Source organism: Streptomyces sp. NPDC018045, assembly GCF_044327445.1.
Classification (GTDB): domain Bacteria; phylum Actinomycetota; class Actinomycetes; order Streptomycetales; family Streptomycetaceae; genus Streptomyces.
In genome coordinates this window covers 1-57,671 of sequence record NZ_JBIRFL010000006.1, presented here as the reverse complement: position 1 = coordinate 57,671, position 57,671 = coordinate 1, and the positions used below count along the sequence as shown (strand labels likewise).

At 67.9% G+C, this 57,671-nt stretch carries 35 protein-coding genes and 4 pseudogenes (1 of these 39 running past the window's edge); 17 read left to right on the top strand and 22 right to left on the bottom strand.

Features of this window, described 5'->3' with window-relative positions; genetic code table 11:
* Together ACH4EB_RS16450 and ACH4EB_RS16445 are read left to right on the top strand one after the other, a co-directional pair.
* A pseudogene (locus ACH4EB_RS16450) lies at positions 1–269 on the top strand (TerD family protein); its annotated part reaches 106 nt to the left of the window's first position; the annotation flags it as partial.
* A 327-nt stretch (positions 270–596) separates the two neighbouring features.
* The gene (locus ACH4EB_RS16445; RefSeq protein ID WP_398348177.1) at positions 597–6,950 is read left to right on the top strand and encodes an AAA family ATPase; all 6,354 of its coding nucleotides are present in this window, start codon (positions 597–599) and stop codon (positions 6,948–6,950) included.
* 123 nt (positions 6,951–7,073) lie between these two features.
* Here the strand turns inward: ACH4EB_RS16445 and ACH4EB_RS16440 are convergent, their stop codons facing one another.
* Together ACH4EB_RS16440 and ACH4EB_RS16435 are read right to left on the bottom strand one after the other, a co-directional pair.
* On the bottom strand, positions 7,074–7,316 hold the full coding sequence (locus ACH4EB_RS16440; protein WP_398348176.1) for a helix-turn-helix domain-containing protein: 243 nt from the start codon (positions 7,314–7,316) through the stop codon (positions 7,074–7,076).
* A 35-nt stretch (positions 7,317–7,351) separates the two neighbouring features.
* On the bottom strand, positions 7,352–8,116 hold the full coding sequence (locus tag ACH4EB_RS16435; protein ID WP_398348175.1) for a hypothetical protein: 765 nt from the start codon (positions 8,114–8,116) through the stop codon (positions 7,352–7,354).
* 876 nt (positions 8,117–8,992) lie between these two features.
* On the opposite strand from ACH4EB_RS16435, the gene ACH4EB_RS16430 reads away from it, so the two are divergent.
* Positions 8,993–11,548 carry a tetratricopeptide repeat protein gene (locus ACH4EB_RS16430; protein WP_398348174.1) on the top strand — a complete coding sequence of 852 codons (2,556 nt, stop codon included), beginning with the start codon at positions 8,993–8,995 and terminating at the stop codon, positions 11,546–11,548.
* 16 nt (positions 11,549–11,564) lie between these two features.
* Here ACH4EB_RS16430 and ACH4EB_RS16425 read toward each other — a convergent pair whose 3' ends face one another.
* Positions 11,565–12,476, bottom strand: a complete 912-nt coding sequence (locus tag ACH4EB_RS16425; protein WP_398348173.1) for a serine/threonine protein kinase — start codon at positions 12,474–12,476, stop codon at positions 11,565–11,567.
* A 43-nt stretch (positions 12,477–12,519) separates the two neighbouring features.
* Here ACH4EB_RS16425 and ACH4EB_RS16420 point away from each other — a divergent pair, with 43 nt between their 5' ends.
* Genes ACH4EB_RS16420 through ACH4EB_RS16405 form a run of 4 tightly spaced genes read left to right on the top strand, consistent with a single transcriptional unit; the run spans position 12,520 to position 21,467 of the window.
* Positions 12,520–14,085 (top strand): PD-(D/E)XK nuclease family protein, encoded by a 1,566-nt coding sequence (locus ACH4EB_RS16420; protein ID WP_398348172.1) that lies wholly within the window; start codon positions 12,520–12,522, stop codon positions 14,083–14,085.
* Positions 14,082–15,284, top strand: coding sequence for a hypothetical protein (locus ACH4EB_RS16415; protein WP_398348171.1), 1,203 nt, complete (start codon positions 14,082–14,084; stop codon positions 15,282–15,284). Before ACH4EB_RS16420 ends, ACH4EB_RS16415 begins: the two co-directional genes overlap by 4 nt.
* Positions 15,277–18,777: a hypothetical protein gene (locus tag ACH4EB_RS16410; protein WP_398348532.1), complete on the top strand. Its 3,501-nt coding sequence runs from the start codon at positions 15,277–15,279 to the stop codon at positions 18,775–18,777. The genes ACH4EB_RS16415 and ACH4EB_RS16410 overlap by 8 nt, the downstream gene beginning before the upstream one ends.
* 11 nt (positions 18,778–18,788) lie before the next feature.
* Complete coding sequence (locus ACH4EB_RS16405; protein ID WP_398348170.1) at positions 18,789–21,467, top strand: pPIWI_RE module domain-containing protein; 2,679 nt, start codon at positions 18,789–18,791, stop codon at positions 21,465–21,467.
* Positions 21,468–21,742: 275 nt separating this feature from the next.
* Here the strand turns inward: ACH4EB_RS16405 and ACH4EB_RS16400 are convergent, their stop codons facing one another.
* The 5 genes from ACH4EB_RS16400 to ACH4EB_RS16380 are packed head-to-tail and all read right to left on the bottom strand — an operon-like array spanning position 21,743 to position 32,735.
* The gene (locus ACH4EB_RS16400) at positions 21,743–23,296 is read right to left on the bottom strand and encodes a hypothetical protein (protein WP_398348169.1); all 1,554 of its coding nucleotides are present in this window, start codon (positions 23,294–23,296) and stop codon (positions 21,743–21,745) included.
* Positions 23,293–26,190: a pPIWI_RE module domain-containing protein gene (locus ACH4EB_RS16395; protein ID WP_398348168.1), complete on the bottom strand. Its 2,898-nt coding sequence runs from the start codon at positions 26,188–26,190 to the stop codon at positions 23,293–23,295. Before ACH4EB_RS16395 ends, ACH4EB_RS16400 begins: the two co-directional genes overlap by 4 nt.
* On the bottom strand, positions 26,187–29,798 hold the full coding sequence (locus ACH4EB_RS16390; RefSeq protein ID WP_398348167.1) for a signal recognition particle: 3,612 nt from the start codon (positions 29,796–29,798) through the stop codon (positions 26,187–26,189). Before ACH4EB_RS16390 ends, ACH4EB_RS16395 begins: the two co-directional genes overlap by 4 nt.
* Positions 29,798–30,976, bottom strand: coding sequence for a hypothetical protein (locus ACH4EB_RS16385; RefSeq protein ID WP_398348166.1), 1,179 nt, complete (start codon positions 30,974–30,976; stop codon positions 29,798–29,800). Before ACH4EB_RS16385 ends, ACH4EB_RS16390 begins: the two co-directional genes overlap by 1 nt.
* A gap of 1 nt (position 30,977) precedes the next feature.
* Positions 30,978–32,735, bottom strand: coding sequence for a PD-(D/E)XK nuclease family protein (locus tag ACH4EB_RS16380; RefSeq protein WP_398348165.1), 1,758 nt, complete (start codon positions 32,733–32,735; stop codon positions 30,978–30,980).
* Positions 32,736–32,833: 98 nt separating this feature from the next.
* Between ACH4EB_RS16380 and ACH4EB_RS16375 the strand changes: the two genes are divergently transcribed.
* The gene (locus ACH4EB_RS16375) at positions 32,834–34,873 is read left to right on the top strand and encodes an N-6 DNA methylase (protein WP_398348164.1); all 2,040 of its coding nucleotides are present in this window, start codon (positions 32,834–32,836) and stop codon (positions 34,871–34,873) included.
* Between the two features lies 1 nt (position 34,874).
* Positions 34,875–36,179: a serine/threonine-protein kinase gene (locus tag ACH4EB_RS16370; RefSeq protein ID WP_398348163.1), complete on the top strand. Its 1,305-nt coding sequence runs from the start codon at positions 34,875–34,877 to the stop codon at positions 36,177–36,179.
* A 12-nt stretch (positions 36,180–36,191) separates the two neighbouring features.
* Here the strand turns inward: ACH4EB_RS16370 and ACH4EB_RS16365 are convergent, their stop codons facing one another.
* From ACH4EB_RS16365 to ACH4EB_RS16345, 5 genes are all read right to left on the bottom strand, one after another.
* A complete protein-coding gene (locus ACH4EB_RS16365; RefSeq protein ID WP_398348162.1) occupies positions 36,192–36,740 on the bottom strand; it encodes a hypothetical protein in 549 nt (182 codons plus the stop codon).
* Positions 36,741–37,310: 570 nt separating this feature from the next.
* Positions 37,311–37,586, bottom strand: coding sequence for a helix-turn-helix domain-containing protein (locus ACH4EB_RS16360; RefSeq protein ID WP_398348161.1), 276 nt, complete (start codon positions 37,584–37,586; stop codon positions 37,311–37,313).
* 356 nt (positions 37,587–37,942) lie between these two features.
* The gene (locus ACH4EB_RS16355) at positions 37,943–38,929 is read right to left on the bottom strand and encodes a sacsin N-terminal ATP-binding-like domain-containing protein (RefSeq protein WP_398348160.1); all 987 of its coding nucleotides are present in this window, start codon (positions 38,927–38,929) and stop codon (positions 37,943–37,945) included.
* Positions 38,930–39,219: 290 nt separating this feature from the next.
* Positions 39,220–39,381, bottom strand: coding sequence for a hypothetical protein (locus ACH4EB_RS16350; RefSeq protein ID WP_398348531.1), 162 nt, complete (start codon positions 39,379–39,381; stop codon positions 39,220–39,222).
* A 12-nt stretch (positions 39,382–39,393) separates the two neighbouring features.
* Positions 39,394–39,546 (bottom strand): hypothetical protein, encoded by a 153-nt coding sequence (locus ACH4EB_RS16345; protein WP_398348159.1) that lies wholly within the window; start codon positions 39,544–39,546, stop codon positions 39,394–39,396.
* Between the two features lie 164 nt (positions 39,547–39,710).
* Between ACH4EB_RS16345 and ACH4EB_RS16340 the strand changes: the two are divergent.
* Together ACH4EB_RS16340 and ACH4EB_RS16335 are read left to right on the top strand one after the other, a co-directional pair.
* Positions 39,711–39,899 (top strand): annotated as a pseudogene (locus ACH4EB_RS16340) (transposase); the annotation flags it as partial.
* Positions 39,892–40,554 carry an IS5 family transposase gene (locus ACH4EB_RS16335; protein WP_398348158.1) on the top strand — a complete coding sequence of 221 codons (663 nt, stop codon included), beginning with the start codon at positions 39,892–39,894 and terminating at the stop codon, positions 40,552–40,554. The pseudogene ACH4EB_RS16340 and the gene ACH4EB_RS16335, both read left to right, overlap by 8 nt.
* A gap of 94 nt (positions 40,555–40,648) precedes the next feature.
* Here the strand turns inward: ACH4EB_RS16335 and ACH4EB_RS16330 are convergent, their stop codons facing one another.
* Complete coding sequence (locus tag ACH4EB_RS16330) at positions 40,649–41,164, bottom strand: hypothetical protein (protein WP_398348157.1); 516 nt, start codon at positions 41,162–41,164, stop codon at positions 40,649–40,651.
* 93 nt (positions 41,165–41,257) lie between these two features.
* On the bottom strand, positions 41,258–44,758 hold the full coding sequence (locus tag ACH4EB_RS16325; protein ID WP_398348156.1) for an ALF repeat-containing protein: 3,501 nt from the start codon (positions 44,756–44,758) through the stop codon (positions 41,258–41,260).
* 458 nt (positions 44,759–45,216) lie between these two features.
* On the opposite strand from ACH4EB_RS16325, the gene ACH4EB_RS16320 reads away from it, so the two are divergent.
* The 4 genes and pseudogenes from ACH4EB_RS16320 to ACH4EB_RS16305 form a co-directional block, all read left to right on the top strand.
* Positions 45,217–45,705, top strand: a complete 489-nt coding sequence (locus ACH4EB_RS16320; RefSeq protein ID WP_398348155.1) for a hypothetical protein — start codon at positions 45,217–45,219, stop codon at positions 45,703–45,705.
* A gap of 71 nt (positions 45,706–45,776) precedes the next feature.
* A complete protein-coding gene (locus ACH4EB_RS16315) occupies positions 45,777–47,378 on the top strand; it encodes a S1 family peptidase (RefSeq protein WP_398348154.1) in 1,602 nt (533 codons plus the stop codon).
* Between the two features lie 1,056 nt (positions 47,379–48,434).
* A complete protein-coding gene (locus ACH4EB_RS16310) occupies positions 48,435–48,773 on the top strand; it encodes a hypothetical protein (protein WP_398348153.1) in 339 nt (112 codons plus the stop codon).
* A gap of 217 nt (positions 48,774–48,990) precedes the next feature.
* Positions 48,991–49,316 (top strand): annotated as a pseudogene (locus ACH4EB_RS16305) (IS5/IS1182 family transposase); the annotation flags it as partial.
* Positions 49,317–49,336: 20 nt separating this feature from the next.
* Here ACH4EB_RS16305 and ACH4EB_RS16300 read toward each other — a convergent pair.
* The 3 genes from ACH4EB_RS16300 to ACH4EB_RS16290 are packed head-to-tail and all read right to left on the bottom strand — an operon-like array spanning position 49,337 to position 51,496.
* Positions 49,337–50,446, bottom strand: a complete 1,110-nt coding sequence (locus ACH4EB_RS16300) for a hypothetical protein (protein ID WP_398348152.1) — start codon at positions 50,444–50,446, stop codon at positions 49,337–49,339.
* Positions 50,344–51,126 carry a recombinase family protein gene (locus ACH4EB_RS16295; protein ID WP_398348151.1) on the bottom strand — a complete coding sequence of 261 codons (783 nt, stop codon included), beginning with the start codon at positions 51,124–51,126 and terminating at the stop codon, positions 50,344–50,346. Before ACH4EB_RS16295 ends, ACH4EB_RS16300 begins: the two co-directional genes overlap by 103 nt.
* Positions 51,116–51,496, bottom strand: a complete 381-nt coding sequence (locus tag ACH4EB_RS16290; RefSeq protein ID WP_398348150.1) for a recombinase family protein — start codon at positions 51,494–51,496, stop codon at positions 51,116–51,118. The genes ACH4EB_RS16295 and ACH4EB_RS16290 overlap by 11 nt, the downstream gene beginning before the upstream one ends.
* A gap of 284 nt (positions 51,497–51,780) precedes the next feature.
* On the opposite strand from ACH4EB_RS16290, the pseudogene ACH4EB_RS16285 reads away from it, so the two are divergent.
* Positions 51,781–51,975, top strand: a pseudogene (locus ACH4EB_RS16285) (IS5/IS1182 family transposase); the annotation flags it as partial.
* A 22-nt stretch (positions 51,976–51,997) separates the two neighbouring features.
* On the opposite strand, the gene ACH4EB_RS16280 reads toward ACH4EB_RS16285, so the two are convergent.
* The 4 genes from ACH4EB_RS16280 to ACH4EB_RS16265 form a co-directional block, all read right to left on the bottom strand.
* Positions 51,998–52,786 (bottom strand): MerR family transcriptional regulator, encoded by a 789-nt coding sequence (locus ACH4EB_RS16280; RefSeq protein ID WP_398348149.1) that lies wholly within the window; start codon positions 52,784–52,786, stop codon positions 51,998–52,000.
* A gap of 4 nt (positions 52,787–52,790) precedes the next feature.
* Positions 52,791–53,051 carry a hypothetical protein gene (locus ACH4EB_RS16275; RefSeq protein WP_398348148.1) on the bottom strand — a complete coding sequence of 87 codons (261 nt, stop codon included), beginning with the start codon at positions 53,049–53,051 and terminating at the stop codon, positions 52,791–52,793.
* A gap of 84 nt (positions 53,052–53,135) precedes the next feature.
* Entirely contained in the window at positions 53,136–54,377 is a 1,242-nt protein-coding gene (locus tag ACH4EB_RS16270; protein WP_398348147.1) for a serine hydrolase domain-containing protein, read from the bottom strand.
* An 852-nt stretch (positions 54,378–55,229) separates the two neighbouring features.
* Positions 55,230–55,868 (bottom strand): TetR/AcrR family transcriptional regulator, encoded by a 639-nt coding sequence (locus ACH4EB_RS16265; protein WP_398348146.1) that lies wholly within the window; start codon positions 55,866–55,868, stop codon positions 55,230–55,232.
* Positions 55,869–56,098: 230 nt separating this feature from the next.
* On the opposite strand from ACH4EB_RS16265, the gene ACH4EB_RS16260 reads away from it, so the two are divergent.
* Positions 56,099–57,277, top strand: a complete 1,179-nt coding sequence (locus ACH4EB_RS16260; RefSeq protein ID WP_398348145.1) for an FAD-dependent oxidoreductase — start codon at positions 56,099–56,101, stop codon at positions 57,275–57,277.
* The last annotated feature ends 394 nt before the right edge of the window (positions 57,278–57,671 follow it).

Below are 57,671 nucleotides of genomic sequence, written 5' to 3'. Positions count from 1 at the left end.
TGGAGATCCACAGGGTCGTGATCGCCGCCGCGATCGACGGTTCGTCGACCTTCTCGGATGTCGGGGCCATCGAAATTACCGCCACCTGCGGGATCGCCGCGGCTCCGACCGCCCGGGCCACCCTGGACGCCGCCACTACTGAGCGCACCATGATTCTCGCCGAGGTCTACCGCCGGGGAGAGGGCTGGCGGCTACGCGCCGTCGGGCAGGGCTACGACCACGGCCTGGCCGAGCTGGCTCGCGGCTACGGCGTTGACGTCGCCGAATAACCGACGTCTTCCCGCACTTGAAGGGCAGGAGCCCCTATACGGCCCCAAGGCGCGCTGCTTCGGTCGGAGCCGCGTTGAGGGGGCCGTTCCTGTGTGAAGCGGGAATGACCGGAGAGGTCCCATTGGGGTTCTCGCCGACATCGCACGGCGGTGTGCGTCACGGCCGGGATCTACGCGGAAGTGATCCCTCGCAGTTGGTGAAGAACGGCCAGCACACGCCCAGGCTTCGGCGGGGTCCTGACCTGCTGTCGCGCCTGTGGAGGTCCTCTTTTTACCCTTGTCCCTTCTCCTTCCTGTAGGTGCCCGATCGGAGACAATGCTCCCGCCATGGGTGATCTGACTGCCGCGCATCGCGGCTACGAGTACCAGGATCTGCTAGAGGCGTGTCGAGTGGTGGATCTGCCGCTGGGCGGGATCGCCGCTGTGCACGTCGACGAGAAACTGGTGGAGGACGACCGATTCGACGACCTCACGGTCATTGGAGCCGATGGATGCCGTGAGCGGACCCAGTTCAAGTATTCGGACAACGACGATCACCCCCTCCCCTACACCACGTTCACAGTGGACGGTCGTGGACTGAGGCTGGACCGCCTTGTGGCGGCAGCCGTCGCCGACCGCGACGGGCCGGGGGCCTCCGCCCGTACGATTCGGCTGCGCATCGTGATGCGGGATGCACCACCGGACGATGCCGTCCTGAGCAAGGTTATGGTGCCTGCACGGGCGTCCGACGCGTCGTTTCTGGCGGGTGTGAACACCACACTCCTACGGTTCGACGCCGAGGCCCTGTGGCAGGGGATTGAGCTGCCGGCGCAGGGAAGGCGCAAGGCGGGGAATGTATTCGGGTTCCTGACCGAAGGCGACACAGCCGTAGCCAGGGAGGACCTGGAGTGGCTTTGCGAACACCTGGTGGTGGAGCTCTCAGCGCCACCGATGACGATGGACCTCCAACACCCGGGCCCGGCCGAGCAGCTTCTCCTCCACCGCGTGCGCAGCGAACTCGGTGCGGGGGTCCACCCCAACGAAGGCCGCTCGGCAGTGGACGTGGCCGAGGCGCTGATCCGCACGGTCCGAGCCGCCCGTCAGCGAGGTATCGAGGTCACGTCCCAGGAGCTGCTGCGTCGGGCCCAGCTACGCCAGGACTTCGGTGCTGTCACACGTGCGCATCCTGTGGACCGGACCCTGGAAGTGGCGCGGCCTGGTGCGGTTGGTCCCCTGGTGGAGTCTGCCGGGGCCGCCGCGGCTGTCGGGGGTGTTCTGTTGGTGACCGGCCCGCCGGGGCAGGGGAAATCCTGGGCGTGCCAGCAACTGGTCGAACGGCTCGCTCACGACGGATGGCTGGTCGCCGAACATTATTGCTATTTGGGTGACGCCGACGGTGAACAACTGACCCGGGTGATGACCGAATCGGTCTTCGGAAGTCTGCTTGGCCGGTTGGCTGAGGCGGATCCGGGCCTCGTCCACGACCAGCGCCCGCGCTTCGCTGCCGACGAGGAGGCTCTGACGAACGCAGTGGCGACTGCCCTGCGCAAGGATCCCGCCCGAAGAGTGGCGCTTGTCGTGGATGGGCTGGATCACGTCACCCGCGTACATGGGGGGAGGACCAGAAGAGCGGATCCGTCCCTGGCCCTTGCTGAAGTATTCAGCTCACTTCTGCTCCCGCCCGGCAGCGTGCTCATCGTCCTCAGTCAGCCTGGGACTCATCTTGCCCCCCTCGTGCGGGCAGGGGCGGCCACCGTCGCCGTACCGCCGCTCGCACCGGAAGAACTCCGTGGCATGGCCGAGCGGCTCGGCCTCGTCCCGTCGACGGGAAGCGGCGCCACCGACGCACTGCTCACCGACGGTCGGGACATCACGGACTTCCTCGACGCGCTGCAGGAACGCTCGGGCGGGAACGCCCTGTACACGACATACCTGTGTCGTGAGGTCGCCCTCCGCCCGGAGACGGTCACGGCAGCTGCGGCAACCGTGCGAGCTCTTCCCCCATACCGCGAGTCACTGGAGGACTACTACGCCCACCTCTACGACACCCTCGGCGCCGAAGCCGATGTCGTCGCGGACATCATCGCCCTGCTCGGTATGTCGGTCACCCGAGAGGAACTCGGACAAATTATCCCGGACCGGCGGCACCGGATCGACGGTGCACTGAAGGTCTTGGCCCCGGTGCTATCCGAGCGGACCGCTCAGGGCGAACTCCGTGTGTACCACGAGTCGTTCGCCCGTTACCTGCGCATGGGGTACGAGGACCACCCCGATGCCCTTGAGGCGACGCTGGTGCTGATCGCCACATGGCTGTCCGAGAAGGGGCTCTTCGATGATCCGAGGGCTTTCCGGCGGCTCCTGCGGATTCTTGCCGAGGCGGGGCGCGACACAGAGGTACTCGGTCATATCGGACGGGACTTCGTCGCCCGCGCCGTCGCAGCCGCGTTCCCAGCGTCGGCGATCAGGGACAACCTCGCCACCGGGCTGCGCTGCGCGGCCAGATCGGGAAACTGGCCGCTTGTCGTGCGCTGCGTCGAGCTCGCCCGGGCTGCTGAGACGTACGAGTACGAGCGCTTCGACTCGGTGCTGGTGGACTTCGCCGACGTGCCGATCGCGTTGCTCGGCGCCCAGACCATGGCGGACCGGCTCCTGCACGACGGCCGGACCGTGATGCCGGCCCGGGCGGGCCTGCAGATGTGCGCGGTTCTCGACGCGGCAGGTGCCGTGGCGGCTTGGCACGAGTACATGACGGCATTCGAGAATGAGGCCGAATCCGACAACACCTCGTACGGGGCGGAATCAGACCTGGCCGTCAACCTGGCCCGGCTGCGCGGCCGGCTGCGCCTTTCCGCAGCATCCCGGGGGACAGGGAAGCAGGACGGATTCGGTGCACCAGTGTCGCCGGACCGCATCGCCCAGTGGCTCGATGAGCAGGGTGATCAGGCCACAGTCGACGCCGCGGTGAAGGCCCTGCTGGACACTGTAGGACTGGATGCCGTCACCGATCTGCTATCGCGTCTCGCCGCGGGCGGCCCGGTGTGCCTCTCGCTCGCGGAGCAGATCGCCGCCGGTGCGCTGACCGGACAACCGGGCAGCGCAGTCGACTGGGCCCGTAAGGCCGTCGGCATGGGGCATCTGCCGGGAACTTTGCACCGGCTGCTGGCGCTGGGGGTCGTTGCGGCCGATCTTGCAGGCGACCCGGAGGTGGAGGCTTGTCCACACCGGCGTGACGTGCTGCTCTCCCTCACCCGCGCCGTGCAGGAGGAACGCGTTCGGTGGAGGCCCGAGGCCGTCGCCCACTGGCTTGACGCGCTGGCAGTCGTGGCAGAGGCCGACCCCCTGGGACTCGATGCGGCGGAGGCGCTCGTTCAGGGGCCCGGCTGGTACCCCTGTTGGCTGCGGTTTGCGATCGCCCTCGTCCGCGCCGAATCCACCAGTGCGGGCCGGCGGTCCGGCCTGGCGGTGAAAGCTCTCGGGCTTCTGACCGAAGATCTCCGGCCCTTCGTCGGCAATCCTCGTGCGTGCGACCTCTATGCGATTCACCCACTCGTCGAGGGGACGGTGCGCCGGGCGGTCGTACTCGTGTCCGACGACGACTGGCCGCAGGCGTGGGAGGCGCTCACCCACGTCAGCCAGAAGATCAGCACGACCTTGCGCGGTGAGCTGGGAGGTCCGCTGCCTACCGATGTACTGCTCTCGGTCGCCGTCGAACACGCGACGCCCACACGGCGGGCCAGTGTGGACGAAGCCATCCGGGGCGAGTTCGAGCAGCATGCCGGCGGACGCTACTACAGCGACCTGGCCGCATACCTTCTTACCCACGCGCGCCTCGCCCTCGCCGCAAATGACTACGCCGGGGCGGAGGCACGCTGGCTGGAGGCATGCCGCTTCCTGGTGGCCTATGGCTGGCACAAGGACATCACCGTCTACGAAGTCCTGGACCCACTGCCCGCTCTCGTGGCCGCCGACCCGGCCCGAGGCAGGGCGCGAGTGGCGCAGCTCCAGCCGCTGTGCGGACGCCTGACCCTCCACACCGATGGAAAGGAGACCCGCGCCGCACGACCCGAGTGGTGGAGGACACTGGCCGGAGCGGATCCGGTGGCGCTCGCCCGGCTCGCCGCCACCGGGCTCCTCGGAGACTGCAATGGCCCCAACGACCTCCTTCACGGCGCGCGGGAAGACCTCTGGGCCAGGTGGAAGGACGATGCGGATCCGGTCGTAACGACGGCGCTTCGCCTCACGCTGGACAGTCCACTCCTGGAAGGGGACGCGGAGGTACTGGACCGACTCGTCCGGACGTTCGGCCCCGCGATGCCGGACGATGTATCGCAACTGCTGCGCTGGTCCCTGAGCCGGGCGGACGAGCGGCAGGCGCACTATGACTCCTCCAACGGTGACGAGACCAACGTGTCGGACGAGCGACGGGTCGCGGCGCTCAACACCGTGGCCGAGCGCGCTGGTGCCCCGAGTATCGAGCCCCTTCCCGAACCACCGGTCGCAGGAGAATCCGGGCGGTGGAGCGGCTCGCCGAGGCCGGCGCAGCCACCCTCGGCCGGTGACCTGCTGGCTGGTATGGTCCTGCCACCCGTACTCCCTGGTCCTGTCGGTCTGATCCGGGCACTGAGGGACTGGCGCTTGCGGCCCTACGGAGCAGGCACTCCGCAGCAGGCCCTCGACCATATGACGAACCTCGTTGGTTATCGGCTGCTCGCTCTCGCTGCCGCAGGACGTGCCGATGAGGCCGCACAAGTCTTGCGGGCCATCTCCGGACCGTTCGACTTCCGCGACGGCCCTCTTCTCCTGCGTCAGCTCGCGGAGGGACTCGAACGGCACGGCCAGGACGGTTTGGCCGCCGAAGCGTACGCGCTGACCTGGGTGCGGACTCGCGGGCAGGGCGGGTGGCTGAACTTCGGCGGGGAGACATCCCTGGACGCCCTGAGCCGAGCCGGGCGGATCGATCAGGCCCTCACCTTGCGCATCGTGGCCGAAGAGGCGGAAGCCATCGTGAGTACCGGCCGGTACGGCACCCACGGCGTCACACCGGCGCTGATCCTCGCCTTCGTATACCAGGCCATCAGCCTGCCCGATCAGCATTCCCTCGATCTCGGGTTTGCCTTGTGGGACGAAGCGGCGGCGGTCATCGAGAGCAGGGCACCCCGGGTCCACGACAGCGACGACCCCGTTCACCCCTACCACGCCCCTGGCCAGGACAGCGGTGCGGCCGTACTGGGGAATCTGGACTGCGCCTTCGCGACTGCGGCACTGGCGGGGATGGCCGACGCGGGACGTGAGGCGAAGCGGCGGTCGATGATTGCCGCACGGACTCTCCTTTCACTGCGCCCGGCGACAGCGGCCCCTGCCATGGCTCTGGCGCTGGAGCACGCCACCGATCCGGCGACCCTGACGTGGCTGCTGTGTCTGATCGAAGAGCAGGGACCGGCCGGCCGGTTCGTTGCGGAGCACTGCCGGCACGCCCTTGTGGCACTGGCCGCAGGACCGCTTCTCACCGTCCGGGCTCTTGCCCGCCGACTGCTCGTCGATGAGGAGAACGTCCCCATGGGGCCTTCGGATTCTTACGTGTTGAGGCCCCCGAACAGCCTGTGGACGAGTTCCGGGCGGGAAGGCGGCCGGGAGGAGGGGATGTTGGAAGGGCTCGTGGGAGAACTGGCCGGCGTACGACTGAACGAAGCCGAGCAGCTGCAGCCGGGGCTGGTAAGGGCGGTCCTGGCCGATGCCGATCGCAGGCTCAGCAGTGAGCGTACGAAGGGCAGGACCAGGACTCAGCTCCGCGCCTACCGGAGCGTCGACGAACAACGGCCGCCGGACGCCTACATCGCCACTGAGGAAGCGGTCGAAGAAGCGATCCAGCGAACGGCGGCGGGCAGTCGAGCCCACCGGCTCGCGGCCGGTCTGGGAGTGGTTGATCCACGTGCCTGGGAGGACCGCCTGGCCACCGCACTCACGGATAGCCCGGTCGTTTCGCTGGCCTTCGAAGCGGCGCGCTGGCCGCGCCCCGGCCTTCTGTTCCCGCCCGCTTCGCCCGCTCAGGACGATCCGGTCGATTCATTGGCTGGCGCCTCTGCGGAGGCCGTCTCCGTACGGTCCTTGACGGAAGCGGACGTTCTGACAGGCCGGCCGCTCACCGACTGGTACGTCCTCGCCTCCGTGGAGAGAAGCAGGTTCCTGTCGTCGCGCAGACGGACGACCGATTCGGTCAGCCTGAGGTTCTCCGGTCCGGAAGTATCGGCACGCGGGGGCCATGGGAACCCGGATGCCCCGCCGTTCTCGGGGGGTGATCTGGTGGAATGGGCCGAGGGACCGGGGGAGCTTCCTCGGGGATTTCCACAGGACGGCTTCCCGCTGCTCGGTGTCGACCGCGATATGGCCGCCGCCGGGGATGCTGCGCACGGTTTGGGACTGCCCGACCTTGTGCTGACACCGGGCCGGTGGCTCCCTGTCGCGCTGTGCCTGTGGCCCGGAGCCCCCTTGATCCTGGAGGACGAGCGCGGGCCGGCCCTCCGGCTCATCTGCTGGCGTACCGAGTACGAGAGGAGTTCCTACCACCTCGCCACGCCGCGGACGATTGGCTGTGCCGTCGTAATGCGCCCTGATCTGGTGGAAGTCCTGTCCGGAAGGGCGCCCGCACCCGTCGTCATCCGGGACTTCGTCGTGCGCCTGAGGCACGGGGGAGAGGGAGAATGACGGGAGCGTTCGGTCGTGCCCGGGGGAGCGAGCGGTCGTGGCGGGTTGCGGCATGTGCGGGCGCCCGAGTCTTCGCCTCGGGCGCCCGCACATGCCGCGTAGGGGCGGCTGCCCGAGTCGCTTCTACGGATTCAGGGGGTCCTGTGGGGAGTCTGGACCCGTTTCGAGTTCGACGGTGTACAGAGGCCGCTCCTCAATCCCCAGGACGCGCATCAACTCGGTGGTCGGAACCCGGTATTGGCGGCCGACGCGCATGATGGAGCAGGGGAAGGTGCCTTCATAGATCAGCCGGTATGCGGTTCCGGAGCAGATACCCAGTGCTCGTGCGGCTGTCCGCAGATCCACTGCGACTGGCAGTTCGAACATCTCGGTGAAGCTGAGCGGACCGGTCCCCGGGGGCTTCACCGTCGCCTCGCACAGCGCCGCAATGACATAGTGCCGGTGCGGTGCCTCCGCCCGGAGTGCTTGGGCCGACTGACGACTTTGTGCGACCCGAGGTGATCGGTTAGGCTTCTGAGTACCTCCTCCTCCAACTGCGCTGTGGATACTCGCAAGCGCAGCGACGCGTTCAGTCCGGCTGCCCCTTCGGGACGGGTGACCTCCAGCTCGAAGTCTGCCTGCCGCGCCAAACTTTCGGCGGTCCCGCCCGTCAGCGCGCGGTGGTCGCCCTCCGCGATGTTCTCCAAGTGCGTGGAAGGAGCCTCTCGTAGTGCCGCGCGCGCGAAGCGCCACCCGCCGCCGCATGCCGCCCTGATCAGAGTCTGGGCCGAGAGCGGTGATTCGGGGTCCACGGTTCGCAGCTCTTCCAGCAGGGCGAGGACCATCTCGGACTCTACGTCGGACCGGTCGACGCGTAGGCGACCGCAGATGCGGTAGGCCGTGCCGGTCAAACGCGGCAGGGCCAACCAGATTGCCAGGAGCTGCCAGGGGCCGTGCGGTGTGGCTTCGGCGCAGGCCGCTCGGAGCGTCGCCTTCCAGACTGCGGTGGCGAGCTCCGGGGCGGCGTCCGGACCGTACAGTGCCTCGCGGGCCTCGGGAGGGGACAACCGGATCGGCTCGTCGTTCCCCTCTGTGTCGACAGTCAGTAGTACTTCTTCCTTGACGTGAGGATTCTCGAAGTGGTGAATGACCGCGGCGAAGGCACCGCGGGATGTCGGGTACGCCATGCACTGTCCTCTCTCGGCTCCGGGAACCGGGGGCCCTGATGCCGATGAATGGAAATGTGGTCGCCGCAGTTGCTCGACGACTGCTGGAAACCGACAAAACGGGAATGAGTCCCACGCGCCTCAGTTTTACGCACGTGTCCTGTCTTGCAGTGCCGCCTGTCGGGAGGTCATATCGCGGCTTCGGATTCGTACCGGGGGGATGGAGATGGGGCTGCGGATGTGGGGGAGCGGCCGACTGGCCGAGGGTGCCCGCCCGGAGGCGGGCACCACGGCGACTTCTGAGGCGATGGGGCGCCTCAGCCCGTCTTCGACGGCGAAGTGGCCGACGCCGCGGGCGGCGGTGTCGCGGCGCTCTGCAGCTGCGCCTTGCGGGCGGTTCGCCGCAGGTGGGGCGGGAAGCCGCCGGACCGCCTGAGGCGGCTCCCCCGGCGGCTGCGCTGACGGTTGCTCATGGAGCGGAATCCTTTCGATCGGTGATTGGGCCGGCATCGCCTTGTGCGGCGAGCGGTTGACGCCATCGTGCCCGGCCGAGGCAGAGTGCCGTGGCGCCGAATCTGAGGAGAAGCTGAGCCGGATCTGAACTCGCGAAAGGGCGTGAGCGTGTAGAAGAGGCTCTGGGTGCGCACAGATTCAGGAGTGCCGTTCGGGACGCGGTGACTACGCGTGGTGCGCGGAAGGGGAAAGACTGTGGAGGGGCGCGTACTCGGCTTGGTCAGTGTCAGAGGATCAAGTGGTGAGGGATTTTCCGGCGTTGAGAAGGCGGCTGCGCTGTTCGGATTGTTGGTGACATCACCCGGGTTCAGGTGTACCGCTGAGGAAGTCTCCGAGACCCTCTGGCCGGGCGCGAAGTATTCGCGTGACCGCGTGTATCGGGTCATGTCGGATCTGAGGAAGGAGCTGGGGGAGGAGGCTGTCCCACGCATCAATTCGGGCGTCTGTGCGATTGTTATCCCGGAGGGAGGCGTCGATCTCCTCCGCTTCCGTGAAGGGGTGCGGAAGGCTGCCCGTCTTCAAGGGCCGGAAAAGTTCGAGCAATTGTGCGACGCCTTGGCGGAATGGTGCGATGACGAGCCGTTGCGCGGGCTGCCGGTCGGAACGTTCGGGACACGGAAGGCCGAGTTGCGAGAGGAGCGGATGGGCGCCCTTCGCTCCCAGTTGGAGGCGGCATGGTGGGCCGGTGAGGAGAAATGGCTGCGTACGGAAACGGAGAAATTGTTTGAACGTATGCCGGAACAGGATTGGATTTTTCGGTTCTATCTGGTCACCCATGGCCGGGAGCTGGGGCATGTGGCACGGGAAAGGCTGATCAAGCGGTGGACGAAGCGCCACGGGGCCCCTGCCCCGGACTCCGATCTGCAGGACGTCATCGACGAGTTACTCGGTACTCCCCGTCGGGCACGCGGGACGGCTCTTCACCCTGTCCCGGACCAGTTGCCCGCATGCAAGCACAGACCCTTTGGGCGAGATGAGCTGATGCGTGATCTCGACGAGGTCGTGCAGGAGCGACAGACAGCGGGAAGATCGGCGTTGATCGTGCTCAGAGGACTCGCCGGCATCGGGAAGAGCACGGTGGCCTATCGGCTCGCGGCACTGCTGCGCGACAGATTCCCGGACGGGGTTCTCTACGCCAACCTCCAGGGCTTTGCGGGCGCCGATGCGCGGCCCGCCGACCCCGAGCATGTTCTGGACAGATTCCTGGCAGATCTGTCACCTCGCACTCGCGCGACGGGAGTGGACGGCAAGAGTACGGCTCTGCGTTCGGCGCTGGCTCGTAGGTCGGTGCTCATCGTGCTCGACGACGCGCTGAACGCCGCGCAGGTGCGTCCGCTGTTGCCCGGGACCGGCACCAGCGCGGTGATCGTCACGAGCCGCAAGACGCTCGGGGAGCTGGGCGCCGGACATGACGCGCACTTCTGCACGGTGGGCTCACTGGACGACGAAGCTGCCACCGCGATCCTTCAGGAGCGACTTCGCGCGCCGGCACGCGGAGGCCATGGCAAACTCATCCGCGAACTAGTTGAGTTGTGTGACCGTCATCCGCTGGCACTCACGGTGGTTGCCCGGCGGTTGGAGCATCGCTCAATCCAGGGCATCAGCGCCCTCGTACGGGACCTCAGGCAGGAGAGGGACAAGCTGGATGTCCTGCATCTGCCGGAGGAGGAGCTGTCCGTGCGGATGGCGCTGGCCTGTTCCGAGCGTGCGCTGTCCGGTGCGGCCCGCCGTCTTCTCTGGCAGTTGGCTGTTCACCCCGGCCCGAGTATCTGCTGGGACGCCGTCATGGACCTCGGCTTGGCAGGTGAACCGATTCGTGCCGACCGGGCCGTGGAGGAACTCGTGGCGGCCAGTCTGGTGGAGTTCCGGTCGGACCGCTACAGCCTGCACGACCTGGTGCGAGCCTTCGCGCGCCACGAGGTCGTTCCAGGAGTCGACGGTCCGCGGCGGGACTTCGAGGAGGCCACCGTACGGCAGGTCCTGGAACACCAGTTGCAGAACGTCAGAGCCTGCGACAAGCTGCTCGACCGCCATCGGACGCTCCCTGTCGGGGATCCCGACGCAGTGAGTGTGTGCGAGCCCGAAGGCCTCGAACAGGCCATGGCCCTGCTGGACAGCGAGTACGACACCGTCCAGCTCGGCATTCAACTGGCCTACCAGAAGGGGCTGGAGCGCTACACGTGGCTGCTGCCGATGGCGCTGGTGACCTATCAGTGGTGCCGCCACCGTCTGGGCGAAGCGCAGCGAAGCCTGGAGCTTGCGAGGGAGGCGGCCGAGGTCGTCGCCGCTCCCGTGGACTGCGCCATGGTCTACCGCATGCTGGCCGGCACCCACTGGCGGCTGGGACAGTTCGAGATGGCCGCGGCACAACTGCGGCGGGCCGTACTGCTGAGCGGGCAGGACAACAGTGAGAGCGGCCGGCTGAGCCTTGCTCGTTCCCTTCACACGCTCGCGCTCACCCTCCGCAAGCAGGGGCATGGGAAAACGGCGGAGGAACACCACAGACAGGCTCTGAAGCTGTACCGGGTGCTGCGCGACCGTAGTGGTGAGGCGGCGGCGCTGAACGGCATCGGCACGCTCCACTACGACCGAGGGGAGTACGACGAGGCGCTCCGTGTGTGCGCGGACGCTCTCCACCTGGTCGAGACGGTGGATCTGAGAGGTAAGGCGGATGTGCTGTACACCCTCGCCAAGATCCGTCTCTCCCGGTCCGAGCGGGCCGAGGCGCTGAGCCTGTACCGGCAGGCATCTGAGATCTTCCGCGAGCTGGAGCATTGGCACGACGAGAGTAAGCTCCTGTGGCTCTACGCCGATGCCCTGGTGGCGGCCGGCCGCTCGCGCGAGGCGGTGCAGGCGCTGGAGCGGGTCCTCGTGCTGCGCGAGCGGATGGGCGGCCATGGTGTGCGGGAGGTACGGGACCGCCTGGAGGGGCTGCGATGAAGGCGACCCCGCAGGATCACAGCGTCGGCGGGTGGGTGCGGTAGTACTCCGTGGGATCTGGGCGGAGGGGCTTCAGCGGTCGGCGTGAGCCCGGCGCGGGCATGTACGGGCGGAGCGCCGCGAAGACCTCCCGCACATGGGCCGGACGGTGTGCCGCCTCGCGCTCCACCATGCGCAGGGCGAGCGGAGCGAACTCGACCGGGAGCGCGGCCAGGCGGTCCGGAGGCAGTACGGGAACGGAACAGCCGAGAGCGGGTCGTCCCTCGGAGCCGGCGTAGGGAAGTCGCATGACCGTCATCTCCAGCAGCATGCAGCCCAGGGCGAAGATGTCGGCCTGCCTGGTCAACCCGAAAGGACTCCTGTCGAATTGCTCGGGTGGCATGTAGCCGATCGTGCCACGGGACCACTCGGTCGGTGTGCGCATCCTGATGGCGAATCCCATGTCGATCAGGCGAATTCTCCCGGTGGGTTCCACCATGACATTCTCGGGTTTCAGGTCGCAGTGCACCAGCCTTTTCCTGTGCACGGCGTGAAGGATCTCGCAGAGCTGGCCGATGACCGAGGCCACGGTGCTCGGGTCCCGGACCGGTCGTGCCGAGGTCAGGACATCGTGGAGTAGTTTCCCTTCGACGAACTCCAGGACGAGACAACGACGGTTGCGGTAGTGGCCGGTGGCGATCAGGTCGGGGACCTGTGGAATTCCGGCGAGAATTCGAGTGCGGGAGCCTTCCTTCGCCAGCGCCTTTCCGATCTCCGTGAAATACATCATCGATTCGTGCCCCCAGGGCTTCTGGATCTTGAGGGCCACTTTTCGGTTGGACGCCCGCTCGCGGCCGAGATGAAGATCAGCCTGGCCGCCGTCGCCGACCTGATGCAGGACTTCGTAGAGTTTCTCGACGTCGCCGATTTCCTCGATTTTCTCCATCATCCCCCTCCATACCCGGTTGTGCTCTCGCGTGAAAAGGAGCGAAATGGTCGATTCATGGTTGCCTCCCGATGGGGTGCATCGTGTCTCCGACACCATCACGGTGTCGGTCGGCAAGTTCAAAGGAGGAGAATTCCGTTGCCCCGCCGCTGATGCGCTCAAGGCGCGGAACTACCGCCCGAGTCAGCCCGCCACCCGCTCCCGCGAACCGTTGGAGCACTTCGCGTTCGGGCCCTTCATGGCGGCTTGTGATGCCCGCCTGGACCGCGGACTCGACGGCGAGAGGCGACCTGCGGCACCGTTGCACGACGGACTGCGGCAGTGGACGGAACACGCGCTGACGACGTACGACAACGCCTTCCCCGCAGACCCGGACCAGCCGCTCGTCGAGATCATGCCGCCCTGGATCTACCGGCACCGAGCGCTTGGCTGGGGCTCCCGGGCCGCACAGGAGTATCGCCTCACCGTATGGGGCCGCTGTCTGCGATCCGCGGACGGAAGAGTGCGTGAACTCCGACTCCCCGTGAACCGATTGAACCGACAGGCACCGCCCGACGGCTTCGTCGCCGCGGCGGCTCTGGTGCTGGCCGAGGGCACTCCGGGGCCGCCTCCAGAGCGTGTACGGATCATCGAATTCGCGCTCCTCGACGGCCAGGTGCGTCTGCTTTTCGATGGTACGCGGACAGAGGCACTCGCCCGCTACCGTGAGCACGGCTCCAGCGCGCTGGCCGACTTACTGGACAGCCAGGAGTACCGCCCGGGCACCTCCTGCGCGGAATGCCCTTACGCGTCCGTCTGCCCGGCTCTGAGGAAGTCACCCGGACTGCTGGGCGTCGAGACACACGGGCGGACGCGGCGTACCTGGTCCGTCACCAACGGCCGGAACTACCGGGCCTGCCCGGCACGCGACCACCTCCGTCGGCTGCACCTGCCCACCGAGGATGCCGTCGAGCGAGACCCCACGGCTGAGCGGGGCAGGGCCTTGCACGCCTACCTCGCGCAGCGCCACAGCCACGGTCCACTGAGGCCCTGCACGGTCGATGTCCCCGAGCACTGGGTGCCCGACGGGTTCGATGTCCCGGAGGACGTACGCGTCCTCGGTGCGAGGCTGCTGCGCCATCACGCCACGGTCTGTCCGCTGCGATGTGTGCAGGACGCCACGGACGTACGGACCGAGCCACGCGTGGTCCGGCACGACACGACCGCCGACGTGATGGTGATCACGGCACCCGACCTGCTCTACCGGGACGGGGACTCGTGGGTGTGGCGAGAAACCAAGACATCGGCCGCCAACCGGCGTTCGAGTCGTTCCCTGTTGGCGAAGTATCCCCAGTTGGCCCTGGCGGTCCTGCTCGCCGCGCGAGGTGGCCTCGGTGGCGGCACGGCACGTGCTCGCGTCGAGTTGGAGGTGTTGCGCCCGGGCGGCGCGGATCTGGAGATCATTGATCCCTTCGCCCCTGTTCGCCGCACCGAGGCGGAGCGGATCATCCGGGAACTGGTGACCGACTGGCACACCGACGACTGGTACACCGCGACTCCCGGGCGAGCCTGCGCACGCTGTGAAGTGGCGCGATGGTGTTCTGTCTCCCTCGCCAACGAGGCGGCCGCATGAGGTCACGGAAGACGGCTTCCGACACCGAGGGACCCACGAACAGCGACATTTCGGGGGCCGAGTCCCACCCCGGTTCCGCGCTCTTCTGCGAACTCGCCGGCGTCATCGCGGCCCTGGCCGAACACGAGGGCCTCCGCTCGTTCACTCTGCCCTACCCGTCCGCCGCGCAGCGCGCGCTGGATCGCACCGTACTGCACTGCCTCCAACTGGGGGAGGCACCGCCGAGAAGTCTTCCGGAACTGTGGGAGTGGTGCCGTTGGCGCTCCGCGGGTGATTCGCTCTTCCAGGTGCCGGCGTCCCTCGTCACACCGGACGCGACGCTGGTCCACCCGGTCGGGTTGGCACCGACCCGCACCTGTTTCGAACTGACCTCCCACATGCCGGAGGGCGGCGTGGAGAGGGAGGCACGCGTACTCCTCGCAGGGCTTTCGGCGCGGTGCGGCTCCACAGAGCAGTACCAGCGATGTCGGCGGTTTCTCGCATGTCACCCCGTCGTGCACCAACAAGACCGATTCGCAGGCGGATGGAGCAAGGCTGTCTGGAGCCGCGTCAAGGAATTCTATCGACCGCTGCCCGAATCCCTGCTCGCCGGCGGCACCTTCCTGAACTGCCTTGTCTGTGGGCTTCCCGCGTTGCTCCGCGACCGGAAGGTTCCCGATCAGGGGGCTCCCGTCGCCGGACCGGACACCTGGTGCGAAGGGGAGGTATGCCCGCACGGTGAGCGCCTCGGGCTGATCCGAGATCCGGACCGGAGCTGGTTGCTCCGGCGAGGGTTGAGGGCGTTCCTCGCTCTGCCGCGCCGAGTCGAAGAGACCGCTCTGGACCGACTCGATCGTGCGGGAATCGGCTATGAGGCTCTTCCCGACGGACTCGGCACATACCGGCTGCGGGGAACGAGGACCGGTTCCCGTCACATTCAGGTGTACGACCGGGTGCAGCCCGCGCTCCTGGCCGCTCGGTGTATCGAGCGGAAGACATCGCTTCCGGATCTGATGCTGGTGGTCGTGGCTCAGCGGTTCGCCGATTGCCATGACTACCGCGGATCCTTCACCGCAGCCCTGCCTGACGAGCTCCGGGACAGGGTGCTGCTCACCGGGCTCCGAGACCTGGCCCACCACGCCGTCGCTCAGTCGGCCTTCGGCGTGCACGAGGGGAAAGCCCCCGACTCGACGGAGGGAGCAGAGGGAGACCATGCGTAGCCTGACTCCGCCCTTGCACGATGTGCTCCGCGCACTTCAGACATTCACCGGCCCATCCGTGCGCAAGCCCGCCCTGGAAGCGCTCTGCCAAGTCGAACTCGGTCTGTACCTCCAGCAGAGGCTGATGCCGAACACCCCAGCAGGACATGCGTGGGTGTTGTTCAGCGGGTACCCGTTCGCGGAGGCGTACGGGCTCCGGTTGCCCTCGGACGTCGAGAAGACGCTCCGGGTCGCTCGGTACTCCCTGTGGACCCTGCGCAGGGGTCGGGCGTGGCGCGAGGCGTTGGAGCGTTATCAGCGGTTCACCCCGGCCTTGCGCGGCTACAACGTACCGGACCTCGAATTCCCCGCCGTGCGGCAGGAGGTCGGAGTGGCCGACGACCGCTGGCAGGTCTACGACGGTTTGCTGCGGGTCGCTCCTCCGCTGGCCGGACAGCGTCTCCCGGTCGCCGGACCCGGTCCGCACGCCTTCCCCGTCAGCCGTTCCATGGCCGTGGTCGACCTGCCGCCGGTGCCGCACACCCCCTTGGTGGCCCATGACATCGACTCGGCCCCGGCGGGCGGGGGCGAACCGCTGATCTTCCGTTTGGAAGATCTGAAACGTACCGCCGGGGAAATGGATGCCCTGTTCGCACGGATCGGCCGCGGGCGCGCGCCCGAGTGGCTGGACCGGCTCCAGAGCTTTGAGATGTCCATCAAGCAGGGGGGAGAGTTCCGCAAGGCCCATGAGTTCACGGTGGACGGCATTCAGCACCTGCTGGGAATCGTCGGCGCGGGCAAGAGCACGCTGCGCGACATCATCGCCGTTCACCTCGCACAGCATGGAAGACGCACCACCGTCGTGGTCTCCGATGTCGCGGAGGTACTGAAGCTCGTCGAGCTGTACAACCTCTACACCGAGGGCACTGCCGCGCCCGTCCTTGGCTTCGCGGGGCGCGAGCGGCACGCCCAGCGGCTGCATCGCAGGCTGGCCGGCCGCGGCGAGCAGCGGCTGCTGGCCCACGACGACCCGGCGTTCGCGTACCTCGGAACCTCCTGCGTGCTGAACGTCAGGCGGCGCGGTCATCTCGCCGGTGAGACGCTGGCCTTCGGTGAGGCCCCATGCACCCGGCTCCGCCCCGCGGCCGACCCGCGGCGCCGGACCGACAGTGGCCCGGCATCGGAATGGCAGAGGGAACGCAGAAGCTGTCCGTACTGGTCGGTCTGCCCCCGGCATGACGGCTCGCGGGCCTTGGTCGACGCCGACATCTGGGTGACGACACCGGCCGGTCTGGTCGATGCCTGCCCACCGCGCCCTCAGAACGGTGAGCGCATTCGCTACCTGGAACTCGCGTGCTGCCGCAGTGATCTCGTAATCGTGGACGAAGCCGATCGGGTGCAGATGCAACTGGACCGGACCTTCGCTCCCGCTGTTCTCCTTGCCGGTGACGAGGAGAAGGGATTCATCGATGTACTGGCTCGGCACAAACTCCGCGAACTTGCGGCGAGCGGTCGCACCCCGCTCTCCGACCGGGATGTGGAGAACTTCTCCGCCGCCCTCAACACAGCGGGGATGGCGACGGACCGTCTGTACGCCATGCTCGTCGGCGACCGCGATCTGCGCCGCTGGATCCGGACCGGATACTTCAGCGCCTGGACGCTGCAACTCGGTCTGCTCGACGAGCGATACCCCCTCCACGCGGACAGCGATCCGCGGGAGGCTCTGGGGAACCTCCTCGACGTGTTCCGGGACAACCCGTTCGGGGACCGGTCCCGGCATACCGACCAGGACTTCACCCACTTGACCAGCCTGCTCAACGAACTTCTGCACACGGGAAATCCAGAGAACACCCGAAGCGGCCTGATGAGTGTCATGAAGGACCTTTTCCGTCTCGACGAGAATTTTCTGACGGAGAAGCGGAAGACTTACGAGAAGTCCCTGGCCGAATGGGAGGAGAAGAAGGAGGAGCTGCGGCGAAAGCGACTGCGAGGGAAACGGGTCCGGCAGGATCCGCCTCCTCCCCGGACCCCTGAGCAGTGGCAGGCGGAACTTGCCGTACGTTTCGAGTTCACGCTGTTGCTGTGCGCTCTCGAACCGCGACTCGCGATGATCAACGCCATGTGGCCGCGGGTCGAGGCGGCGCTCAGCCTCGGCTACAACGAGATGTACCGACGACCGATGGACTACGGTCCGATGGTGCCCGAGGCGCCGATGGGCAATGTGCTCGGCTTCCAGTTCCTGGTGCACGGCGGGGACGACGGGTGCGTTCGCAGCGGAGAACTGACCTTCTTCCGCTGCAGCGGTATCGGCCGGGAGTTGCTGCGTGCCATGCCGCATCTGGCCTCCGTGGACGACCGGCCGGGCGCCCATCTGCTCCTCATGTCCGGCAGCAGCTGGGCGGGCAGGTCCAGCCGCTACCACCTCCGCGAACCGGTCGGCGTCATCATCGAGCCGCCGCGGGAGACCATGGAAGTCATCGCCGCCGAGAGCGAGATGCGCTTCGAGTTCATCGACGACGGAGAGGAGAGGATCCACCTCTCCGGAACCGATCCGGAACATCGACCGGAGAAACTACGCCGTATCGCCACCTGGCTCGGTGCCGGAGCAGAGGAGATCGAGAACGGCGGACCACTGGAGCGGGAGTTCCTGTCCCTTCCCGCGGGCCGTGACCAGATCCTGCTGCTGGTGGGCAGCTACGCGGAAGCACGCGTGGTGGCCGACACCCTGCACAACCTGAACTCCCGCTGGCGGAACCAGGTGTTGTGCCTCGTCTCGGACGACGAGGAGATCGACGAGGACGATCAGACCCGGTCCGCGCATCGTGCCCGCTCTCTGCGCCGTGGAGATGTGGAGCATCTCAAGGATCTGGAGGCGGACATCCTCGTGGCGCCTCTGCTGGCCGTCGAACGCGGCCACAACATCCTGAACGACGACGCCGAGGCGGCCATCGGTACGGTCTACTTCCTGGCCCGTCCGAATCCGCATCCTGACGACCTCTCCCTGGCGGTCCACTCCATCAACGACTGGATCGTGCGTGCGCAGGACAGTGGTGAGTTCGCTTCCTGGGTGCGCAGCGGCGGAACCGTCGAGGAAGGAGCGGAAGAAGTCCGCCGTCAGGCCCGATCCCGTTGGTACACAGTGCTCCAGCGCTCCATGGCGTGGAGCAGCCTCGGCGACGACCGGGAACAGGTCACCTGGGACATGTTGGTGCTGATGTGGCAGGTGATCGGGCGACTGGTGCGCGGCGGAGTGCCGGCCCGAGTGGTGTTCGTGGACGCCGCCTTCGCCCCGCATCGCGCGGCGACACCACCACATTTGGACACACCGAAGTCCAGCCTGCTGCACAGCATTTTCGACGTGCTGAACCCGTACTTCGTCGATGACAGAGAGCCCGCCGACGAAAGGTTCATCGTCCGTGCGCTCTATGAACCGCTGTGGCGCATGCTCGACCGCTGCTTGGCCGAGGACGACCTGCCCGCCGCTCCAAGGGAAGAGCTTTTCCGCCGTCACTGAGGAGGCACCTCATGTACCAGACCATCCGCCCGGTGGCGTACGAGCCGGACCCCGCACACGGACCCTGGCAGGAGCAACTGCATGTCCTACGGCTCGGCGAGGACCTGCGGGCGGCGCTCGTCCGACGCTACGGGTTCGCCGACGGACATGCCGATTGGTCTCTCCGGCTCCCCGTCAACCGACTCAACTCGCTGCTGCGGGCCATGGCGCCCGGCGTCCTCGCGACCGGCCGCAACGCCGGGACCGACGGCCGTCTGCCCTGGTTGTACGCGCGTGAGGCCGTACCACGGAGGGTCCTCGCGACAGTTCTCGGCACATGGGCGACCAGCCTGTCCGACAGGGAAGACGAGGACGAGATCGATGGCTGCGACCTGGAGGAGGTCCTGCTGGCCGACAACGCGGCCACGGAGGTGCGACTCCCGACGTGGGAGACGGAGAAGGTTGATCTCACGGAGACCGTGATGTCCCCGGGCGGGACGGCCGAACCCACCCAGCGGCTGTACAGCCTGTTGCCGGAGGCGATCGCCTTCCGCCTTGCCGCCCGTCCCTACCGGGCCCGTGGCGCCGCACTCCACTTCCGGGTTGTCAGCTCGGGGAACGGGGCCGAACTGGTCTCCTGGCCGCCGCTGCGGTACGAACACCGGAAACAGACCTGGTACTACTCGGCCCGCGTGAACATCACCGTCCACACGGTGCCGTTCGCTGCCAGTTTTCGCGTTCATGTGTCCACAGGGGTGCGCCGGTGGGTGACCCGACCGGACGTGCGGGCCAGGGAGCTGAGCGGGGCGACCGTGTTGTTGGATGCCCCGCTTCCGTGGCCGGAGGGCCCGCACCAGGGCTACCGACTGACGGCCAACACCCTCGTATACGACCGGCGGCGGAAGGAGATCACCTGGCGTCGCCACAGTCCCGTGTTGGCGCTGCCGGAGCTGGACATCGTGCGCCACTACCCGGAACCCACTGAACTCCTCGCCTCCGCGGAGAAATGGATCAACGGACAGCGGGATGTCGCCGCCGGCATCGTCCACCACACCACGTTCGGCACGCACGAGGTCGGGTCCGGACTGATGCCGCGGGAGCGATCGGAGTTGGACGCCTGGGTGGAGGAGGGGCTACGGCCCGTTCTGCGCCGGGCCGGCGATCTCACGCGGGTCACCCGGAGCAACACCCCTTCCCTGCTGCCGCGTTCGGCCGAGAAATCCGGACCGGACACCAGGGAGGTGCGGAAGGCTCTCCTGCGTCGGGCGGCTCTGGCCCGTGCTCTGGACGGTCGGTCTCTGGACGTCGATATCGTGTGGCAGGCACCGGAGACGAGGGCGGCGTTGCTCACAGAGCTGCCGAATCTCATCGGGCTTGCCCCGGGAAGCGGGGTTGCTCAGGCGGAGAACACTTGGCAGTGGCGGTCCGAGGGCATCGAGATCAATGTACGGACCCGGCCCGCCGGTGCCCTTGTCGACGCCCTGCGTATCTCGGGCGACCGCAGGCGCCGCAGGGCTGTTCGACTTGCCGAGGCCATCACTGACCGCTGTGCGTTCGTGGCGGAGCGGATGGATCCGCCGCGAAGCGAGGTCAGCCTCGTCATCGCCGAGATCCCTGGTAAAGGCGCCTTCGCCACCGCCCCGGACTCCGACCCCAAGCACGCGCTGCGTATCGCGTGGGCTCGGCAGGGGCGGCTCAGTCAGTTCGTCAATCCGGCCGACGACCACGCCGCGAACACCTCGGAGCATCGTGCCCGTTGGACATGGTTGGACGCCTTCCGACAGCTCGGAGCGATCAGCCCGCCTGCCCATAGAGTGGGAGCCGGCATCCCCGGTGATCTCCAGTACGCCGCACTCTGGCTGGTGCGGTACACCAAGAAGGGGCCCACACGATGTCCCGCACGTCGGCTTGTCGCGGTGCGCGTACGCCCGGACAACGGCCCCGGCACCATCGAGGGCTGGAAGGCCGAGCGAGCCGAGTGGGTGCCCTATCCGCAGTTGTTGCTGTCGCTGGCACAGGAAGAGCACCAGGACGAGGGGGCAGAACACCAGTGGCAGCAGGAGACCGAGCGGCAGATCCGGGCGCTCCTCTTCCAGCTCCGAGGCCGACCGACGCTGTTGCTGGTCGGCGCCGGAAACCTGCGCCAGTGCTGGCCTCGGTTGCGCAACGGCGCCCTGGCACGCGACATGCTGGGATTCGGGGCCGAACCCGACCAGCCTCTTCGGGTCTATGGGGAGGACCTCCGTGCGGTGCTCGTTCGAGACGCGAACGGCCGGTATGAAGTGGCCGAGTGGTATGCCCACGACGGTATGGAGAAGATCGGCTTCTCCGAGGGAGTCTGGGCGTCGGCCGAGCCGGAGAACCGCGTCTTCGCCAGTACGGCCGGGACCCCGCATACGGTGGCGAAACTACCGAAGGGGCTGAGGAAACTGGTGCCGACAAAGGAGTGCCCCACAGCACCTGGGAAGACTGCCTGGAACCCCGCGCAGCTGGAGGTGACGGTGCTCGGCTGTCTGTCGGAGAAGGCCCTCGCGGACTCGGGGCGCGAGCACGTCATCCCCGACCGCCCCGCCGAATGGGCCACGCTGGTGCACCAACTCCGCTACCACGATGACTATCCACCGCTGGCCCGCCCGCTCCCACTGCACCTCGCATACCTGGCCGGACAGTATGTGCTTCCCCTCGTCGACGCCGAGCAGCAGCACGGCTGACTCCGGACCCGAGACGTGATCACCGGCTCACAGAAGCGTGTGGCCATCGGTGGATGAGGTTGTGATGAGCCAGGTCGGAGAAGTAGCGGTGCCGCGACCAGGCTTCGTGGTCACCGATGGCGATGAGCCGACGGCGTGCGCGGGTGATCGCGACGTCGAGGAGGTTCGGCTTCTGGGAAGCCCGGTCGCAGGATCCAGCTTGGCCGGCCCCTGTCCCCAGGAGGCGGATCACCCTGTCCGCTGCCTTGCCTGGTGAGGACGAGGACCGATTTTTTTCACGGAAATCGTGGACACCGAAGACAACGGCCCGCGACCGGTCGGCGCCGGACGTCACTCGTGCGCTCCTGCGTGCCGGTGCCGGTGCCGGTGCCGGTGCCGTCAGTGTCGCTCAAGCGGTGCAGAGCGCCCATCGTGGGCCCGCGGCTCTGCGAGGGCTTCCTCGTACGTCTGTCACGCATGAGGGTGTGCTGGGTGCCGACGAGCCGGGGAGTGAGCCGCAGGGGGAGCTCCTCGATGGTATGAAGGAGACGGTCGTCCCCGAGTTCGGCCTTCCACACGCGATAACGAAGGTCCGGGCAGGCGGGATTGACCCCGATCTCGCCCTTGGGAAACGTCCCGTTGAAGGGCAGTGCCATGTCCATCTGATTCCAGTAGTTCCAGGCCTGGAATGCCTTCTCCTGATCGTAGAAGCGGTAGAAGTCCGGATACCTCTGGAAGCGGCGTAGCTCTCGATGGATGAGGTGGCCCAACAACGGGCCGAAGAACTCGGCCGCGTAGTCGAAGTTCCAACGGATGCGATGCCACTGTTCGGCGGCCATCGCTTCCGGCCCCAGAAGGCGCGCCGCCGTGAGATAGCTGATGCGGGCCGTGAGGTACGCGCGGGCGTGGGATGCCTCGATCGTCGGATCGATCCGTGCGAGGAGCTCTTCGAGACGGCTGAAGGCGGGACGGAAGCGGGCCAGATCGAAGTGTCCCGTCGTGCCGGGGAATCCCTTGAACAAGAGTTGCTTGGAGAGCCGGTTGTTGAACTCCCCGCGTTCCGCGAGCCGTCGGGTCTGGGCCGAGCGGGAGTGCAGCATGAGGTACTCCGAAAGGGCTTCGAAGTAGATGTAGCCCAGAATGGGCAGCCTGGAAGTGGTCTCGGAGAAGAGGCGGGGGAAGGCCTTGTGCTCCGTCGGTTCCGGTGTGAAGGCGATGGCTGCCGCCAGGGCCAGGAAGTCCGCCGAGTTCTTCACACGACACACCACGGCTTCGCGCAGGCGATTTCGCTCCTCCCTGCCCAGGAGAAACACGCGATCCAGGTGATTGCGGAGGCGGATCGGCCCCAGCCGAAGGTAATCGATGCCGGTGAGGCCGCGGTAGGTGTGACGAGGCAGCGTGATCTCCAGTACCAGCGGAATCGCGGTCCGGCCGACGAGCGGGGAACGAGCGACGGCGGCCGGGGCCTCCTTGGTGAGGATGTAGTCGGAGAGGTTGTGCATGCGCAGGCCCTTCGCCGTGGGCGTCAGCGGAGCGCAATAGACGCTTCCCACCAGGCAGCCGCCGGACGGTCGGAGTGTGCCGTGGCGCACGAGCTGTTCCACGGACCAGGTGACGTGGAGCAGGTGCAGGGTGTCGGCGTTCCGCAGCGCGTCGAACATGCTGTTCTGGACCAGCAGGGCGCCGTTCGGCGCGGTCTCCGTCAGCCGTGCGTGCCAGGCAGATGTCTGTTCGGCCAGCGGATCGCTGGGGCAGGCCGAGCCCAGGCCCGTCGGGGAGGAGTAGGAGACGTGGGCATCGGCCCACATGGCGTGGAGGTCGGGCGTGTTCTGCGTATCCAGGGCGTTCATGGGGTGATCGCTCCGAGGTCGAAGGAGAGTTGCACGGCTCCGTCGTCCTCGTCGGGCTCCGAGGGCTGTTCCTGGGTGGTGGGGAGGACGTACTCGGAGGCCTTGCGGGCCAATTGGAGGGGGAGGGGCAGAGCCAACAGAGGATCGCGTCCGGGGGACTGACGCAGCCGATGGGCGAGCGCCGCCCACAGTTCGGGGTCGTCGTCGGGACGGCATGCGGCAACGGTGATCTCCAGAAGGGCGGGGTTCCAGGCAAGCCTGCCTGTGTCGATCGTGATGCCGCTCTTGTCGCCTCGGGTGTAGGGGCGCAGGGCCCAGCGCGATGCCATGACCGACACCTGTGTGCCGGGGCCCGCCTTCTCGCTCGTGCTGCCGAACACCCGATGCCGCTCATCACAGCCCGGCGGCTTCCAGAGGCCGGTCGGGATGCCGAAAGTCTTGTCCTCCCCATCGGTGTCGCCCTGGGCATGCTCTCTGTGCCCCCACCACTGGGGTGTTTCGGTGCCGGTGTGGTCCCGCACGCGGACCACACGGAGATCGGGGCCTTGAAGCGCGATCCGTTGCGCCTGCTGACCGTGGAGTTGGATCATGTCCGGCTGGATGTGGCCGTTCTGCAGCCAAGGCCACAGCTGCCGGGTGTTCTGCGCGTGGAGGAGTAGAAGCGTGGGGCGATCGCGCAGACCGAAGAGGATCTCCTGGACCGTGGATGCCAAAGCGGTCCGGCGCTGTTCGATACCACTGCCCGGTTCGGTATCCGGATCGAAGCCGTCATTGTCCTCCGCGCCGTCCGGCTCGGACGGCGCGTCCGCGTCCCACTCGGAAGGCTCCACGTCGTCCTCCGCTGTGGGCGATTCTGCTGATTCCGCCAGACGAATCAGAAGCTCGGGGTAGGAAACCCAGGTGCCGGACCGGTGGTCCCAGCCGGTGATCCGTTCGGCGGCGGGCGCGGTGGGACGGATGCGTACGGCGATCGGCACGAGGTCCGCCTGCCGCGTGGGTCCGTCGCGCCGCCGTCTCACCAGCCACAGGGCCGCGTACTGCATGTCGTCCGGGACGACCGGACCGAGACGATGATCGGGCACGGCGCGATGGCCCAGTTGGCGCAGGCCGTCCGTCCAGCAGGCCTCGAACTTCTTCGCCCGGGCCGTGTCGGCGTCGGAGAACCTGGAGTTTGCCCGCCGGGGATTCACCACGAACTGCGTCACCCGTCCCGCGTCCCTGAACCCCAGGCGCAGGGCGAACTTGGGGTCGGCGGAGCGAGGTGAGTACGCGTCCTTGTGGTGGATCTCGACGAGGGCCAGGGTTACTCGGCCCTTGGCCGGCGCCTCGGGCAGCCGTCGCACAACCTGGTCACGACGAGCCGCGAGAGCGGTGCGCAGCACCTCGGTCCGTACGTGTCCGTCGGCGGGGAAGGACAGGCCGTCGGCGAGCTCACCGACGGAGGTAAGGCGCAGCTCCACCGTCAGCTCCGGAGTTCGCCAGGAGAGGGTCTCCTCCGTTCGGTCCCCTGCCTGGTCCTGCCGTGCGGGATCCACCTCTTCCGGGAGTCCGAGCACGGTGCGAAGGGCTCGCACGCCGGCGTCCCGGTTGGGTCGGGTGAGCCAGAGGAACTCCAGCCGCAGTGGCTCGCCTTCGAGAGGACTGGCCACTTCTCGGCGCAGCGCCGCGGTCTCATCCGCATCCCGGGCCTCAGGCTCCTCCTGACTCTTCCGGGCGCCCCGTCGCGAGCGCAGGTACCGGTCCGCCCGCACCTGGTCGGGCGCCCGGACCAGCCCTTCGGGCAGAGCCTGCTCGAACCACTCCATGAGTGGTACACGATCGCCTGGCATGAGCCCGGGTTTCACACCGTGGGAGCCCATCGCCGTGCTGTGCACCACAGCGGCGGCGACCTGGCCCGTCCGGTCGAGCCAGTCCTCCGGGCTACGCAGGAGCTCGCCCGGTTCCGGGAGCGGCCGGCGGAGCCGCAGCCGGGTGAGCATGCCGCTCGGGCCACCGGCCTCCCAGGCACGGGCACCGAGCTCGCGGTCATAGGCGAGGCGCCCCACGGAGAAGCGGGCGGAGGACCGGTGGCCGTCGCCGATCCACGGGGCGTCCGCGAGCAGGTAAACGGACGCTGCTCGGCGAGGCGGGAGGTACAGGCCGTTCCGTCCGGTACGGGTCGCCCATCGTCGGACCCCGGAGCGTACGTGGATCTGGAGGTCCGGAGAGAAGGGTACGGTCTGCAGCGTCACGGTCAGAAGCGCCGAGAACCACCAGCTCCGTCCGTCTTGGTCGTCGTAACGATCGGGAGGCCAGGAGAGCAGTTCGGCGCCCCGGTCGGAGGGTCGTCGGGCCACCCCTCGGAAAGCGAGAGAGCCGCCTGGGTAGGTGAACGGGTCCGGGCATCCCAGCACCAGATCGGCGATCGCGTCGGGCAGCAGTTGGTAGAGCCGGTCCTCTGGAGCGGCGGTGCCGCTCGGCGTCGTGGCCCTGGACAACAGGGAAACGTCCTGCTTTTCCCACCGCAGTTCGCCGAAGCGCAGCTCGCGCAGCGCCTTTCGTACCTCAAGGCGATGCTCGGGCTCTGGCCGCAGATCCTGTACCCAGGTGGTGAGCAACGCGGAGAGGACGTCACCGGGAACCGGTGTGCGGGCGTAGAGCCAGGGCTCGTCCCGGGACACGTCGATCCACTTCGCCACCGATACCACTTCGGGGGTCAGGGCCTGAAGGAGTGCGTTCAGGCGTCCGACCGGCACGCCGTGACAAGTGTCCGGTTTCCGGAGTCCCAGCCTGTACAGATCGAGGAGACGCTTGCGATGGAATTCCGGAAGGGACAACGTGTGATAGGCGACGGTCCATGCGGCCCCTGGGGCGGGGGCGAAGCGGGCGAGGCGGATGGCGTCGTAGCGGGTCATGCGGCTCCTCGAGTGGTGCGGCGCGGAGCGTCCGGCCGGTACGGAGGGATGTTCTCCAGTGCCTGGTAGAGGGGCTCGTAGAGCATCTTCACCAGATGCCGGTCGGCCGACGGGTGCGGACCGTCCTTGTCGAAGTACGGGGCGAGGACGTGGAGCAGGCTGGCGAGCAGACCGGTGCGGAAGTCGTCGGGTCCTCGACCGGCGGCCTCCCGCTCGGCGAACCGGGAGTCCACGAAGACCACGCGGGCCGGGACCCCGCCACGTACCAGACGTCCGATGACCTGCCACATCACCACGAGCCGATCCCAGGTGAAGGCGACCTTGTCCTCGTCGTTCAGCTCTCGCCAGGCCATCCTCCGGGTCAGCAGGTGCTTCCATCGGATCCGTGCCTCGCGGCGGAACGAACGCCCCGCGGCGTCGAGATCGGGAGCAGAGGCCACCAGCTCGTCGAAGCCGCCGTCGGCCACCAGACGAGTCGCCCAGCTGTTGATGCCCTGGACCGCGATACCGATGTCGTACGGGCGGGGATGGGGGCGGGCGAGGAAGAACACCGAGCCGATGGCCGCCTGGCCGGCGTCGTTCAGAATGTTGTGGCCCCGTTCCACGGACATGAGTGGTGCGATGAGGATCTGGGCGTCCATGGTTCCGAAGGCGGAGACATCGCCACGACGCAGCGTCCTGGACTGGGTGGCTGCGAGGCGCTCACCCGGGTCGGCGCCGCCGAAGGACACCTCCAACTCGGCTTCGTCCGGGACGAGTCTGCACACCCTGCCCTTCCAGCGGGGGATGGCGTCGAGGACCTCGAAGGCCCGGCGCGCCTCGTCGTAGGAGCCCACGAGAAGAAGCAAACGCTTCCGACGAGCGCTCGTGATCAGTCTCAGTTCTTCCTCAAGTGTGCTCTCGAACTGACCTTCGCGAGGTCGGGCGAGTCCCTCGAGAATCAGCTCCAGGACCTTGGGGCGCAGGTCGGGGCGGGTGCCGGAGAGGTGGAGGGGTCTCCCGTCCGGTCCGGGGACGAAGACCTTGCGGAAAGTGGTCCGGAGCAGCGCGGCCTGCTCTTTGGGCGAGATCTTGAGAATGGCCCTGACTGGCGCCAGCACATGCGCGCCCGCCGCCGTACCGGCCCAACTGGTCCCGGACATGAGAAGTACGTGAGCGGTCGGGCGGTCGTCGAGCGCGGTGACCCGGTGCAGCCCGGTGAGCAGGGCGCGACCCACCCCGGTGCAGCGAAAGAACCGGAGTTCGGCTCCGGCGGGGTCTCTCGTGGCCTCCAGGTTCTCGGTGAGAAGCTGGAATCCCAGGATGTTGCCCATGGGGGACTCGGGCAGGAGCGGGCCATAGTCGAGCGGCGGCCGACGGGCGAGCTGGTTGTCGGTCGATTCCAGGTTGAGCGCGGCCTCCACTGTCGGCCACAGCTCCGTGAGGACATCAAGGCGCTGCTGCAGGACGCAGACCAACAGGGTGAATTCGAAACGCAGGGTCCTGCGGCGCATGTCCGCGTCGGATCCGGGAGCGAGCCCTGACAGTCGGCTGAGCGTGGCGCCGGCCTGGAGACGGGTGGTTTCCTCGTCCAGGGTGTGGAGGAGCGCGCGGGCGAGGGCGATCAGGTCTGTGAGTTCGGGGTCGTCCGTCCGCTCTCCGCCGAGTGGGTCGTCGCGGAAGGCGTCCAGCACCTCCGTGACGACGGCGCGTCTGGCGTCGAGCGGGTCCTCAAGCTCCCCAACGGCCTCGGATTCCGCACGGGAATCGTCGTCCAGGTCCTCGTCGAGGTCGGTCTCGTCAGGGGCCTCCTCCTCGAAGTCGATGTCGGGCTCGTCGTCCTGGTCCGGCGCGTCGAGGGAGGACGGCTTTCGGAACCATTCGTCGAGCAGTTTCTGCTGCAGTGTCCATGAGCTGAAGTAGTCGTCCCTGATCCATCGTTGGAGGCTGGGGTGACGCATCAGCATCGAGTACAGCCTGTTGGTGGCGGCGATCGAGGCGGTCAGGGAGGAGGACCAGCGGTCCACGTCCGCGTCGGACAGCTGAAGGCGTCCGTACCGCGCGAACTCATCGGTGGTGTGGGTCTGGAGTTCGTCCAGCCATGAATCCGGGGAGCGTCCGACCAGGGTCGCCGAGGGGACGAACATCGTGTCCAGCTGCATCTGTACGCGGTCGGCCTCGTCCACGATGATCAGATCGCTGCGGACGCAGGCGACCTCCAGGAACCGGGCTCGCTCCCGGTTCTGGTGTCGGGGCGTCAGCCCGTAGACGAGACTGGCGGGGTTGGCCACCCAGATGTCGGCGTCGACCAGGGCGTGGGCGCCACGATGACGAGGACAGGCGCCCCACAACGGGCAGCCTTCCGCAGTGCCCATCCGGCCACTGTCCGCGTCGTCGGGATCGAGGTGGGGAGCGGCGGCGGGCGGCTCCGAGGCGGTGTGTTCGGTGGTGTCCTGTGGTATGTCGTCCTGCGCCCGCCCCTCCCTGCGGGGGGTCGCGGGATAGAGGCGGGTGCAGGGCGAGTCGGCGAATTCGAGTGGCTGCAACGCTTCCCTGCCGCGCAGGGCGTCGAGGGGGCAGGCGGTGCTCAGATAGGTGAAGTGCTCGGCCTCGTGGCTGAGCAGGGAACCCGCGCCCGCGCCGGTGAGCCTGCGGTGCATGCGCTGAACGTTCCGAATCCGGGTGGACGCGCCCAGTACCGGAGCGACCTTCAGTTCCAGGAGGCGGAACAGCTCCACCAACCTCAGTTGTTCGGCGACGTCGCCCACGACGACAGTAACCCTTCGCCGCTGCCGGACGGTCTCCACGGTGAGTACATCGCGCAGCGTGCTCTTGCCGGCGCCGACCATGCCCACGAGATGGAAAAGGCCCGATACGGACAGCGTGTCCTTCTCACCGAGCGAGCCGAAGGCAGATCGTGTGGAGTCGAGCACGTCCAGCTCGATACGTCGTACGCGCCGGACCCAGGACGCGCGGGGGTCCGTGACGCGCAGCTTCCGGTCCATCCACTCGGCGGTCTCCTTCAGCCGGGCCAGGGTCGTCTCGATCGGCTTGCCCGCGTTGGGGGGAGGAACGAGGACTTGGGGGCGAACGGTGGCTACTGGCAGATGCCGGGGAAGGCGCACGGACGTGATGAGCTTGCCCTGCGGAAAGCGGTACGACTTCCCGGTTCGGGCGATCGCCAGCCGTGGCCGGGAGTAGAAGCGAGGGGCAGTGGTGAGGGCCCGCTCGTACAATTGCCAGCGTTCGGCCAGGACCGAAACCTCTTCCCGGACGGCGGCCGCGTGCATGTCGACGATCCGGTAGCCGCGCACCTCGGCGGGGAAGGCGGCGTACTGCTGTAGAGCGCGTTCCCAGGTGCGGGGGCGCCGTAGCGGCCACAGCAGGTGTCTGGCCACCCTGAGCATCCGCTCGCGCTCCGTGGTTTTGTCCTGTGCGAGGGCGAACGGGTAGCCGCCCAGGAGGGTCCACGCCGCGATAGCCGGCTCGCCGGGGCACAGCCTTTCCAGCAGGTAGAGGCCGAGTTCGACGCGGAGGAGGCGAGGGGCACGGGCCGGGCCCGTGTCCACCGGCCAGGCGGAACGGACCCGGTCGGCGTGTGGAGTGCCCCAGAATGTGCGGTCGCGCATCAGAACAGTCCCTCGGCCGGTTCGTCGCTTGTGGTGTCGACGCCGGACAGCCTGGGCCCGGCAGCCTTGCGCACGGTGTCGACGAGTTCTCTGTCACTGATGAGTTCCGGTGACGGGCTCGGCCGGTAGCGCTCGAAGACCATGCGGTAGGTCGGCTGTTCGTGCAGCCGGGCGGACGGGACCACCCAGACGCACCGGTCGTACGGAGGGCCGGACAGCGGTGGAGCGGCCCGGCGGCCCAGCAGGGCCGGGCTCGCCCAGTCCTTGTGCTCGACCGCCAGCGTGGTCCCGTCGGGCAGCCGTACGCGCATGCCGTATGCGCCGTAGTCGGGCCACAACTCGACGTCCGCGCCGCATTTGACCAGCCTGCGGGCCAGCCGTTCCTCCAGGATTCCGGGGGCCGCCACCCACTGGCGCAACGGCCCGATCAGGAGGTGGACGCCTCCGTCGTCATCGGCCCGGAATTCGCGACCCGGTCGGACGGAGTCCCGGTCCTGACAAGTCCGGCGTTCACACCACATTCCGCCCGTGGTCGTCGGATGCAGCAGGGTGCGGCAGCGGCCGCACGTCGTGTAGATCCTGCGCTTGCGGTCGAGGTAGGACGCCGGAGCCGGCTGGTAGATGTCGTGCAGCAGTTCTCCGAGGGGCCCCAGAAGGCCGTCGTCCGCTGAGGGGAGGGTGACCAGATCGCGGTACGTCAGGACCGGGCGTCGGATCAACAGGCTGCGGAAGGCCTGATATGCCTCGGGGTACTCCTCCTCCCGGCAGCGCGTGGCCGCCGTGCCCATGAACGGCCGCTCCGAGAGCGCGGTGGATTCCTCCGCGTCGACCGCCCACTCGTAGCAGAGCTGGGTCGGCTGGCGTGTCGCCTTGTCGAGCAATAGGGATCCCGGTCGGATCGCGTCGGCGGGCAGGGTGATAGACCAGCGGTCGATGGGACGGAGGGCCGCCCACTCGACCAGCTTGGGAAGGCTCTCGGGCGGATCGGCCTTGAGCAGGAGGCATGCCAGGACGGTGTCGTTCAGGGCTTGCTGTGCCTCCTCGGGATAGGGGCGGCTCAGCGACTCCGTACCGGTGGTCTCAGCGAGGCGAACCATGGCGGTGGCGACGCCCTGAAGCAGGCGGATGTCTTCCGACTCCGCCCACGGTGTGGGGCGTACGGCCTGAGTCTGATGCATCTCAGCCTTTCGGCGCGCTGGAAGTGGGGGTGGCTGCGGTGTCCGCGGGCGGAGCCGGGCGGCACCAGACGGCCATTTCGCAGCTTCGACAGTGACGGCCGGGGCGAGCGGGGGCGTCGGCGTCGGCGTGCCAGTCGGTGGCCAGCTCGTGAATGGCTCGGCGGGCGGCCGCGCGATTCTCCGGGGCGAGCGGGTCAATGATCGTGAGCCGGGCGCCGGCCGGACTCAGGAGCTCCAGCTCCACACGGGCGGCGGAGGCGTCGTCGTTGAGGACGGGGCTGGTGCTGAGCAGCACGGCGAGCGCGAGTTGGGGCCGTGCGCGGAAGATGTCGGCATCTTCGGGCGGCGGGTTGCGCCGTGCGTCCGTCTTCGTCTCCCGGTAGACCCAGGAGGGCCCGTCCCTGTAGATCATGTCCGTCTTGGCGAGCACGAGGACATCGGCCGAGGTGTCGTGCAGGACGAGCGTCCGCTCGTGAATGGCTTCGTGGACCGTGGACAGCTTGTACGGGCAGTGGCGGGAATGCGCGGCGATCATCTGTGCACCGAGTTCTGCCTGCTCCTCCGGTACCGTCCAGCGGCCGGCCGACCAGGGCGTCCGCCCGTCGGGTGCGTTCTCGGGCCGGCACGCTGTCCCGGGACCGGTCTCATGACGCCGCTGGATCCACTCGTGCACCGCATGGCCCCGGATGACTTGGGGGGTGAGCGCGCGCCCCTCGGGGTCCGGCAGGCGGAGACGCCGTAGGCGCTCGCGGGCCGGGCAGCCTTCGTCGTGCCCTGGGCGGCCCATGTAGGAGCGCCCGTTGGTGACCGACCAAATGCGGCGTGGTTTCGTCCGGTCCTCGATGCCGAGTGTTCCGCCGATTCGGCTCAACGCGGGGCAGCTGGGAGCGTATTTGCAGTCCTCGCAGTCGAAGCCGGGAAGGAACCCCCCGCCGGTGACGGCCTTGGTCAGCTCTGGAGCGCCGTACGCGGTGTAGCGCTCCGCGACTTCCTCGGGGCTTTCGCGGAGCAGTTCGAAACGCTGCCCGTCGAGGCAGCTCACTTCCGTGATCCTTACTTCTACAGGACGCCGCCGAGCGGCATCTCCGACGTCGTGGGCGGGCTCGGCGCCCTGGCTCCACCGGTGAGGGGCAGGCAGCCGATACGGCTCGCCGAGGCTGACGACATGGGCGGCCGCGGCCAGGTCCGCGCGTTCCGTTGGGTCGACGACGTCATGTCTCGCACGGTCGGCTGAGGCCACGTATCGGGCGACCGGCACGCACAACTCGCGGATGCGCCCGTCCGCGGAGACGTATGGGCGACCCCAGACACATTGTTCGTAGCGCTTGGCGCCGCGGGTGTCGGCCTTTCCCAGGGACGTGACGACAACCCAGGCGCAGTCGACGGGTAGGAGCCCAGGCGGCCTGCCCTCCAAGTAGCGATCGACCGCGAACCGGGTCCAGGAGGCGAGCCCCGGATCGGCCTCCGGCCGTTCATGTGTGGCCGCCAGGGCCTGGTGGAGGGCTTCCTCGGGCTGGACACCCCCGTACTCGATCAGGTCGAGCGCGGTCCCCGTCGGTCCGAGGTTGAACGTCTCCCGCCGGTCGGGTTTGTACGCGGGCAGTGGGCCCTGGGGAATCCGGAATCCGGTACGTGCCCTGAGGGCCTTCTTGTACGGGCAGCGGCCGCTGCCCTGGCGTAAGGAGGAGCCCGCAAACACGCGGATCAGCCTCTCGGACGTGGGCCAGGTGCTTCCGGGTGGTGGGGTCCAGATCGCCATGAGTTCTCCGCGGCGTCGGCCTTGATGGGATGCCACTCATGGGATCATGTTCGCGTGAAGCTAGTCAACAGATTCATTCAGGTGATGTCTATTAACGAATGGCACGCTATGGTTCTTCGGAGAACTCGCGTGAGGAGGGCACGATGGTGAGCGAAGCCACGGTCACGGCAGCCGAGATCGCCCGGATCGCGGGGGTCGGTCCTGCGGCGGTGAGTAACTGGCGCCGGAGATATGCGGAGTTTCCCACTCCTGTGGGCGGTACGGCGGGGAGTCCCCAGTTCTTGCTTTCGGAGGTGGTGAATTGGCTCGAAGGGCGCGGTCGGTCGGTTCGTATCACGCCGGCCGACGAGGTGTGGCGGGCGATGGAAGCGGTGCGGGACCCGGCCCGTCCGGGCGCGATATTGGCGTCGGCCGGGTTCCGACTGCTCGGCGAGGAGCCATCCCGGCGCCAGGCAGGAGCGGAGGACGGTGCACCTCCTCTGCCTGCCGCCCTGAGCGCCGACATCGAGGACCTGGGGAGGAAACTGGGCGCCGCTGGTGCGTTCGAGCAATTGCTCCATCGCTGGACGGAGGCCCACGCACGTCAGGTCGAAGTGACACCGTCTCCGGTAGCTGCGTTGATGTGCGCGTTGGTCGGTTCGACGGATGGCGACGCGCCGGTGTCCGTGCTCGACCCGGCGTGCGGCACCGGCGGTCTGCTTCTCCAGGCCGCGGGGAGCGGGACAACCGCCCTGCTGGGTCAGGACCTCGATCGCGACCTCGCCGCGATCACCGCCGTCCGGCTGCGCCTTCACGGACACGACGTGTCCGTGAAGCCCGGTGATTCCCTGCTGGGGGATGCCCATGCCGCCTCGCGTGTTCAGGGCGTTGTGTGCGACCTTCCCTCTGGCCAGCGGGACTGGGGGCGGGCCGAACTCGGTTACGACACTCGATGGACCCATGGCCTGCCGCCGAAGGGAGAGCCGGAACTCGCTTGGCTTCAGCACGCTCTGGCTCATCTCGACGACGGCGGCCGCGCTGTCCTGCTCATGTCGGCGGGCGTGGCCGCCAGGCCCTCGGGGCGTCGTATCCGGGCCGAGCTGCTGCGGCGCGGCACCCTTCGGGCGGTCGTGGCTCTGCCCTCCGGATCCTCCCGGACACCGGGTGCCCACCTCTGGATCGTCGAGCGCACCCGGGCAGCGGCGCCGCCAGAGGATGTGCTGTTCATCGACGTAGATCTGTTCGTCGGCCCGGACGCGGAGCAGTCCGGCATCACGACGGACTGGGACAACGTACGGGCGGCGGTCACTTCGGTGTGGCACCGGTTCTGCGAGGGAGAGGAACTCGATGCCGACTTCGCCGCCAGCGTGCCGGTTACGGTGCTCCTCAGCGACGACGCGGACGTCACCCCGGCGCTGCACGTGCGCAGGGAGTCAGGCGGTCCCGTCGATCTGACGTGCTTGGAGGAGGACCGTGCTGGGTGGCTACGGTTGCTGAACGGACTGCCGAACGCGCTTCCCGCCGTACGGGAGACGCCCATGCCGCCAACCGGTCCGTCTGAGGGCGATACCTCGCCCCGCGTCTCGCTGGACGACCTCATCCGGTCCGGTGCTCTTCGGACCTGGCGGGGTTCCACAGTCCAGGACACAGACGACGGGGCGACGGTGCGGGTGCCCCTGCTCACACTGGACGACGGGTTGTCCCGAGCAGGGCCGAGCGGTCACACCTACGCGGCCGAGAGCGAGCGGCTTCGCGAGGGGGACGTCCTGGTCTTCGCCGCCGCACCGGAGCGCGCGCGTCCCGCCGACCCACGGGAGTACGGCGCCGTAGCCGGGCAGGGCGTCACCGTCCTGCGTCCAGAACGGGCTTCCCTGGACCCCTGGTTCCTGGCCGGGACGATAACCGGTGGCCCGGGCACCGGACGCTTCGGCGCCCCCGCGGTCACCACCGGCCGCCGGAGCCGCCTGGACACAGGACGTCTCTTTCTCCCGGTGCGGTCACAGGAGGAACAGCACAGGATCGGCCAGGCGTTCCGGGACATCGCTCGGTTCGAGGAGTCCCTGGCCGCAGTCGTCGACCAGGGCCGCAGTGTCGCCCGCCAATTGGCCGAGGCACTGGCGGCGGGGCTGGTCGACCCGATCGACGACAGACGGAGATGAGATGGCGTGGGCAAACGGTGCCGGCAGGTTCGAGATCCGCGCGGGCCGAGTCTTGAACACCCGGTACCGACTGGACAGCCCCTTGGGGGCCGGGGGCATGGGGATGGTCTGGCAGGCGTACGACCAGTTGCTCAGTCGGCCGGTGGCGGTGAAGTTCCTGACTCCCGACGTAGTCGCCACACCTGAGCATCGCAGGGAGATGCTCAGGCGTTTCCTCCAGGAGGCCGGAGTCACCGCGCGGTTCACACACGTCGGCGTGCCGGCGGTGCATGACTGCGGTGAGGAGGACGGGAACTTCTACCTCGTGATGGAATTCGTCTCCGGTGTGTCCGTGGAGGTCCTGATCGACGAGTGTGGCGTACTTGAACTCCCCGTCGCCGCCAGCGTCGTCGTGCCTCTGTGCAACGTCCTCGCGGAGGCGCATCGCGAGGGCATCGTGCACCGTGATGTGAAACCGTCGAATGTGATGATCTCCGAGGAGGGTTACACGAAACTGCTGGACTTCGGTATCGCTCGCGTGTCGGGAGCCGTGGATGACACCCGACTGACGAGAACGGGTGGCACCCCCGGCAGCCTGCTCTACATGTCTCCCGAGCAATTCCAGGGCGGGGAGATCACCGCTCGGTCGGACCTCTACAACCTCGGCTGCCTGCTGTATGAAATGCTCACGGGCCGCCCCGTCCTCCTCGACGAGCAGGATCTCTGGGAACGACGGAGGCTGGGCCGAGGCTCCCACCCTTCGTTGGGCGCCCTCACTGTCGGACTCCCCGATGAGGTATTGGACCTGGTCGATCGGCTGCTCGCGGTGGATCCCGCGCATCGCCCAGCCACTGCCGACGAGGTCAACCGTGTCCTGCGTGCCTATCTGCCTGCCCCGGGCGCCCCTCCTCCGGTGGAGCTTCTGCCGTGCGATCCGACCCGGCCGTTTCGCGCGCTCTTCGCCCCCGAGGAGCCCCGCATCCTCTTCGCCGTCGAACCCTCCTCCACACCACAGACGTTCCGTCCGCGGGGCGACGTCAAGGATCTCCACCACGAGGTCCGGCGCCTGCTCACGGAGGATCCGGGCAAGGCGGTCGACCTGCTCACCGAACGTCTCCCCGACTTCGGAGGGCAGTACGGCTTGAGGTCTCCTGAAGTCCTCGACCTCCGCGTCGACTTGGCGGAGGCTCTGATCGCCCGGTGCGACGGTGAGAAGGCGCGAGCCGTGTGCATGGAGATCCGGGAAGACACCCTCGGTGTGGAGGTGCTCACGGTCTACTACGCGCGAGCGGAGAAGATGCTTAAGATGCTTGCTTCCGAGGACTGACGCGACCAGGTGTCAGCACTCGGTCGACTGCTCCACCTGCTTCTCGTACCGGTCCGCCCAGGCCGCGATTCTCCGACTGATCCGGTCGAGAGAATCGCGCACTTCCCTCACCTGCTCCCAGCCGTCGCGGATGACGAGGATCGGCCCACCTTGCTCCGTCGGTACCTCCGCCATCGTCGAGCCCCTCCTGTGGAGGGCATCGACTTTTCGCGCAGGATCGCCCAATTCCTGGAGGAAGTCTTGAAGCCCACTTCGGTCTCCGGGACGGGGCCGGCCATTGCCGTAGGGGTGGCGGACCACGGCGTAGGTGACGCTGCGAGGTTGACTGTCGACCGTCGGCACCGGTGTCCCCGCCTGGTTCACATTGAGGAGTCCTTCGCCCCTTCGCCCGGCGCGGACGATCCCGCACGCCTGGAGGATGCCGTGTCGTCGGGACAGCATGGCCCGCAGCACCGGTCCGCGCCGAAGACGCTGCAGGGTCATCTGTTCGGCCATCGCCATGTAGAAGGCAGCTTTGACGAAGAGTTCCGTTCGGGCGAGATACTCGTAGCGGGCGAGCACCGCGCCGGTGTGGTCGCTGGATCCGTCGTCGACAACGACGATCTGTTGTCTCCGCCGCGGGGACCGTCGGGGTCGAAGGTACACCGGTTGTAGGTGGCCAGCACCGCCGAGGCGGGGCAGAGGGCGGACGGTTGGAGTCCCTGCGAGCCCAGGTCGGTATGGCGCTGGCGGATGCAAGGCAGCCAAGTTTCGCTAGGTTCACCCTGGCGATGTGGCACCTCGTGACAGATGAGAGGGTCGGGCGGGTGAGTGAGACGTCGGTGAAGACCCTGCAATACCGCTCTGATGGGCCGGAAGACGCACCTTGTCTGGTTTTGGGGGCGGCACTTGGTACTACGTGGCACATGTAGTAGAAGCCGTCCAGGCGCGTCCAGTAGGTTCAGGGGGAGAGCGTAAGTCCAGGTCAGAACGTTGTGGCGTGATGGTGTCCGTGGAGTTGGTGACTCGGCTGTGATCGCTCGTGACATGTGAGGGCCCTGCCGGCTCGCTTCGACGGGGGCCTGCGTAGACGGGACCTGATGCGAGGACGCCCCGCCGGCTTGCTCCGGCGGGGCGTCCTCGTGCAGTTGGTCAAGATGGCTTGGTGCTTGCGCTGGAGGCTGTGTTGTACTCCGGCTCGCCGCTCTCGAGTACCCGGAGGAGCGAGGCGGTGACGACGCGGGCGGTGCGGCCTATCGGCAGTACGCGGCATGGGAATTCCCCGCGGCGAACAAGGTCGTAGCTCTTCGACCTCGACAAGCCGAACGCCTGGGCGGCGTCCTCGACGCTCGCGGTCCCGCTCCAGGTGGCGCGGATGTGCTCAGGGCTGAACGGGTCATGATGCGTCGTGCTGCTCTGGCTGGGCATTCCTGTCCGCAGTGCCTTTCGGGTCGGGTTGCTTCCGTGAGTGGGGAAGCAGGGAGAAGCGGTGGACTACCAATAATCCGAGGAATCGCCGGTTTGGGAAACCGGTCGTTTGCGGATACTCTGCGTTGCTCAGTGTCAGGGATGAGTTGGAATGGGCCCAATCGGTGCCAGCATTGCCGGTTGCAGCCGTCGGCATTGTCTCTACGTGGTTCTGGTTACGCAGCTTGTTGCCCGGGAACGGGGCGGCCTGGTCCTCGCCCAGCGGCAGGAAGGGTGTAGATCTGCCCGCGTCGCGGTCGGCGGGAGGCGGGCAGCGGGAGTGCGACCTCGACGACGGCGGGCCGCTTCCACTCCTGTCACGTGTCGTCGAGGAGCCCGGAAGTCACGGCCTCGGCGAGCGTGCTGTTCAGCCGTTCCTTTTCCACGGTGCCCTGGGCTACGAGATAGGTGCCGGACGGCCCCAGGTCCACAGTCGCACAGGTGACGGGGAGTCCGTACCCGGCGCTGTCCTGCGCCACCGCGAAGCATTCCGCGGAGCGGGTCAGCTCGTGCCGCTCGTGCGCCTCGTGGCGGTCGTTCAACTCGCCCGTCTCGCCACCGGCGGACCGCCGTTCCAGCGTCAGGCTGGTGAGCCGGTCGAGGAATAGCATCGCGGGTACCTTCGCCCCGGCGAGCTCGCGCATCCGCAGCCGGACCTCGGCCCGGGCGGCCTCGCCCAGCAAGGGCAGCCGGACGACGGTCACGTAGCCCTGGGCGGCGAGCTGTCGACAGGTCGCGGGCACCTCGTCCAGTGGCAGGGGTGCCTGGAGCGGCGGATACTTGGCGGCCACCTTGTGGGCGTTGTCCTCACCGGCGAGGACCTCCTCCACGTCATCCTTCTGCGCGAAGCGGAAGCAGTACCCGTCCAGTTCTGGGCCGAGCGGGCTGTCGGGGTCTGCGCTGTAGATCTCGGGCGCGTTACTGATCAGCAGGATGCTGCGGAACCCGACCCCCTTGTTCCCGATGCCCTCGCCGACCTCCTTCGAGCTCTGCGCGAGCTCGCAGACCCGTTCGACGTCCCGCCAGGTGAAGGGCGTGCCACCGTTGGCGACGTACAACGTCCCCCACTCGCCCTCCGCCTCGTCCAGCAGGACGTGGATCCGTCCGTCGCGGCGGTCCTTCGGATGTGCGTCGTAGCCGTTCTGCAGCAATTCGAAGAGCGAGCGGCCGGCGTACTCCCGCGCGCTCGTGTACGTCGCGGCGTTCACCTGCCGTGCCATGCGCAGGACTTGTTCCGACCGGGCCCCCTCCAGCACGGACCGGCCGTACTCCCGCATCTGCTGGGCCCGGGCGTTCCTCGCCATGGTTGTACCCTCACCGTTGTACTCATGCCTGCTTTCGCGCGATGTCCTGTTCGAGCTGTGTGACGCGTTGCTGTGCACGGTCGGCCCGGTCTGCACGCTCGTGGGCCTGGCCCCCATTCCCGAGCACCGGCGTGGACACATGCCCTCTACGGCAGGCTGACCAGGGTCGAATCGATGCCGCTCGGTGCGTCGGGCTCTGGTCGGGGTGTCGTTGCTCCAGGCAGCTTGATGGCCGCCTGCCAGGCCTTTGGCTGGGGCCGAGTTGGTCAAGGGAGAGTATGTCTGCTGGCCTACGGACAGACCTCCACGGCCAGCCACTCGGCCAGCGCCTTCTCATCCGCAACCGTCGAGGGCCGAAATCCCAGGGCCTCACGGATCTGCTCGTGGTGGTACTCGGCAGTCCGGCCGACCAGCGTGTACTTCGCGAAGTCGGTGGCCGGAACCTTCACCAGATCGGCGACGTATTACACCGCGGTCGGCGGGATCTCTTCCAGCACATCGGGGAACTGGCCTTCCGACTCGAAGAACTTCAGCAAGAGGCTGAAGCCGAGCCGGGGCGTCCCGCTCTTGTTCGCCACCAGCTCCCAGTCGCCGTCTACCAGCGTCCAGTTCGCCAACAGCTCCTCTGGCGACCACTCTGGCCGCACGCCCGACCCTTTGGTCTCGATCGCTCGATCAGGCCAACGACGATGCACAGGACGGGGAAACGGGATCGCCCAGCACCCCGCGACCCAGTTTGCGGCTGGTGTCTGAGCTAGGCAGTGTCTTCAAATGATCTTGCATGGTGGATCATGGTCGGGTGATACGTCGTCATGAGCTGTCGGATGCCGAGGGGGAGTTCGTCCGGCCGCTGCTGCCCGAGTCGTTGCGGGGCAGGAAGCGGCTGGACGACCGCAGCGTGCTCAACGGGATCGTGTGGAAGTTCCGTACCGGCACGGCCTGGCGGGACGTGCCCGAACGGTATGGTCCGTGGGCCACGCTGCACACGCGGTTTCGCCGGTGGGCTCTGGACGGCACGTTCGAGCGGATGCTCCGGGCCGCCCAGGCGCAAGCCGACGCGGCCGGTGACATCGACTGGCTCGTGTCGGCCGGCTCCACCGTGGCCCGGGCTCACCAGCACGCTGCCGGGGCCCGAGAATGGGCTGCGCGGCCCCGGCCTCGGCCGGCCGCGGGGCGGCCTGACCAGCAAGATCCACCTGGCCTGCGACGCCCTGGGCCGCCCGCTCGCCTTCACCGTTACCGGCGGGAACGCCAACGACTGCACCCAGTTCACCGCCGTGATGGACGCGATCCGGGTGCCCCGGCCCGGGCCGGCCCTGTGTCCGGCCCGATCACGTCATCGGCGACAAGGGTTACAGCTCCAAAGCGATACGGTCCTGGCTCAGACGGCGGGGATCGGCCACACTATCCCGCAGCGCTCCGACCAGATCCGCAACCGGCTCCGGCGGGGCAGTCGCGGCGGGCGCCCGTTGGCTTTCGGCCAGCAGATATACACGTGGCGCAACGTGGTCGAACGCTGCTTCAACCGTGTGCAGCAGTGGCGCGGCATCGCCACCCGCTACGAGAAGACCGCCGAGTCCTCCCAAGCAGCCGTCACCCTTGCATCGCTCCTGATATGGGCGTGACATTTGAAGACAACTCCTAGCGGGCCGCCCGGCGCTTCCGTGGTGCAGTTCCTTGCCGAGCGCTCAGAAAACCTTCACCACAGGGTTCGTCGGGTCACGACCCGCCTGCATAGGTTGACTGCAAGTAGAGCGTCTCCGTGTCGCCGTGCGGCTCTCCCAGGACCTTGAACAGACTGCCGTTCGAGGTGTGGAAGTCGCTGTACACGTTGTAGAGCTTACGCGGGTCGAATTTCCACCCGAACCGCTTGGTCTCAGCCTCCAGGAAGGGGGGTTCCGGCGCGGGATCCGAGTCGCCGGACACCACCCTGCCTGAAGGCCAGTGATATGGGTCTTTCACCTTTGACACACCATGCTCCTGCAGGAATTTCTCGACGCAGGGCCTGGGGGCGCGGAAACTGAGGCTGAGCTTCTCCTCCGGATACCGGGCGGATCCCGAGAAGCCGACTTCCTTCACGTCGCACGACGGCAGCTTCAGCTTGAACCTGTCCATTACGTGCTCAAGGCTCTGCCCAGACGACGTACCGGGGTAGGCACGCTTGTCCTGTTCTCCGGACGAGCACCCCGCGACCGCGAAGACGGAGAGTGCGGACAGGGCCAGGACCATCGTCATCAGACGTCGTTGCCCAGACGTTCCAGGCGATTTCACGGACCGTGTCCGCACACTTTCTCCCTTGTCGTTGTGAGTCTGTCCGCCGCTGGACGGTTAGCGGTGTCCGGCCTTGTCCATGTGAGACGTGATGCTGCCCTGGACGGTGTAGTCCCGGGCGAACCCGCGGCTGGGAGCGCGAGCCAGGTCGCCGACCGTCACGGGAATGTGGTAGATGTCGATGGGGGCCTTGTCGGTGTCGAAGTTGTACTCCTTCTTCAGATCGACGCGGTAGTCGCCGGACAGCTTGGCCTGTCCGCCACTGCCCACGGTCGCGGTCAGGTTACCGCTGACCCGGTACTGGATGGAGTGCAGGGCGAAAATGTGGTCCTTCGATCCGGGGTGGGTGAAGGTGAACCCAATCCAATTGCTGTCGAGGTTCACCGGGCAGGTGGTGCCTTCCGACCCCGAGCATTTCGCGGCCGCCTCGTTCGCGTACTTCTCGAGTCGCGTGTTGATGTCGCTCTGCCACGTCGGGTTTTTGAAGAGATCACGCATCTGGTCGGCGTTGAAGTTGTAGGTGTCGCCCGATCTCTTCTCCCAGTGGTTGATCAGGTCACAGGACATCTTGCCCGTGTAGCAGGCAAAGGCATGGGCGGCGCCCATGGTCTGAAGAATCGGATCTCCACCGCGAGAAGTGGTGACACCCCACACGAGTTTCTCCAAGAAACCCATCTCGTGGTAGGGAGGGTGTTTCTTGGCGTCATCCTGATCGCTGACGTACGGACCGCCGTCCTTGTCCGAGACGTCGATCCGCTTGCCGTCCTTGCCCTGGCCCTTGCTCCGAGCCTTCTCCGCTTCCGTCCACCGCTTGATCGCGATGGCTGTCGCCTCCGTGGCCGCCTTGGCGGCCTCCCCCGCGTCCTTGCCCGCGGCCACAGCCGCACTCTGCGCCCTCGCGGCGGACACGTAGGCCTGGCTCGCGTACGCGGAGGCCTTGCTGGCCGAGTAGTCGGCCCAGGCCGCCGACTGGCTGGCCGCTCGGGCGTCGGCTGCCGCGGCGTTCGCTGCGCTCCGCGCCTGCTTGGCGGACTCCATGGCCCGGGCCGCGGAGGCGTCTGCCTGGTTGGCCGACTCACGGGCCCGTTCCGCGTACCCGGCGGCCTCCTTGGCCCATGCCGCGGCCTTGTCGGCCCACCCCCGGGCCTCGCGGGCCGCGCCCCGGGCGTTCTCGGCCGCTTCGGCGGCCTTGGCCGCGTTCTGCCGCGCCACTGAAGCGACGCGCCGGGTATCGGCGACGAGTTGCCGCATGGCCGCGACGTGGACGGCCGTCTCGTAGTCCTGCTTCCCGGCCTGATAGCGGCCCACTGTCACGAACTCGTGCAGCAGCCCCGGCGGGCCCGACAGAGCCACGTCGGCCGCGGCTTTCATATGGGCCCCGCCCTCGGCCTTGAGCGTCGCCGCGGTGGCCCGCTCGTCCTCCTCACGTGCCGTGTACTGCCCCGAGCGAAGGAACTTCACGTAGGCTCGGGGTGTTCCGGCATCCAACGCTGCACTGCCGGCAGCCTTCACAGCGCGGCCGCCCGCATTCATGATTTTACCGATCTCGACGCGGTAGCCCTCGGCCTGTGCGGCGTACTGGCCGTCGCGCAGGAATTCGTCCACATCTTTCGCGGAGCCGGAGAATGCTTCGGCGGCGGCCTTGCGTACAGCCTGGTCGTCCGATTCCGTCAGATGCGCAACGCGAGACCGGTCGTCCTGTTCGGCTGCGACCGCTCGGCCGGTGCGAAGCCACTCCTGGACGTCGGCGTCGGAGCCGGACACCGCAGCCGTTGCGGCTTCCTTGGTCCAGGGGCCGCCAACGGTCACCAGCCGCAGGGCGGCCTTGCGCCCCATGGTCACCGCCGTCTTGCCGTCCGTCCCGGGCTTGACCGCGTCGGTCAGCAGCTTCTCCGTGTCGGCGTCAAGACGAGTCGCTTCGGCCTCGCCCTGTTCGGCCTGCGCCAGCTGCTCCGCGTATGCCTTCCGCATCTGCTCGGCCTTGAGGATGCCCTTGGTCCGGTTGGCCTCCAGCATGGCGGCTTCCGTCTTCCGGGCAGTCTCCTCCACCTTGCCGGCCTTGTCAGCGGCTTCGCCCGCCTTGTCGGCGGCAGCGGCGGCGGCGTTGGAGTGCCTGGTCGCCTGTGCCGCGTCCTTGGCAGCCTGACCGGCATGCTTGGCCGCTTGGTCGGCCGCGTCGGCGGCCTTGCGTGCGTGCTCGGCCGCGTCGCTCGCGGCCTTGCGGGCATCGCGGGCGGCTGAGGCCGCCTCCGCTGCCAGCGCTTCTGCGGAATTGGCCGCGGCGTTCGCGGCGTTCGCGGCCCGGCGGGCGCGCTCGGCCGCGGCGCGTGCACGCGCGGCTTCGGCGCCGGCCGCATCCGACAGGCTGCCCGCCTCCGCGGCGGCTTCCGCTGCCGCTGCCGCATTGGCTCCGGCACTGGCCGCCGCCCTGGCGGCCTCGACGGCCTGGCCCATGGCGTCGAGCGCACCGACCAGGGCCACCAGGACGTCGTTCGTCTTCTTGACGAGGTCGCGCGCTTCCTCGGCCGCCTGTCGGGCTGCCGCGGCCTGACCCGCGTCCGCGGCTGCCGCGTTGGCGGACTGATACGCGCGGGCGGCGGCCTGACCCGCGGCGGCTGCGAGAGACGCCGCGGCCTGAGCCGCGCTCGCGGCCACCCGCGCAGCCGAGTGGGCCTCGTTGGCCGCGTCGATGGCCGTTTCCGCCGCATCCGCAGCCGCGTTCGCGGCATCAGCCGCGTGGGCGGCGGCCCCGGCAGCGCGGTTGGCGGACTTCTTGGCTTCCTTGGCCTCCGCCGCCGCACGCAAGGCAGCGGCCTTGGCCGCCTTCGCGGAGGCCACCGCGCGAGCCGAGGCCTCCTTGGCCGCCTCAGTCTGTTCAGCCGCCCTCTTGCCGGCCTCTTTCGCGGTCTGAAGCAGCTGGGTGAGCGTCATCCGCTCCTGGTCACGCGCACGGGCCAGGAACTGGCCGGACTCGAGGAACCGGGCGACATCGGCGGGAGAGCCGTTGAGGGCCTCGTTTCCCGCCTTCTTCACCTCAGGACCACCAGTCGCGATGATGGTCCCAGCTGCGACTCGGTCGTCTTCCTCCTTCGCTGAATACCGGTCTTCCAGCGCGAACTTCTGCAGGGCTTCGACGGTTCCGGCATTCAGCGCCTTCTGCGCGGCACTTTTGACACCCGTGCCCCCGGAAGCCATCAGCGTCGCGACCGAGGCGCGGAGGTCTTCCTCCCATGGCGCCTTCCAGCCGGACTCCAGGAACTTCCGGACCTCCTCGGGGGAACCGTCCAGAGCCTTCTGTGCGGAATCCCGAACGCCCCTGCCGCTCTGCCCCAGCATCCGGGCGACCGTGACTCGGTCGTCCTCTTCCTGAAGTGTCTTGCTCTGGCTGTCCAGAAATTCCTTGATCTGCTCGTCAGGGCCGAGCAGTGCCTGCTCTGCCGCCGCTCTGGTGGCGGTTCCCCCGTTGCACCACAGCTCGAGAACCCGCGCCCGGTCGTTGGGCGATGTCGAAGCGGGTTCTGCGAAGGCCGGGGCAGCGGTCATCACCGACGAGGTCACCACCCCCGTCGCAAGAGCGATGGCTGTGGCTATGCGCCCCAGAGACCGCACTTTCGTCGCACGTGACGACGATTCTCTACTCTTGATCATGTCCCCTCGAAACGTGAGCGGGCGGCGCGAAGCCGCCCGTCATGCGCCAGTGGTCACCCGGCGTGTACACATCATCGCATGAGGGTGGACAAGGGGATCTGTCCGTATTGGTCTGCTCATGGCATGCCAAGCATGTGCTATGCACCCCAGGCTCTACTTTCCGGGCATCCTGCGCAGGTGATATCAATAGCTGGCCAGTCCGCGTCGCAAGGGGGAAGCCCACGCGCCGTCACAGCCGGGGCCATGTCGACTGGGGTCGGACCAACCACCCAGATTCCTTGCCGGACGGGCACGTATGCGCGCACGCCTGCACGCCTGCACGCCTGCACGCCTGCATATCTACTTTTCCGAAGGCAAGGAACTCATCGATGAGGTCGTTCTCCCGTCTGCTCGCCCTTGGCGCTGTCACCGTCACCACCACGCTGGCCGGCTCCACCGCCGCGATCGCCGACGACACCCCGCCCACGGGCGTCGAAGACTTCGAGTACCCGCAGGCTGCGAAGATCGCGGAAGAGCGCGGCATCAAGCTCAAGCGCGGTGACGGTCACGTCACCCTCGTTCCGTGCGACAGCCGCCCGGGCCTCATCGAGATCACCGCCCGTGGCATGACCGAGCGGGACAAGGTCGGCAAGGGCCGTTTCTGCTTCCGCGTCACGGGTAAGTCGGGCTACCTGAGCCTCGAACTGCCGAGTGTTTACCTGGCCAAGGGCAACGACTACAACGTCGACCTCAACATGCAGACGGACAACACCGACAAGACCTTCAAGCTGGAGAAGAACAACTGGACGCCGGTCGGGGAGACGGCAGACACGGATCGCCGCCAGTTCACTCTGCTGGAAATCATCGCGAAGAAGTAAGCGAACGAGCGACTCCCGAGGAGACATCTGTCCGTCTCCGCCAATTTTCGACTTCTCTTTGAGGACAATTCATGTCTGGCAAGACTCCGCGCGCCGCGTGGATAGCAGGACTTCTCACCAGCTCCGTCGCCGCCACCGTCCTGACCGGCACCCAGGCCCACGCCGTCGTCGGCGACGAGGCCAAGGACAGCCAGTTCGCCTTCACCGCCAAGCTCGACATCGGTGACGGCAAGCGCAGCTGCACCGGCGCCCTGGTCGAGAGCCAATGGGTGCTCACCGCCGCGAGCTGCTTCGCGGACGACCCCTCGCAGGGCTTCCGCATCACCGGCGGCGCCCCCAAGATGAAAACCAAGGTGACGGTCGGCCGTACCGACCTGTCCCGTGAGACCGGCACGACGGTCGAGGCCGAGGAGCTCGTCCCGCGTGGCGACCGTGACCTCGTGATGGTCAAGCTCAAGAGTTCCGTCGCCGACGTCACGCCCGTCTCCCTGGCGAAGGACGCCCCGCGGCAGGGCGACGAGCTCCGCGTGGCCGGCTACGGCCGCACCAAGGACGAGTGGGCTGCCATCCGTCTGCACCACGCCGCTTTCGGCGTCAGCGGCGTGTCGGCCACGGGCGCCACCCTCAACGGCACCCCCGCCGACGCAGCCCTCTGCAAGGGCGACACCGGCAGCCCCGCCTTCCGCGAGAAGGACGGCAAGGGCGAACTCGCCGCCATCAACACCAACTTCTGGCAGGGCGGCTGCTTCGGCACCGACGAGGCCGAGAAGCGCACGAGCGTCGCAAGCACCCGCGTCGACGACATCGCCGACTGGGTCACGCAGACCTACTCACGCACGCTGCTCTCCCGTTCCAACTGGAAGAACGCCCGCCTTCTGGCGTCCGGCCACTTCACGGACGGCGGGGCGGCGAACAGCAAGCGCCGCATGGACCTCTTCGTGGTCTGGAACGACGGCTCGGCCTCCCTCTTCCAGGGCGCTGACCACAGCGACCCGAAGACTCCCTTCACCGCCGAGTACAAGCTCGCGAACGCGGGCAGCTACTGGAAGGGCGCCGAGACCATCACCGGCGGCCGCTTCACCGAGAACGGCAGCGACGGTATCTCCGTCCGCTGGGCGAGCGGCAAGTTGTCGACGTACACGCACGTCGACACCAAGGGCTTCCACGACGAAAAAACGCTCGCCCCGGTCGGCTCCTGGTGGTCGCACGCCAAGATGATCACGGCGGGCCGTCTCACGGGCAACGCCCTGCGCGACGACCTGCTCGTCCTGTGGCAGAACGGCTCCACCTCGATGTACTCCGACACCGGCGTCAACGGCGTCGGCAAGGAGACGCAGCTCACCGAGGCCAGCGAGGGCTGGAAGAACGACGCCCTGCAGATCGGCGCCGGTGAGTTCACCGGCAAGAAGACCGCCGACCTGATGGTCCAGTGGAAGGACGGCCAGAACCAGGTCTTCCCCGGCGTCAACACGGCCGGCTACCACGGCCGTACCGAGGTCCGTCCCGTGAAGTCCGCGTGGAAGAACATCGCCCAGATGACGGTGGGCAACTTCACCTCCGCCACCGGCGGGCCCAGCGACGTCCTCATCCGCTGGAACGACGGCAACATGAGCTACTACCCGGGCGTGACCGGCACCGGCACGCCGAACGGTGAGGTTCAGCTCGTCGGCTGAGTGATTCCAAGCAGCAAGCAAGTAGAGCGCGCAACCTGGCTGCTGCTGGAGTCTCGGCGCCGATCGCCGTCACGCATGGCATCCACGCGGCGGGGTCGTCTGCACACGGTGCTGGTGACCCCGCCGCTTTGCGTTCGCCTACGGCATGAAGAAGGAAACCGATGAGAAGAATCTCGCCTGTCGGCGGCACTCTGTGAAGCCGGTGAGGCGTCGGGTCCGGGTCCCGCAGACGGCACGCCGGCGCGGCCCCGCGCTGATCAGTGCGGTCCGGGCGGCCTGTCGTCCGGCGATGCGGTAGCCGAGCTCGCGGGCGCCGACCTCATGAAAGGTTCCCTTCGTGACCAGCGTGGTCTGCAGGTTCTCGGCGCACCCGCGACCCCTGGCGCACCGAATGGCAGCGACGGACCGAGCAGCGGCGCCAGGAGACCCGGAGCTCGCCGCGGACATCGCCCGGGTGGCCGCCGAGCTGCGACAGGCGTAGTCGCGCCCGCCACCCCCAGACGACTCCCTGCATGTACCGAACATGCCAACCCCTTGGATACCTGGGCATAGGGCTCCGACAGGTACTTTGCCCGGCACGCTCAATCGGCACCCGAGCCAACCGGAGGCCGTTGCGCGGTGAGGGCGGCCAGCCGGGGCGTGCTTCTGCGTCCGTGCGTCGAGGAGGCGGGGTCGGCTGTGAGCGGAGCTCGGTGGCGGACAGCTCGGCCACCGGTCTGTCAGTATCGCCGCCTATCGTTTGCGCATGGCTTCAATGGATCTTGCTTCGTCTGATCAGGCGTGGGACCGCTTGGAATCCTGGCTGGTTGCCCACTCACCTGGGGATCACGCCGCGCTTCGGCCCCCGGCCACCGCCACGGAGATCGCCGCGGTGGAGGACCAGCTGGGCTTCGCCCTCCATCCTCAGCTCAGGAGGCTGCTGGAGCGGCGCAACGGCGTTGCCGAGCCGGAGCAGGACGGCGGCCCGGTGGCGGGAGTCTTCCCGGCCGGAGGCATCCTGCCGCGAGCCACCGGCTCATCTCCACCGCGGAGATCCCCTCGGCGCACGAGATTCTCGTGGAGGTCCATGAGGACCACGTCGCCCCCTGCCTCGCGGATGACGGGGATGCCGAAGAGGTCGCCGGCCATCTGCACCGGTGCGTGCCCTTCGCGCTGCCCGACGACGGAGGCGTGGCGTTCGTCGACCATCAGCCCGGCCCCACGTACGGGCATGTGTTTGAGATGGGCATCGGCTCCGGCGATCTGGACGGCACGCTCTTGGGCCCGAGCCTGGCAGAGTTCGCCGGGGCGGTGACCGATGCGCTCGAAACAGGCACTGCGTTCCTGTCCTACTGGCCCACCACCTTCGCGCATTCCTCTGGCCGAAGCTGCATCGACTGGGAGGTCCGTTCGTAGCTCACCGAGCTGCACGCTCTGCTTCCTCCGGCGCGGCCGTCGCGGATATCGCGCACGGCCGGTCGGCGCGGTCGCTCCCGGCCATCCCCAGGTGGCAGGAAGGAAGCGTCCGCCTGACCGCCTTCAGCCTTCATTGTCGTTGACGGGCCGTCCCGCCAGGTACTGATGGTGGAGCATGCCCAGGCGCTATCACGCACCAACTCGAAAGCGGGATATCCACACTGGCCCCTCGCCGGTCGACCGGGGCCGGGCTGGCTCGAAGCACCAACTGATCACCTACGGGCACGGCACCCCGCTCGTGGTCCTGCTGACCGGTGGCAACCGCAACGACGTCACTGGGCTGCTGCCCCTGCCCGATGCGATTCTGCTGGTCTGAGGCAGCATCGGTCGCCTCTGCCGTAAGCCGGACACGCTGTGCGCCGACCACTGCCACGATCAGGGATCTGCTGCGGCCGGGTCCATCAGCGCGGCATCGCGCCCGCGATAGCTAACCGCGGAACACGGCGCAGAACGGGACTGGGCATCTACCGCTGGGTCGTAGAGACGTGTCAAGCACAGTGCACTCATGGAGTGGGATCGGCTGGCGTCCTGTCAGCCTCGTTCCAGAGGCGGCGGCTGTAACAGCCGGGAGGGCGAGTCCTTCGTTCGCGTAGTTCGGCGAGTTCTTGCTGGTCAGCGTGTGCGATGAGGCGGTGTGGCCAGCGGCTTTCGCGGCGGGTGGTGATCCAGCCTCGGTTGATCCAGGCGTAGAGCGTGGCGGTGGTCATCTCCAGCTCGGCGGCCAGGTGTTTGAGCCACCATTCGTCCAGGCCGGGTTCTTCGCCGGGCGGTGCGGGCCGGGGCCGGTGGACGCGGCCTGCGGGACAGCCGAGTTGGCGCATGAGGTTGCGGATGGTGGTCGGGTTGATCCGGTTGCCGCCCTTGGCCGGCCGGTAGCCCTCGGCTTCGGGTCGGTCGGCGATCCTGGTGGCTCCGACGCCTTGGCCTGCCAGTTCACGGAGCCGGTCGACCATCTGCGGGTAGTAGGAAAGCTGGCTGAGCCGCTGCACCGGTCGGACGAGCTCGCCGGCGGTAGTGGAGCCACCGGCCCAGACGATGGTCGCCTCGACGCGCTCTGTGGTGCCGGTCACCGCGACGATGACCTTGCCGACGATCGCGCGGACGATCTCCTTGCGGTCCGTGACCGTGGTCGTCTTCGCATGCCACAGCCCGCCGATGTCGCTGGCCAGAACGGTGATGGTCTGCCGCTCGGCCGGAGTGAGGACGCGGGGGCTGGTGCGGGTGAAGCATTCGTGGTCCTCGCGGAGCTTCTGCTGGGCGGCCAGCGCGGACTCCCATTCCTTCTCCAGATGGCGAACGACCAGGCGGTTCTCGGGTTCGGCGAGGTGGTAGCAGCACCGGGCCCGGTCGGCTTCGTACTCGGCCCGCTCCAGCTTCTGGGACCACAGCTCTTCCAGCTCGGCTCGCTCCGCCACCACCTGGTCGGCCGCCTGGAGGGAGACCTCGACGGCGGCGGGCGTGAGCGCGGCCAGGACCTGTGCTTCGACGAACGCATCCACGCAGGCGGCGTTCAGAAGCTGGCAGGTGCGCAGGGCCCCGTAGTTGGTGACGTCGCGTGAACACAGATACTCGGGCAGGGAATGGCTGTGCTGGGTGGGGTAACGCACGACCATGCGCCGGTGACAACGCCCGCAGAAGACCAGCCCGGCCGCGAGAGCCGGTCCGTTACGGACGGCGCCCATCGTCCCGGCGCGGGCCCGGTTGGCGGCGAGTTTCGCCTCATTCGCCTCGAACTGCGCCACCGAGATGTAGGCGGGCAGCACATCGGGATCATCACGAGCCACTCGTCGCGGGCCTGGACGACCCGGCCGGTGCTGGGCCGGGCGGGGTACTTGCGGCGCGGATCGACCCGGCGCCGGCCGTAGGCGTAGACACCGGCGTAGGCGGGGTTGTGCAGCAGGGTCTGCAGCGTCATCCGGTTCGGCCTCCGCCACTCCAGCGTGCCCTTGTCCGGCCCCTCCCGCAGCCGGATGCCCAGCCGGATGTCGTGGTCGACGAAGTAGCGCAGCACCCCGTGCAGCGTCCCGCGCCGCTCGAACTGCGCAAAGAGCAGACGGATGACGCTCTGGACCTGCTCGTCCGGATCGAAGACCACCTCCCCTGACGGTCGGCGGACATAGCCGGAGGGCAGCGGGAAGGTGAGTTCGCCGCGGCGGGCCTTGTTGATCCGCCCGTTCCACATCCGCTGCTTGATCAGATGGAGTTCGGCCTCACTGATCGTCCCTTTGAGCCCGAGGACGAGGCGGTCATTGTAGTCGGCCGGGTCGTACACACCGTCGAGGTCAGCCAGCACCGCACCCGAGAGCGCACAGCTCGATGAGCTGGTACCAGTCCTTGCCCGAGCGGGCCAGGCGCGACATCTCGACGCCGAGGACGAGCCCGACGTGATCCAGGCCGATCTCGGTGACCAGTCGCTGGAACCCCGTATGGGCCACCGCGGTGATCGCCGACATCCCGAGGTCGTCGTCGATGACCAGGACCCGGTCCGCCTCCCAGCCCAGTGCCACGGCCCGGTCCTTCAGCGCGTACTGCAGCCGCGTCGACTCCTGGTGATTGAGTAACTGCTGGCGCGTGGACTGGCGGACATAGACCGCCGCGAGGCGCTGCAGGTGACGGTCGCACACCTTGCTGTTGGCCCGCTCCCAGGGAAGCACCGAGGTCATGGCCGGGCCCGTTCAACCGAGGCCGCGGTCATCACACGACCGGCCAGCCTCGTCAGCTGCCACACCACCGCCTGCCGGTTTGCCTCCGGCAGGCGCCTCCACACCTGATCGCTCAGCGTCGTCCGCGCGCTCGTCTGGGGCCGACGTCACATCCCTCGTGCATGAAGACCCATCCCCCTCACGGGCCTGAAGCTGCCTGGCCACCGCGGCCAGCCGCCGCAGCCCCCCACGGCTGATTATCGGGCCCCGCTCGCTCTCCTGGCCATCCATAGGTGCAGTGTGCTTGGGCGATGGAGCGGACCTACGGCTGGCTCATGCTCCATCGCCGCCTGGCCCGCGATTACGAGACCCTGCCCGCCCGCTCCGAAGCTGTGATCCACCTGGCCATGGCCGACCTGCTGGCCCGCCGCCTGGCCGGCGAGACCGCCGTGCCCTGGCGCGACCCGGCCAAACACAACGAACCTGGCAGACAGGGATGAAACAACAGGATGAAATGCCCTCTCAGTCAGTTGGGGTCTGGTGCGCGATGTCGATTCCCGCCGAGCGCAGGTGCGTCTCGGCCAGTACTGCCAGCCGGGCCCAGGCCGGCTTCCGGTCTCCGCCGTGACGGGCGAGCAGCTCGTAGCGGCTCGCCCCGTCGCCGCGGTTCTGAAGGCCGGTCAGGACAGGGAGCAGCCAGGGGTTGGCGAGGAAGTGGTCGGCCAGCTCTGCGGCGAGTTGGTCGATCCTGGGGTCATTTGGTTCCCAGTCGCCGGCCCGCCAGCAGCGCTGGGTCAGCGTGACGTACCGGGGATCGTCGAGGCCGCGCTCGATCTGGGCGAGGTACTTGTCGAAGCCTTCCGGTACCAGGGCCCTGACTAGCACCAGGGCCTCTCGGACTGTAGTCACGTCGTCCGCGGTGTATCCGAGGTCTGGAAGCCGGTTCAGGAACGTGCAGGCGTGGTCGGGCAGCAGGGCTCGGTCTCCGTTGGCGAGCCGGTGCAGCATGTCGCGCCGTGCGATCAGTTCGTCGATCTGGTTGGTGAGCTGCTGTTCGACGCTGACGAGCGCGGCGGCGAACCGGTCCGGATCGGCGTCCAGTATGGCCGCGATCTGGGCCAGTGGTACACCCGCGCCGGCCAGCGTTCGGACCTGGATCAGCCGCAGCAGGTCGGCCGATCCGTAGCGCCGGTAACCGGACCTGTCGCGTCGGGGCTCGTTGATCAGGCCGTGCTGGTGGTAGTGCCGGATGGTCTTCACCGTGACGCCGGCGAATGCTGCGGCTGAGCCGATGGTGATGCCGTCTGTCATGTCGTCAGTGGACCATGTGCCGGAACTGCACTGGGCCCTCCCCCTCTGGAGTGGCTGGGTAGTCAAGCAGATAGCTGTCGTTCACCGTGATCACGCCGGTGGCCCGGTCCGGGTTCCGGATCCCGCCCGTCGACCGCATCGACCGGTTGAGGGCCCGCCCGTGGTAGGTGGTGTGCCGCCCGTCCGTGGTGAGTTCAGCGAGCACGGGCCGCCGGGGCCGGTGGTCGGCATGGGGGCGGTTCGTATGGGCTATGGGACAGGTCATGGATGTCGGTGACGTTCGGCCGGGTCGTCAACAGGGTCTGGTCCGGGGCGCCAAAGCGGCCGAACTGGTCGCATCCGGAAGCCGTCAGCCTGCCGCTCGCTGGCCGCAGAACACCTCCTTGATGAGTCTGTCCAGCGCCTTCGGGTACACCTCTGCCGGGTTGATCGGTGCGTCCCCGGTGGTTATCGAGGCGGTCAGGGTCTTACTGCCGTCGGGCGTGCTGATCATCAGTGCCCCGTAGCCTCCCGGAGGGCTGCCGTTGTGGTGGACGACGGTGGGGCAGTTCGGGCCTGGGGCCTGCACGAACAGCCCCAAGCCGTAGCCGAGCTTCCCATGCGGCTTGCTCATCTCGGCCAGCAGCCGGGCCGGCAGGAGCTTGCCGCCCAACAGAGCGGAGATGAACGTCTGGAGGTCCTGGGTGGTCGAGATCATGTCACCGGCGCCGGCCAGCAGGGAGAGGTTCTGGTGGGTGACGTCGGCCACCTTCCACTCGTCGGCGTCCCTGTAGCGGTAGTAGCCGTGGGCGTGCGGCCCGGGGAGCTGCGTCCGGGTGCCCGGCACCTCGGTGGCTGACAGGCCGAGCGGTCGCAGGATTCGTCGCTGCATCTCCTCGGTGTAGGAGCGGCCGGTGGCCTTCTCAATCAGCAGCAAGGCCAGCGTGTAGTTGGAGTTGGAGTAGTTCTGGTCCGTCCCCGGCGCGAACCGCGGCGGCTTGGACATCGCGAGCCGTACCAACTCCTGCGGCCGGTAGGTGCGGAAACGGTTGTCCACCCAGTCCTTGCCCGCGGCGGGGATCCCCGGCACGACCTTCCCGCCGGGGTAGTGCTCGCCGGTGTAGTCGAACAACCCGCTGGTGTGCTGCAGCAGCATCCGCACGGTGATCCGCTGGTCCAGCTTGAACTCGGGCAGATAGCCGGCCACCGGGGCGTCCAGCCCGATCCTGTCCTCGGCCACCAGCTGCAGCACCAGGGTCGCGGTGAAGGTCTTGGTGGTGCTGCCTATCCAAAACCGCCCGTTCGTCGGCGGCTTGGTGGTCTGGCCCAGCTTGCGCACCCCGGCGCTGCCGACCCACTCGTCCTGCTGATCGCGCACGCGCATCTGCATCCCGGCGTAACCGGCATCGGCCCACTCCTGGATGGCTTTCTGCAGCTCCGGGCTATCCTGCCCAGCAGCGGTCTTTGGCACGGCCGTGCTGTCCGCGCTGGCAACCCCGGGTGTGGCAACTCCGGCCAGCAGCGTGGCCGCCATCGCCGTGACCACCACTCGCCGGGAGATCAACGGCACCCGGCCTCGATTGTTGTTGACGGTGTGGAGTGGCTCTCCCATGGCTATTCCTTACCTCGCGAAGAATGTGGCTGGCGTAGCTCGAAAGCGCAACGGCGGCGCGGCGGCTACCGGCCCCTTCGAGGCGGCCATGCGGTGAGTGTGTGCCCTGCCCCAAGGTCAAGGTCAACCCGCGCTGGCCTGCCGACTCCGGATCGCGCTCGCTTGTCCCTCAGCCTTGGTGGCGGGGTCTCCTGGGGCTCCGCTCCTCTCAGGGGCAATTCCCCGAGGAGCTGTGCCTGCACACGTTCTGGTAGGACACCCTCCGCGAGAACCGGGTCCGGCCCAGCAGGCTGGTCCTTGCAGGCCCGCCTGGAACGACGGCTCGCTGCGGGACGCGCGAGCGTCCCCAGTTGCAGCACCAACTGGTCGCCGGGAACACTTCTGTCAGCTACGGCATGGTCCGCGTCTACATCGCCACTCTGCGCGCTGCCCCACCGGACGCACCAATCTCCGAATGCGTTGAGCATGCGGTGCTGACGTGCACACCGAGCCCGAACCTGGCCGGTTCCCATATACGCGAGTGTGCGACAGGCCGATCGTGCGGGCGAAGCCGCACGGTGTACTGCTCCAGGCGCCGGAAGGCGGGTTCCGCTGCCGCCATGAAGGCCCCACCGGGGGCAGCCGGCTCGGTCGGCTGCAACGTCCGTGCCGGAAACGTACCCCCCACGTAGGGCAGGTCGAGTGGCCCGGATCGCTTCTGTGATGGAGCGGTTTGGTTGGGTGAGCGTTGTGCTTGGCCACCTGAGCGCGGGGGAGAGTCTGGCCAGACAAAGCTTTTCTAGGCGGAGGGCTCCAGGCCCTGCGACCTGAGACTCACCACGGTTCCCCGCAGTCGGCGGCGAAGTGTGTGCGTCACTGAGAAGGCCGATGCGGCCGTTGATCGCGGTTGTGAGTTCCGGCCGGGGCGGTCTCCTGTCGTGCCAGGGGGGTGGTGGCCCAGCCGTGTTCCAGCAGGGCGAACAAGTCGCGTACGGCCTGGGCCGGGTCTTGGCTTGCCCGGGCGATGCCGGGAGCTTCCAGGGCGAAGCGTGCCAGGCCGGTGACGGCGGGGTCTTCCGGGGCGAGCCCGGTGGCCTCGGCGAGGGCGGCGGCCAGTGTCTTCTCGTGGCGTGACCACATGCGCCGGGCGTAGTCCCGCAGCGCGGGGGTGGATTCGACGAGGACGAACGTGGGGTCGTCGGAGCGTACGGCGGTGCGGGTGCGCAGCATGTGGTCGCGCAAGGCATGCAGCGGGGACTGGCCGGGCGACCGGTCGCGCACGGCGGCGACCAGGTCGCTCTCGATGTCGGCGTCCAGGTCGAAGACGAGAGCTTCCTTGCTGGGGAAGTGCTTGAAGAGCGTGCTCAGCGAGACGTCGGCCGCCTCCGCCACCTCACGCACACCGACATGGTCGAAGCCGCGCTCGGTGAACAGCCGCACCGCGGCATCGGCCAGTGCCTGCCGAGTCCGGGTCTTCTTGCGCTCGCGGCGTCCTGTCGATGTCTCGGCCATGCCTCCACCCTACCCCGGTGGGGGAATCGGATCGCAAAGGCGATCGGCTTCAAAAACGGATCAGTTGTACTTTTGTAGCTGCTGTGCTTCTGTGGGCGGCATGCCTGACCGGCGCCGGCCACCGGAACTCGGGCAGCGTTCCCACCGGAATGACTGCTCCGCCACGCCGAACAGGGCTTCACCACACAACACCGGCACCTTCTTCACCCACCGAATGGAGCGTGACCCTCATGTCCACCACCCCTCGCATCGCCATCGCCGGCGCCGGCCTCGGCGGTCTCGTCTGCGCGCGGATCCTGCAACAGCACGGCATACCGGTCACGGTCTTCGAGCAGGAGAGCGATCCCCACGCCCGCTCCCAGGGCGGCACCCTCGACATCGACCAAGACACCGGCCAGGCGGCCCTGCGCGTAGCCGGACTGTTCGACCAGTTCCTGGCCCTGTCCCGGCCCGAAGGCCAGGAATGGCGCCTGTACGACCGCCACGCCGCCCTCGTACGTCACGACCGCGCCGGCGAGGGCGACCTGAGCAGGCCCGAGATCGACCGCGGCCGACTGCGCGCGCTTCTGCTCGACTCCCTTACCCCCGGCACGGTCCGCTGGGGCCGCACCGTAGAAGCCGTCACCCCGCAGCCCGACGGCACCGCCCGCCTGCACCATCACGACCGCACCGGCGCGCACGCCGACGACTTCGACTTGGTCATCGGCGCCGACGGCGCCTGGTCCCGGATACGCCCCGCACTCTCCGACGCCCAACCCGCCTACGCAGGTGTCACATTGGTGGAAGCCCACTTCAACGATGTCGACCACCGCCACCCCGACATCGCCCACCTGGTCGGACGCGGCACCATGTCGGCCAAAGCGGGCAGCCGCAGCCTGGTGCTGCAGCGCAACAGCAACGGACACGTCCGCGCATACATCACCTTCCGCGGCCCCCAGGACTGGCACGCCGGACTCGACCTCACCGACACCGGAGCCGTGCGCGACCGCCTCCTTGCCCGGTACCAGGACTGGCATGAGAGCCTGCTGGGCATCCTGCGCGACAACGAGGGCAGCTTCATCAACCGGCCGATGTTCGTCCTCCCGGTGCCCCACACCTGGCAACGCGTCCCGGGGATCACCCTGCTCGGCGACGCCGCCCACCTGATGCCGCCCATCGGCGTCGGCGCCAACCTCGCTCTGCTCGACGGCGCCGACCTCGCCCGCGCCGTCATCGGCCACCCCACCATCGGCGAGGCCCTCGACGCCTACGAAACCGTCATGCTGCCCCGCGCCACCGACAACGCTAAAACCGCCCAGCAGATGCTCACCACACTCATGCCCGACACCGACACCGACACCGCAGCCTTCCCCGACAGCCTCTGGCCGGCTGGCATCCGCCCTGACCCGCACCCCGATCACACCGGCTGAGCCCACAGCCGGGCACCTCTGGCGAGGCCCCTGAGAGTCGTTTTTTGCTGGCTTGTCCTCCACTATGCGTCTCAGTGCTTCACAGGCGCCGCTTGTTTCCCAGATCTGCGCGTGACGGATAGGTGCGTAACGGGATGAACCGCACCTCGTGGAGTGAGACAGATCCTGCGGGATGAGACAGGCGATACGGGCCTCCCGTGAACCACAGGCGTCGCCTGAGCCACCGCCAGCTCTGAGTGCCACCTCGCCACAAAGATATGTCGGGAGCAAACAGACTCTGCCGATGAAAACGACCTCTGAGAGGATGTTCTTGTCGGTTACGTGCAGATTTAGGCGTTTCGTCGGGCACCCAGTATCAACTGGTTGGTACCTATTCACGGCGAATGTGCGAGGC

What these genes read in the sequence shown, in the direction of transcription:
- ACH4EB_RS16445 (WP_398348177.1), top strand. Translation starts at nt 597, where the DNA reads ATGGGTGATCTGACTGCCGCGCATCGCGGCTACGAGTACCAGGATCTG.
- ACH4EB_RS16440 (WP_398348176.1), bottom strand. Translation starts at nt 7,316, where the DNA reads ATGTTCGAACTGCCAGTCGCAGTGGATCTGCGGACAGCCGCACGAGCA.
- ACH4EB_RS16435 (WP_398348175.1), bottom strand. Translation starts at nt 8,116, where the DNA reads ATGGCGTACCCGACATCCCGCGGTGCCTTCGCCGCGGTCATTCACCAC.
- ACH4EB_RS16430 (WP_398348174.1), top strand. Translation starts at nt 8,993, where the DNA reads ATGTCGGATCTGAGGAAGGAGCTGGGGGAGGAGGCTGTCCCACGCATC.
- ACH4EB_RS16425 (WP_398348173.1), bottom strand. Translation starts at nt 12,476, where the DNA reads ATGATGGAGAAAATCGAGGAAATCGGCGACGTCGAGAAACTCTACGAA.
- ACH4EB_RS16420 (WP_398348172.1), top strand. Translation starts at nt 12,520, where the DNA reads ATGGTCGATTCATGGTTGCCTCCCGATGGGGTGCATCGTGTCTCCGAC.
- ACH4EB_RS16415 (WP_398348171.1), top strand. Translation starts at nt 14,082, where the DNA reads ATGAGGTCACGGAAGACGGCTTCCGACACCGAGGGACCCACGAACAGC.
- ACH4EB_RS16410 (WP_398348532.1), top strand. Translation starts at nt 15,277, where the DNA reads ATGCGTAGCCTGACTCCGCCCTTGCACGATGTGCTCCGCGCACTTCAG.
- ACH4EB_RS16405 (WP_398348170.1), top strand. Translation starts at nt 18,789, where the DNA reads ATGTACCAGACCATCCGCCCGGTGGCGTACGAGCCGGACCCCGCACAC.
- ACH4EB_RS16400 (WP_398348169.1), bottom strand. Translation starts at nt 23,296, where the DNA reads ATGAACGCCCTGGATACGCAGAACACGCCCGACCTCCACGCCATGTGG.
- ACH4EB_RS16395 (WP_398348168.1), bottom strand. Translation starts at nt 26,190, where the DNA reads ATGACCCGCTACGACGCCATCCGCCTCGCCCGCTTCGCCCCCGCCCCA.
- ACH4EB_RS16390 (WP_398348167.1), bottom strand. Translation starts at nt 29,798, where the DNA reads ATGCGCGACCGCACATTCTGGGGCACTCCACACGCCGACCGGGTCCGT.
- ACH4EB_RS16385 (WP_398348166.1), bottom strand. Translation starts at nt 30,976, where the DNA reads ATGCATCAGACTCAGGCCGTACGCCCCACACCGTGGGCGGAGTCGGAA.
- ACH4EB_RS16380 (WP_398348165.1), bottom strand. Translation starts at nt 32,735, where the DNA reads ATGGCGATCTGGACCCCACCACCCGGAAGCACCTGGCCCACGTCCGAG.
- ACH4EB_RS16375 (WP_398348164.1), top strand. Translation starts at nt 32,834, where the DNA reads ATGGCACGCTATGGTTCTTCGGAGAACTCGCGTGAGGAGGGCACGATG.
- ACH4EB_RS16370 (WP_398348163.1), top strand. Translation starts at nt 34,875, where the DNA reads ATGGCGTGGGCAAACGGTGCCGGCAGGTTCGAGATCCGCGCGGGCCGA.
- ACH4EB_RS16360 (WP_398348161.1), bottom strand. Translation starts at nt 37,586, where the DNA reads ATGCCCAGCCAGAGCAGCACGACGCATCATGACCCGTTCAGCCCTGAG.
- ACH4EB_RS16355 (WP_398348160.1), bottom strand. Translation starts at nt 38,929, where the DNA reads ATGGCGAGGAACGCCCGGGCCCAGCAGATGCGGGAGTACGGCCGGTCC.
- ACH4EB_RS16335 (WP_398348158.1), top strand. Translation starts at nt 39,892, where the DNA reads ATGGTCCGTGGGCCACGCTGCACACGCGGTTTCGCCGGTGGGCTCTGG.
- ACH4EB_RS16330 (WP_398348157.1), bottom strand. Translation starts at nt 41,164, where the DNA reads ATGACGATGGTCCTGGCCCTGTCCGCACTCTCCGTCTTCGCGGTCGCG.
- ACH4EB_RS16320 (WP_398348155.1), top strand. Translation starts at nt 45,217, where the DNA reads ATGAGGTCGTTCTCCCGTCTGCTCGCCCTTGGCGCTGTCACCGTCACC.
- ACH4EB_RS16315 (WP_398348154.1), top strand. Translation starts at nt 45,777, where the DNA reads ATGTCTGGCAAGACTCCGCGCGCCGCGTGGATAGCAGGACTTCTCACC.
- ACH4EB_RS16300 (WP_398348152.1), bottom strand. Translation starts at nt 50,446, where the DNA reads ATGGTCGTGCGTTACCCCACCCAGCACAGCCATTCCCTGCCCGAGTAT.
- ACH4EB_RS16290 (WP_398348150.1), bottom strand. Translation starts at nt 51,496, where the DNA reads ATGACCTCGGTGCTTCCCTGGGAGCGGGCCAACAGCAAGGTGTGCGAC.
- ACH4EB_RS16280 (WP_398348149.1), bottom strand. Translation starts at nt 52,786, where the DNA reads ATGACAGACGGCATCACCATCGGCTCAGCCGCAGCATTCGCCGGCGTC.
- ACH4EB_RS16275 (WP_398348148.1), bottom strand. Translation starts at nt 53,051, where the DNA reads ATGACCTGTCCCATAGCCCATACGAACCGCCCCCATGCCGACCACCGG.
- ACH4EB_RS16270 (WP_398348147.1), bottom strand. Translation starts at nt 54,377, where the DNA reads ATGGGAGAGCCACTCCACACCGTCAACAACAATCGAGGCCGGGTGCCG.
- ACH4EB_RS16265 (WP_398348146.1), bottom strand. Translation starts at nt 55,868, where the DNA reads ATGGCCGAGACATCGACAGGACGCCGCGAGCGCAAGAAGACCCGGACT.
- ACH4EB_RS16260 (WP_398348145.1), top strand. Translation starts at nt 56,099, where the DNA reads ATGTCCACCACCCCTCGCATCGCCATCGCCGGCGCCGGCCTCGGCGGT.